The organism is Vibrio sp. S9_S30, assembly GCF_014694455.1.
In the GTDB taxonomy this organism is placed as follows: domain Bacteria; phylum Pseudomonadota; class Gammaproteobacteria; order Enterobacterales; family Vibrionaceae; genus Vibrio.
The window spans coordinates 57,672-115,342 of record NZ_JAAUWT010000002.1 but is presented as its reverse complement, the minus strand read 5'-3'; the positions used below and the strand labels follow the sequence as shown (position 1 = coordinate 115,342).

The window sequence follows — 57,671 nt, the reverse complement described above, 5'->3', positions numbered from 1 at the left end:
GGACCCGAATAAAGAAAAATTTTACTGTCTCTCCATGTTCCCATACCCAAGTGGTCGCCTCCACATGGGTCACGTGCGTAACTACACCATCGGTGATGTGGTTTCACGTTTTCAGCGCCTCCAAGGTAAAAATGTCATGCAACCTATTGGTTGGGATGCGTTTGGTCTACCCGCTGAAAATGCAGCGGTTAAGAACAACACGGCTCCGGCTCCGTGGACATACGAAAACATCGAATACATGAAAAACCAGCTTAAGCTATTGGGCTTTGGCTACGATTGGAATCGCGAATTCGCGACTTGTACTCCTGAATACTACCGTTGGGAACAAGAGTTCTTCACCAAGCTTTACGAAAAAGGGCTGGTTTACAAAAAGACGTCTTCCGTTAACTGGTGTCCTAATGACCAAACCGTTCTTGCAAACGAGCAAGTAGAAGATGGTTGTTGCTGGCGCTGCGACACCCCCGTAGAACAAAAAGAAATTCCTCAGTGGTTCATTAAGATTACTGAATACGCACAAGAACTTCTGGACGACCTAGACCATCTTGATGGTTGGCCTGAAATGGTGAAAACCATGCAGCGCAACTGGATTGGTCGCTCTGAAGGCGTTGAACTGCGCTTCTCACTCAAAGATGAAGAAGATTTGGAAGTATACACAACACGTCCAGACACGCTAATGGGAGTGACATACTTAGGCATTGCCGCTGGTCACCCTCTTGCAGCAAAAGCAGCAGAAAACAACCCTGAACTCGCGGCATTCATCGATGAGTGTAAAAACAACAAAGTTGCCGAAGCTGAAATGGCAACGATGGAAAAGAAAGGCATGGCGACGGGTCTCACCGCTATCCATCCACTAAACGGTCGTGAAGTGCCCATTTACGTCGCAAACTTTGTTTTAATGGACTACGGTACAGGTGCTGTAATGGCCGTACCTGCACACGACCAACGCGATTATGAATTCGCAACTAAGTACGATTTGGACATTGTACCAGTCATTCAACCAGCTGATGGCAGCGAACTAAACATCTCTGAAGCGGCATACACAGAGAAAGGGGTATTGTTCGATTCAGGTGAATTCGATGGTCTAGAATTCCAAGCAGCATTTGATGCCATCGCCGCGAAGCTAGTAGCTGAAGGCAAAGGCAACAAAACCGTTAACTTCCGTCTACGTGACTGGGGTGTTTCTCGCCAACGTTATTGGGGCGCCCCTATCCCAATGGTCACCACTGAAGATGGTGAAGTTCATCCCGTCCCCGCAGACCAATTGCCTGTGATTCTTCCAGAAGACGTGGTCATGGACGGTGTGACTAGCCCAATCAAAGCAGATAAAGAGTGGGCGAAAACCACCTTTAACGGTGAACCCGCCCAACGCGAGACCGATACGTTCGATACGTTCATGGAATCCTCTTGGTACTACGCCCGTTACTGTTCTCCACAAGCTGATGACATCCTCGATCCAGAGAAAGCAAACTACTGGCTACCGGTGGATCAATACGTGGGTGGGATTGAACATGCGTGTATGCACTTGCTTTATTCTCGTTTCTTCCACAAGTTGCTTCGTGATGCTGGGTATGTCACATCGGATGAACCGTTCAAACAGCTTCTTTGCCAAGGTATGGTGCTCGCGGATGCGTTCTACCATACGAATGAAAAAGGTACGAAAGAATGGATTGCACCGACGGATGTGAAAGTAGAACGTGACGGCAAAGGTCGAATCGACTCCGCGATCGATAGCCAAGGTCGTAACGTCGTGCACTCCGGCATGATCAAGATGTCTAAGTCGAAAAACAACGGTATCGACCCACAAGAAATGGTGGATAAGTACGGTGCCGATACTGTTCGCTTATTCATGATGTTCGCATCTCCAGCTGACATGACTCTCGAATGGCAAGAATCTGGCGTTGAAGGCGCCAACCGTTTCTTAAAACGCGTTTGGAAACTGGTTAATGAGCACACAACGAAAGGTTCGGCAGAAAGTATTGATGTAAATTCATTCAATGCAGACCAAAAAAACCTGCGTCGTGAGGTCCACAAAACGATTTCAAAAGTGACGGATGACGTATCTCGTCGCCAAACGTTTAACACGGCAATTGCTGCCATCATGGAGCTGATGAACAAGCTTGCGAAAGCCCCCCAAGAGTCCGCCCAAGATCGTGCCATTTTGGATGAAGCATTGAAAGCTGTGGTTACTATGCTCTACCCTATCACTCCACACATCAGCTATGAAATGTGGGAAGCACTAGGCGAATCTAATATCGACAGCGCAACTTGGCCAACATTCGATGAAAAAGCATTGGTTGAAGACGAGAAACTTATCGTGATTCAAGTGAATGGCAAACTGCGTGCAAAAATGACGGTGGCTGCTGACGCGTCGAAAGAGCAAGTGGAAACGCTGGGTTTGAACGATGAGAACGTTACTAAGTTCACAGAAGGCAAAACGATCCGTAAAGTCATTTACGTACCGGGTAAACTTCTGAACATTGTGGCAAACTGATTGTCATAAAAACCAGCCCGTAAAATACATCAACAGGGTGAATCATCACCCTGTTTGTATTTATCGGCGTATTTTGATGAGTACATTGTGCACGTTAGTCCCTATTACGTAGACAGTGTTGTCATCAAAGTTAACCCGAATACTAGGAAACGATTTGTGAAGCGTGTTTCTTTTTCTCGCACCTTGCGTGCCTCTATTGTTCTTGTTCTGGCGACGGTATTGTCTGCTTGTGGTTTTCAATTCCGAGATACTTATTTTCTTCCTGAAGAACTTTCTGAAATTTCATTCACCAGCTTTGATTCTTATAGTCCATTAACACGCTATGTCCGCGCAGAATTGGATTTGAATGGTGTAGATACCGTTGCCCCAAGAGAAGACATCCCAAATTTGCATTTAACCCGAGAATCCAACAGTGAGCGCACTCTCTCTTTGTATCAAAACAGCCGTGCAGCGGAATATGAACTGACGTATACCGCATCGTACCGAGTGACGGTTCCGGATATGGGGAGTCAATCATTCACCACAACAGTCAACCGCAGTTTCTTAGATAACCCGCTAACTGCCCTCGCAAAATCAACTGAAAAAGAAATGATCATTGATGAAATGCGTAAGCAAGCAGCGAGACAAATTCTTCGTCAAATGGCAAGACTAAAAGTACAGTTTGATAGAAATCAAATCGATATCAATAGCGAAAACCAAGAAGAAAATGTGACGCTAGATCTTGGTGTCACCCAGACTACAACGACAGAAAAAGTCACGGTAGAAACCCCGTAATGCGTATTTTTGCCGACAAACTTGCGGATCATTTACCTCGCTCCCAATACGGTATTTTTTTGATCTTTGGCAATGAGCCCTTATTATTGCAAGAAAGCCGAGAGGCAATACAACAACATGCGCAAAGCCAAGGGTTTGAAGAGCGACACCGTTTTGCGGTCGACGCCCAGCTTGATTGGAACGTAGTTTATGATTGTTGTCAGGCATTGAGCCTGTTCTCTGCTCGTCAGATCATTGAACTAGAGATCCCTGAAACTGGCGTAAATGCAGCAATAGGAAAAGAACTCATTCACTTAGCGGATAGCCTTCACCCTGACGTCATGTTGGTATTAATTGGGCATAAGCTGACCAAACAGCAAGAAAATGCTAAATGGTTTAAAACCCTTTCTTCCAATGGTTGTGTCGTGACCTGCCTTACCCCAGACACTCAACGATTACCTCAATTTGTGCAACAACGCTGTCGTAAGCTAAACCTTGTTCCTGATAACCAAGCAATACAAATGCTGGCACAATGGCATGAGGGTAACCTGCTGGCGCTTTCTCAGAGTTTGGAGAAATTGGCTTTGCTCTATCCCGATGGTCAGTTAACGTTGGTTAGGGTCGAAGAAGCGTTAAGCCGACATAACCATTTTACGCCATTTCAATGGAGTGATTCATTGCTGGCTGGGCAAAGTAAACGAGCGCAACGCATATTAAGGCAACTTGAAGCGGAAGGAACGGAAGCCATTATTTTACTTCGTACACTTCAGAAAGAATTGCTAGTGATATTGGAAGTGCATAAAGAATCGGTCTCTCAACCGCTGGGCCAGGTCTTCGATGCCCGCAGAATTTGGCAAACTAAGCGTCCTATGTATTCCGCGGCATTGCAGAGACTCACACCATCTGATATCCGACAGTTGCTCACCTTAGCGGCGCAAGCAGAAATGGATGCAAAAACACGCTATGACCGCCCAGTTTGGTTACAACTGGCTCAAATATCACTTCAATTTTGTGAACCAAAGGCTACATTCAATATAGCGCTTTAACAGCCTAATACCTAAATACCACGGCGAGAATCAGTGCTCCGCGTATAAGAACTATTTCGTACGGATGCGAGCATCTTGGAATAACTTGGGTATAATAACGATTAATTTTTTTTAAGGTAAAAGACATTGCAAGTACAAGATCTACGTGATTTTTTGGCAGATAAAGCCGACGACATGAAAGCAGAAGACATCGTGACCATTGATGTTCAAGGTAAGTCCAGCGTGACAGACTTTATGGTTATCTGCACAGGAAACTCAAAGCGTCACGTAGCTTCCATAGCCGATCACGTTGCTAGTGAAGCGAAAAAAGCAGGGCTAGAGCCCTTAGGTGTCGACGGCGAGCAAGAAGGTGAGTGGGTGGTCGTCGACATGGGTTCAACGATGGTTCACGTTATGCAAGAAGACCAACGAGAGCTGTACCAGCTTGAAAAACTCTGGAGCTAATCGTTGAAAATTCAACTTATTGCGGTTGGTACGAAAATGCCAAAGTGGGTGGAAGAAGGATTTAAAGAGTACAAGCGCCGATTCCCCCACGATATGCCTCTGGAATTGATCGAAATCTCCGCAGGTAAGCGAGGGAAAAATGCTGACATTGCAAGAATTCTGCAAAAAGAAGGCGAAGCCATGTTAGCGGCAGTGCCAAAAGGCAATCGAATTGTTACTCTGGACATTCCAGGTAAACGATGGGACACAGAGCAACTGGCAGAGCAATTAGAAGCTTGGAAACTCGACGCACGAGATGTGTCCATTCTCATCGGAGGCCCTGAAGGTTTAGCGCCCGCTTGTAAAGCAGCTGCCGACCAAAGCTGGTCTTTGTCGCCTCTTACGCTACCTCATCCCTTGGTTCGTGTTGTCATGGCAGAAAGCCTATACCGAGCTTGGAGCATTACCGCTAACCACCCATATCATCGAGAATAACGCTAGATGAGACATCTGCGCACCCAAATCCGAGATTACACCGCCGAGTCCGCCCTATTCTCGCGTCGCGCCTTAGTCGCCTTTATGGGCATTGTGACCCTAATGGGTGCGCTTCTCGTCAATCTGTATAATATTCAAGTTAATCAGTTTCAAGACTACAAAACCCGCTCTAATGACAATCGCATAAAAGTGGTGCCTATCGCTCCGAATCGTGGATTAATTTATGATCGTAATGGCATTTTACTTGCCGAAAATCGCCCTATTTTCAGCCTAGAGCTCATCCCCGAAAAAATCACAGACATTGACGAAACCATTGCACAGTTGCGTACGTTTCTGGATATCCCTGAAGAGCGTGTGGCTCGATTCCACAAAGAACGTAAACGTACTCGACGCTTTAAATCCGTTCCACTTTTAAACCAGCTAACAGAAGAACAAGTGGCTCTCTTCTCCGTTAACCAGCACCGTTTTCCTGGTGTTGAAGTGAACGCGACGCTAAAGCGTTATTACCCTTTTGGGAAAGTGCTGACTCACGTACTCGGTTATGTTTCTCGAATTAACGATCGCGACTTGCAACGTTTAGAACGCGAAGACAAAGCGGCTAATTATCAAGCCACCCGGGATATCGGCAAGCTTGGCATTGAACGTTTTTATGAAGATATACTGCATGGTACCGCTGGCTACCAAGAAGTCGAAGTCAACAGCCGTGGTCGTATTATTCGAACGTTAAAATACGTACCACCAGTGCCAGGGCAAGACATTGTCCTCAACATAGACATAAAACTGCAGCAGTATTTGTATGACCTACTAGATGGTCGCCGTGGTTCCGCTATATTGCTAGACCCAAGCGATAATGGGGTTTTAGCTATGCTTTCTAGCCCAAGCTATGACCCAAATGCTTTCGTGCATGGCATTTCAGGAAAAGATTACCGCGCCTTATTAACAGACAAAGACAGACCGTTGGTCAACCGAGCAACACTTGGAATTTATCCGCCCGCATCCACAGTCAAACCGTTTATCGCCGTCGCAGCACTTCAAGAAAAAGTCATTACGACAAAAACCACACGTAACGATCCGGGGTACTGGCGCATCCCTAACTCCAAAACTCGCCCATTTCGGGATTGGTTGCGTTGGGGACACGGTCGCGTAGATGTCTTGAAATCCATCGAAGAATCGGTTGATACCTTCTATTATCAAATTGCATACGACATGGGTATTGATCGTATCTCCACTTGGATGATGCTATTTGGATTCGGTGACTTCACAGGGATCGACATTTATGAAGAAAGCAAAGCCAACATGCCAACCCGAGAATGGAAAATGGCGCGTCATCGCCAGCCTTGGTATCAAGGTGACACCATTCCAGTCGGTATCGGACAAGGCTATTGGACGGCAACCCCCATGCAAATAGCAAAAGCGACATCCGTGTTAGTGAACAGAGGTAAAGTCATTGCCCCCCATCTGCTTAGAGCGACCATTGACAAAACTCAAGAGCCTCATGTCACCACCGCGGCTCCTGTTGAAACATCCCCCCCAATTGAATCGGTACCTAAGCGGTATTGGGATGTCGCACTAGAAGGGATGCGATTGGCTAACCATGGCGAAAAAGGGACCGCTCGACGCGCCTTCGAGAACACCAAATACGTTACAGGGGGCAAATCGGGAACGGCTCAGGTGTTTGGGCTCAAAGAAGATGAAGAATACAATGCTGATGAGCTGGCAGAACACCTGAGAGATCACGCTTTGTACACTGGCTTTGCCCCATTCGATAATCCAGAAGTGATTGTGACTGTTGTATTAGAAAACGCAGGAGGGGGCTCTTCAAACGGCGCCCCAGTCGCACGAGAAATCTTCGACCATGTTTTGATTAACAGCAAAGAGGGGAATAAATAATGCGATTTGACCCTTCTACCGGAAGAAATCGTTCCTTTTTCGATAAACTGCATATCGACTTGCCTATGTTGCTTGGTCTATTGCTGCTTATGTGTTTTGGCTTAGTTGTGATGTACAGCGCCAGCGGACAAAGCTTAGCCATGATGGACAGGCAAGCCATGAGAATGGGACTATCTCTTGTTGTAATGTTGCTGCTTGCACAAATCCCCCCACGCACCTATGAAACCGTCGCACCATTACTGTTTGTTATTGGGGTCTTTCTATTGTTAGGCGTTCTGTTTTTCGGAGAGGCATCCAAAGGAGCCCAGCGGTGGCTAAATCTTGGTTTTGTGAGATTTCAGCCTTCTGAGTTATTGAAACTCGCCGTACCACTCATGGTGGCTAGGTACATAGGTAAACGCTCGCTTCCTCCTACATTTAAAACACTGATAGCCTCCCTGTTGATGGTGTTCATTCCAACAATACTCATTGCCAAGCAACCCGATTTGGGGACATCCATTCTCATCGCTGCATCAGGGATTTTTGTGATTTTCCTTGCTGGCATAAGCTGGAAAATCATAACAGGGGCAGCCGTCGCACTCGGTGCCTTCATCCCTGTCCTCTGGTTTTTCTTGATGAGGGAATATCAAAAGGTTCGCGTAAGAACCTTGTTCGATCCTGAATCCGACCCACTGGGCGCGGGCTATCACATCATTCAAAGTAAAATTGCAATTGGCTCTGGTGGATTGTCTGGCAAAGGCTGGCTGCAAGGTACTCAATCACAACTTGAATTCTTACCGGAGCGACATACTGACTTCATCTTTGCCGTGATTGCTGAAGAATGGGGTATGATTGGTGTGGTCGCGCTCCTCTGCATCTATCTATTTATTATTGGTCGTGGTCTATTTTTAGCGAGTAAAGTACAAACTGCTTTTGGTCGAATGATGGCTGGCAGTATTGTTCTTAGCTTTTTCGTTTACGTTTTCGTCAACATAGGTATGGTCAGTGGCATTCTCCCTGTTGTCGGTGTCCCACTCCCACTGATCAGCTATGGTGGTACATCCATGGTGACGCTAATGGCTGGATTTGGTATTTTGATGTCGATTCATACTCACCGTAAAATGCTCTCTAAGGCGAACTAATGGCTTTTAGAATATATACCCTCACCATCGTATTCCTGCTTGCTTTGACTGGCTGTACAAGCCCTGATAAAGGCAGGTATGCCATAGCTGATGATGTCGCCCCCAAAACTCCTCTATCGCTTGAACATATCGAGGATGCTCAACCAATCTTTGAACCCATCAGTTTAGGGGGAAATAAAGATTACAGTTTATTGGGTGGTTCATACAAAATCGTTAAAGATCCAAAAGGGTTTTCTCAGGAAGGTAAAGCATCTTGGTATGGGAAAAAGTTTCATGGTCACCTAACCTCTAACGGTGAAGTATACGACATGTACTCTATGTCCGCGGCACATAAAACATTACCTCTCCCGAGTTACGTCAAGGTATTGAACAAAGACAACGGAAAAACGGCCGTGGTTCGCATCAACGACCGTGGCCCTTTTCACGAAGGGCGCATTATTGATTTAAGCTACGCAGCGGCATATAAGCTAGGCATAGTCCAAACAGGCACAGCAAATGTGAAAATTGAGTACATTTCTGTCAGCCGAGAAAACACATCACTCGCTTCCCAGAAAACGTTGCCAAGGTTTGTGATTCAAGTCGCCGCTTCAAAAGATGAAGACAAAGCACGAACTTTAGCGAAATCATTGGGTCAAAGCTTATCAGTACGCAGTTACATAGAGGGGACTAAAAAGATACATCGTATTTTTTTAGGCCCATTTAATGACCAAGAATTAACACAAAAAGCGTTAGCTCAAGTACAGTCGCAAGGCTACCCTACAGCGTTCATTAAACAAGTGAAACAGAATCCTTAAAGACAAGCGGGTTATTTTGTGCAACAGTAAGTTTCTGACTTATCAGAATGATTCTGCTAAGATACGAACGTTCAGCATTAAACATTCAGACTAACAACTAATACCAATGAAAAAATCTGTGAAATCTATTAAATCTTTGTTTGTCACTTCTGCAATCGTGTCAGCAACTTTCGCTTCTCCAGCATTCTCGGCGCCTCTTGTTGTCCCTGATGCACCCGAAATCGCCGCTAAAGGTTTCGTGCTCATGGACTATCATTCCGGTAAAGTTCTGGCAGAAAAAGAAGCCAACACACGTTTGTCTCCTGCAAGTCTTACCAAGATGATGACCAGCTATGTCATTGGTCAAGAGCTTGAGCGTGGCAATATCTCTCTTGCCGATAAAGTCGTCATCAGTAAGAATGCATGGGCAAAAAACTTCCCAGACTCTTCAAAGATGTTCATCGAAGTCGGGACAACCGTAACCGTAGAAGATCTGAACCGCGGCATCATCATTCAATCAGGTAACGACGCTTGCGTTGCCATGGCAGAACATGTTGCAGGATCAGAAGACGCGTTTGTCGATTTGATGAATGCTTGGGCCAAGTCGATTGGGATGAGCAACACCAATTTTGCCAATGTGCATGGCTTGGATAACCCTGATCTTTTCTCTACACCTTACGATATGGCGCTACTTGGTCAGGCTCTCATTCGTGACGTGCCAGACGAATACCGTATCTACTCAGAAAAGCAATTTACTTACAACGGCATCACTCAATACAACCGCAACGGTTTGCTTTGGGATAAAAGCATGAATGTGGATGGTATTAAAACAGGGCATACCGAAAAATCTGGCTACAGCTTGGTAAGCTCTGCTACAGAAGGAAAAATGCGTCTTGTTGCGGTGGTCATGGGGACACAAAGTGCAAACGCACGCAAAGCGGAAAGTAAAAAGCTGCTCAATTACGGGTTTCGCTTTTTTGAAACCGTCTCGCCACACAAAGCAGGGGAAACTTTCGTAAGTGAAAAGATCTGGATGGGCGATAAAGACACAGTAGCATTGGGAGTTGCGGAAGATACATACGTAACCCTACCGCGCGGTCAAGCGAAAAGTATGACAGCCAACTTCGTGTTGGAAAAAGAGCTACAAGCACCGATTCGCAAGGGCGATGTGGTGGGACGTTTGTTCTACCAAGTTGAAGATAATGATATTGCTGAGTACCCACTGCTCGCATTAGAAGATGTAGAAGAAGGCAGCCTATTTAGCCGCTTAATTGATTACATTGTTCTTCTGTTTAAGAGCTGGTTTAGCTAATTAATTCAACCAAACTAAACGTTAAAAAGCCGCATTAGCGGCTTTTTTGCTTGATACTGTTCCGGAATATTATACTGTGAGGGAACATTGATGTGACTTGAGATCCGTTACATTTGGCAGTACTATTTCGCACCGCAATATCGAAGACTAAATCGGAGTTCTCACAATGTTGAATATCAACTCAGACGCTAAACTAAAAGATCTGCTTGAGTTCCCTTGTCAGTTTACTTACAAGGTCATGGGCTACGCAAAACCAGAACTGCCAGAGCTTGTGTTAGAAGTCATTCAACGTCACGCTCCAGGCGACTACAGCCCTACCGTTAAGCCAAGTGGAAAAGGGACATACAACTCTGTCTCTATTACGATTACTGCCACTTCTATCGAGCAAGTAGAAACTCTCTACAAAGAGCTAGGCGATATCGACATCGTACGTATGGTGTTATAAGGACTAGCAATCTCAATCGAATTGAAACAGCGACTTCTTAGTCGCTGTTTTTCTAAGAATAGTTACTCTACCATAATACCCGCTCGCTGATTTCCAGCCTAGAATTCTAGCTAAGGTGTAAAAACCATGTCGCTTATGTGTAGTTAGATTGGTTAAAGAAGTTTATAATCCGTTTACTTTTATCGCTCTTACTTCAAAGGATCTTTTAGTTTGCTTGATGTCAAAGACCAGTTAGTCGTTAAAAAGCTAGGTCGACAAGATTACCTACCCGTTTGGCAAGCCATGCACGACTTCACCGATACCCGTGACGAAGAAACGAGTGACCAAGTTTGGCTTGTAGAACACAACCCCGTTTTCACTCAAGGTCAGGCAGGCAAAACAGAGCATCTCATCGATACAGGCGATATCCCCGTGGTACAGAGCGATCGGGGTGGTCAAGTAACCTATCACGGCCCAGGTCAGGTTGTGGCTTATTTCCTTTTAAACCTGCGACGGCGCTCATTGGGCGTGAGAGATCTAGTCACCCACATTGAAAATCTAGTGATTAATACACTGAAGCAATACGATATTGAATCCGAAGCAAAACCAGATGCACCAGGCGTTTATGTGGGTAACAAAAAGATTTGTTCGCTAGGACTTCGCATTCGAAAAGGTTGCTCTTTTCACGGACTCGCCTTAAATGTAAATATGGATCTCTCTCCATTTCTGCGTATTAACCCATGTGGTTATCAAGGCATGGAAATGGTGCAAGTCAGCGATTTTAACAATGATATTGAAGTGAGCAGCGTTGAAACAACGCTTATTGAAGAGCTTGTTGCACTGCTGGGCTACAAGCAAGTAGAAATAATTACAGAAAGCAAATTATCATGAGCAAACCTATCCAGATGGAAAAAGGCGTTAAATACCGCGACGCTGACAAAATGGCACTGATTCCGGTTAAGAATATGCCAGTTGAACAGAAAGAAGTGTTACGCAAACCCGATTGGATGAAAATCAAGTTGCCTTCTGATAGCCAACGTATCCAAGAAATAAAGTCGGCAATGCGTAAGAATAATCTTCACTCTGTGTGTGAAGAGGCCTCTTGCCCTAACTTAGCGGAATGCTTTAATCACGGTACGGCTACATTCATGATTCTGGGGGCTATCTGCACCCGACGCTGCCCTTTCTGTGATGTTGCTCATGGTCGTCCTATTGCTCCAGACAACAATGAACCAAAACACCTCGCTCAAACCATTAAAGACATGAAGTTGAAATATGTTGTTATTACTTCCGTTGACCGAGATGATTTACGCGATGGTGGGGCGAAACATTTTGCCGACTGTAACCGCGAAATTCGAGCCTTGAACCCAAATATTCGTATTGAGACATTAGTACCCGATTTTCGTGGTCGTATGGATACGGCGTTGGAATTGCTAAAAGACAACCCACCTGATGTGTTCAACCACAACCTTGAAACCGCTCCTCGCCTTTATCGTAAGGTTCGTCCAGGCGCAAACTACAAGTGGTCGCTTGACTTGCTTCGCAAATTTAAAGAGCAACACCCAGACGTTCCAACCAAGTCCGGTGTGATGATGGGCTTAGGTGAGACAAAAGAAGAGATCGTGGAAGTCCTGAAAGACTTACGTGCGCATGGTGTGACAATGCTAACGCTTGGTCAGTATTTGGCACCTAGTCGTCACCACTTAGCGGTTGAACGCTATGTTCCACCGTCAGAGTTTGATGAACTAAAGGAGATCGCACTTGAACTGGGCTTCACACACGCGGCATGTGGTCCATTTGTACGCTCTTCCTACCATGCCGATCTTCAAGCGAAAGGGGTAGAAGTTAAGTAAACACGGTTCTTAACTTTCTGTTACAACTCTCCTTTTATCATGCGCTCCGATTGTTAGAAAAATCGGGGCGTTTTTTATACAGAAATTTTACTCATCTCTGACTTTGCGCTAAGATATTCGGATATTTCTACTTAAAAATCTGTTGTATAGCCGCTGAACGCTAAATAATTCAGCTCGCTATTCAGCAAAAAACTCACATCAACCAGTTGGAAACTACAGATGAAATTATTTGCAGTAACCGGTTTAATGGCTTTGACGCTGGTAGGTTGCAGCTCTGCACCTACCCAACAAGATAACTACATGGACGCTTCGTTCGAACTTTGTAATACCGAAGTAAACGTTTACTCTGTAAGCGATGATGGTCGCGTTCGCATTGTGTGCGCAGATGGCTCCAAGTTTGCACTTCGCTCTGAAGCAACACTAGAAACCATGCGTAATATCAATGCTGATTACTGTAGCGGTGAAGGTCTATCAAAATTTAATGAAAGTCAGCGTTACTACCAATTCCGTTGTAAATCTGGTGAAACCATCAGTGTAAACAAGTAATCACTCACGTATTTCAGACATAAAAAAACGACAGTCAAGGCTGTCGTTTTTTATGTCTGAATATTATCTTGCTAACTCGTTAGATCATCAAAGAACTTCTTAACACCGTTAAAGAAACCTTCAGATTTAGGGCTGTGCTTGTTCGCCGCCGCACCACCACAAGTTTCCTCAAATTCACGCAGCAATTCTTTTTGACGAGAACTCAGTTTCACTGGCGTTTCAACAACCAATTTCACAATTAAGTCGCCAACACCACCGCCACGGACACCTTTCACGCCTTTACCACGCATACGGAACATACGACCTGTTTGCGTTTCCTCCGGCACTTTTAAGTTCACGCGACCATCTAAAGTAGGAACTTCAACCTCACCACCTAACGTAGCCATAGCAAAGCTTACTGGTACTTCACAGTACAAGTTGTTACCGTCACGCTCAAAAATATTATGTTCACGAACATGCACTTGTACATACAAATCGCCCGACGGTGCGCCCATTTCTCCGGCTTCACCTTCGCCAGATAGACGAATACGATCACCGGTATCTACGCCAGCTGGTATCTTAACATTCAGTGTTTTTGTTTTCTGCTTACGACCCTGACCATGGCAAGAATTACATGGGTCTTTGATGATCTTTCCTTTGCCGTGACAAGTAGGACAGGTTTGCTGAACAGCAAAAAAACCCTGGCGCATTTGAACCTGCCCATGACCATGACATGTGCCACATGTTTGTGCACCGGAACCTTTCTTGGCACCGCTACCATCACAAACATCACACCCGACGAGAGTAGGAACGTCTATCGCTTTCTCGACGCCGCGAACGGCCTCTTCTAACGACAGTTCCATGTTATAGCGGAGATCCGCACCACGCTGTGCACGTGATTGACCACCGCCACGACGACCGCCACCAAAAATATCCCCAAAAACATCACCAAAGATATCGCCAAAGTCAGCACCGCCTCCACCGAAGCCGCCGCCGCCCATTCCACCTTGTTCAAAAGCTGCATGACCGTATTGGTCATACGCGGCTTTCTTCTGTGGATCTAAAAGAATTTCGTACGCTTCTTTTACTTCTTTAAACTTTTCCGCAGCTGATTCGTCACCCTGATTTCGATCTGGGTGAAATTTCATAGCAAGGCGCTTATACGCCTTTTTTACATCGCGTTCTGATGCATCACGGCCAACGCCTAATACTTCGTAAAAATCACGTTTTGACATGTTCTTCGTCACCAATTATTTACTGCAAACGGATGTTTCCGCTTGGTGGTTTGTATCAATCTAGATAAGGAGACTGATCCTAAGGTTATGAGAAAAGCATATGTATGGATAGCGCCACAAGCCAGTGGGCTGTACACCTTACTATCACAAACTCTTTATCTGGATTGATTCCTTATTTACAAACTTGCGGGCGTAAGAGAGAACTCGAACGCCCGCAGCATAGAAGATTTAGACGCCAAATCACACGAAATGTCTAAATTTCAAGTGACAACCAGCTTAGAGATTATTTCTTCTCGTCTTTTACTTCTTCGAACTCAGCATCAACAACGTCGTCGTCTTGCTTAGATTGCTCACCCGCGTCCGCACCTTGTGCTTGTTCAGCTTGCGCTTTCTGCTGTGCAATTTCCATTAGCTTTTGAGATGCAGCCATTAGAGCCTGAACCTTCGCGTCAATCGCGTCTTTATCTTCGCCTTTCTTCGCTTCTTCAAGCTCAGTGATTGCCGCTTCGATCTTTTCTTTATCTTCAGCTGGAAGAGCGTCACCCGCTTCTTCAACTTGCTTCTGAGTACCGTGGATCATTTGGTCAGCTTGGTTACGAGCAGAGACCAATTGTTCGAACTTCTTGTCCGCTTCCTTGTTTGCTTCTGCTTCTTGCACCATTTTCTCTATTTCATCGTCGCTTAGACCACCAGACGCTTGGATAGTAATCTTCTGCTCTTTACCTGTCGATTTGTCTTTCGCAGACACGTGCAAAATACCATCGGCATCAAGGTCGAAAGTGACTTCGATTTGAGGCATACCGCGAGGTGCAGGCTGAATACCTTCTAGGTTGAATTGACCTAGAGATTTGTTATGCATAGCTTGCTTACGCTCACCCTGAAGAACGTGGATAGTTACCGCGTTTTGGTTATCTTCAGCTGTAGAGAATACTTGGTTTGCTTTCGTAGGTACGGTTGTATTCTTCTCAACGAGAGCTGTCATGACACCACCCATCGTCTCGATACCGAGAGAAAGAGGGGTGACATCTAGAAGTAGTACGTCTTTCACTTCACCCGATAGAACACCACCTTGAACTGCTGCACCCATTGCTACAGCTTCATCAGGGTTCACGTCTTTACGAGCTTCTTTACCGAAGAACTCCGCCACTTTCGCCTGAACCATAGGCATACGGGTTTGACCACCAACAAGAATGACGTCTGTAATCTCGCTTACCGATAGGTCTGAATCCGCTAGAGCGACTTTAAGTGGCTCAAGAGAACGTAGAACGAGATCTTCAACTAACGCTTCCAATTTCGCACGAGTCACTTTAACGTTCATGTGCTTAGGACCCGTTGCATCAGCGGTGACGTAAGGTAGGTTTACATCCGTTTGTTGCGCAGAAGACAGTTCGATTTTCGCTTTTTCTGCCGCTTCTTTCACGCGCTGCATGGCTAAAGGATCAACTTTAAGGTCGATGCCTTGCTCTTTCTTAAACTCGTCTACTAAGTAGTTGATTAGACGGTTATCGAAATCTTCACCACCAAGGTGTGTGTCACCGTTAGTTGCAAGTACTTCGAACGTTTGCTCGCCATCAACGTTGTCGATTTCGATGATAGAGATATCAAACGTACCACCACCAAGGTCGTATACCGCGATAGTGCGATCGCCTTCTTGCTTGTCTAGACCGTATGCTAGAGCAGCGGCTGTTGGTTCGTTGATAATACGCTTCACATCAAGACCTGCGATGCGACCCGCATCTTTCGTTGCTTGACGTTGAGCATCGTTGAAGTAGGCAGGAACAGTCACAACAGCGCCTGTGACTTTTTCACCTAGGAAGTCTTCTGCGGTTTTCTTCATTTTCTTAAGAACTTCAGCAGAAACCTGAGGAGCAGCCATTTTCTGGCCTTTCGCTTCTACCCATGCATCGCCGTTGTCAGCCTTAACGATTTTGTAAGGCATGATTTCGATGTCACGTTGAACTTCATCATCTTCAAAACGACGACCAATCAAACGCTTAATTGCAAATAGCGTGTTTTCCGGGTTTGTAACTGCTTGACGTTTCGCAGGTTGACCTACTAGCGTTTCACCGTCGGTATAAGCAATAACAGATGCGGTTGTGCGCTCACCCTCGGCGTTCTCAATTACGCGTGGTGCATCGCCGTCCAACACAGCAACACAAGAGTTAGTAGTACCTAAGTCAATACCAATGATTTTACCCATCAGGCTATCTCCAATTAAATCAATTGTCTTTTTTCTATACCCCATAAATTGGGGATGAGGATTGGGGATTCAACCCCTACTCACAAAATATGTGTGCAAACTACTTTGCTTCGTTTATGCCCAATAGATAAGGGCATGGAATACCTTTTCAAGGGGATTCATTAAAAAAAGTAACGTTTTTTTTCTTTTTTCGCTGCCCCCTTATACTTACAACCCAAAAACGGAGCCTAAAGGCTCCGTTTTTTCTCTATACAAAAAAGCGCAGCCATAAGGCTGCGCTTTAATAATTCTATGTTAATCGGCTCTAAATTAAAAAGAAACACACCATGTATAAACAATACCTAGGCATTTCTGAAAGCCATTAGAACGAGCTAAAGAATACTATGCGTAAACAGGTAGACGCTTACAGATCTCAAGTACCTTCGCTTTTGTCGCTTCGATTACTGCTTCATCACCCATGTTGTCTAAGATGTCACACATCCAACCTGCTAGGTTCTTCGCGTCTTCTTCGGTAAAGCCACGACGAGTAATTGAAGGCGTGCCTACACGAACACCTGACGTAACAAACGGGCTACGAGGATCGTTTGGTACTGAGTTCTTGTTTACCGTGATGTTTGCCGCACCAAGTGCCGCATCGGCATCTTTACCCGTGATGTCTTTGTTGATCAAATCAACAAGGAACAAGTGGTTTTCTGTTGAACCGGAAACGATGTCATAACCGCGCTCTAGGAATTCAGCCACCATTGCTTTTGCATTCGCAACAACACGGGTTTGGTACTCTTTGAATTCTGGCTCTAGCGCTTCTTTGAATGCTACCGCTTTACCCGCGATAACATGCATGAGAGGACCACCTTGACCGCCAGGAAATACTGCTGAGTTCAGCTTCTTGTAGAAATCTTCACCTTCATTAGAAAGGATCAGACCGCCACGTGGACCAGCCAGTGTTTTGTGCGTTGTTGTCGTAACAACGTGAGCGTGCGGTACTGGGTTCGGGTAAACGCCAGCCGCAATGAGGCCAGCAACGTGCGCCATATCGACAAAGAAGTAAGCCCCTACTTTGTCTGCAATTTCACGCATTCTCGCCCAATCACAAATTTGGGAATAAGCAGAGAAGCCACCGATGATCATTTTCGGTTTGTGCTCTACCGCTAACGCTTCCATTTCGTCGTAGTTTATCTGACCCGCTTCATCGATACCGTAAGGGATAACGTTGTAGTGTTTACCTGAGAAGTTAACTGGAGAACCGTGAGTCAGGTGACCACCGTGTGCTAGGCTCATACCTAAAACCGTATCGCCTGGGTTAAGAAGTGCCATGTACACAGCACTGTTTGCTTGAGAACCTGAGTGAGGCTGTACGTTTGCGTAATCCGCACCAAACAGCTCACATGCGCGTTCAATGGCCAATGCTTCTACTTTGTCTACGAACTCACAACCACCATAGTAACGCTTGCCTGGGTAACCTTCAGCGTATTTGTTTGTTAGCTGGGAACCTTGCGCTTCCATTACACGTGGGCTGGTGTAGTTTTCTGAAGCGATAAGCTCTATGTGTTCTTCCTGGCGAAGAGTCTCTTCTTGGATTGCTGTAAATAGGTCCGCATCGTAATCAGCGATGTTCATATCACGCTTAAGCATCTGTATCTCCTGACTCAGATTTACTGAAAGTTTCAAAAAAGCCACACAACGACCAAAAGCAAACGTTTTCGTCACCGTATTTGATGGGGTGCATTCTACATAATTTGATCTGCGTCATAAAGTGACTTTTACAACTTTCTCTATGTAGATTTCTCATGTTCCGTTTGAGTATTCATCATCGTGGTGGCCTATATCGTTTACCTAAACTATATCACTGTCAACTTAAAGGTTTACACCATGTAAATCTACAGATACATAAGTTAGAGGAGAAATTACCATTCAAGCTATCGAAAGTAGCAGTTTTTAACTAGTATTCCGCTCAATTTCGCTAAGTTAACATGTCATTTGATGGAAAAACACACAAGAAAAGAAGATTGGATCGCAATACTCACTGGCACATTTTTAGTCGCACAGGGGGTATTCTTCTTACAAAATGCGAGTTTGCTGACAGGTGGAACCACGGGTTTGGCACTTTTGATCAGTCAGTTTGTCCCCTTTAGCTTTGGTGCCATCTATTTTTCATCAAATATCCCATTCTATATCATGGCATGGAAACGCTTTGGCAAACGATTTGCGTTCACCAGCTTAATTTCTGGCGCACTTGTTTCAATATTCGCTGATAACCTGCATTGGCTGATTCAGATAGACAGCATCAACCCGCTTTACTGTGCCATATCAGGTGGACTGTTGATGGGGTTAGGCATGCTGATCTTGTTCCGCCATCACACCAGCCTTGGTGGCTTTAATGTGCTTTGCTTGATTATTCAAGATAAGACGGGGTTTTCCGTTGGCAAAAGCCAAATGATCATAGATTGCGTTATTTTGATTGCTTCATTCTTTTTCGTTTCACTGGAAGTCATTGGCTTATCTATTGTAGGCGCGATTGCTCTGAACTTGGTTTTGGCGATGAATCATAAACCAACGCGATACAGTGTCGGTCGGCGCTCGGTTCAACCTTGAATCAAGTACAACAACGTCAGCAACAAAACACCGGGCAACTCACTTGCCCGGCTATTTTTATGCACTTTCAATAATTTTTATGCACTTTCAATAATAAAGATGCGGCTTTCATAGGGTTCAAGGGCTTGTTTCGAACTCTGCACCAAATTCAGCTGTTCAACGGTTCGATAGTTTCCAAGAACCCCTTTTGCGTGTTTCATGTCGTACCGATTAGGTAAGCTAACTTCAACATGCTCCGCGTAGAAGTTATTGATACAAATCAGAGTCTGAGATCCATTGCTTCTAGCGTACGCGAAAACAGAAGGGTGCTGCGGCAATAAATCTTGATAATCTCCATCGGTTATCACTGGTAATTCTTTGCGTAGATGAATGAGTGACTGATAAAAATAAAAGACTGAGTTTTTATCTTCGAACGCTACCATTGCATTCACATCGCGGTAATTTCTGGCCACATCAATCCAAGGAACCCCTTGTGTAAACCCCGCATTTTCAGAATCATCCCACTGCATTGGCGTTCTTGAGTTATCGCGGGACTTGCTCGCTAAAATACGAAGCATGTCATCGGAGCTTTCCCCCTGCTGATTCACCATGATGTCGTACATATTCGTGCTTTCGACATCTCGGTATTGTTCTATTGAATCAAAATGTGGGTTTGTCATACCAATTTCTTCACCTTGATAAATATACGGCGTACCTTGCATTAGGTGTACAGAAGCGGCGAGCATTTTGGCTGACTCGACTCGATATCGCGTATCGTTCCCCAATCGGCTGACTATACGAGGCTGATCATGATTACACCAAAATAGAGCGCTCCACCCTTTTCCGTTAAGACCTTGCTGCCAATGGTTAAAGATGGATTTCAACTGCAGAAAATCAAACGGCGCCAGCCCCCATTTTTCACCATTAGGGTAATCGACTTTTAGGTGATGGAAATTAAACACCATGGACAATTCTTTACCATCTATCGAAGAGTATTTCTGGCAATGCTCTAACGTCGTTGACGACATCTCCCCTACGGTGACGCTGCCGTATTTTTGAAATACCGACTGGCTAATTTCTTGTAGAAATTCATGTACGCGAGGGCCATCGGTGTAAAATCGACGGCCATCCCCAACATCATCAGATGGAAAGTCTTGATGTTTAGAAATAAGGTTAATGACATCCAAACGGAACCCATCAACGCCTTTTTCTGCCCAATACTCAATCACCGCTTTTACTTCCTCACGGACTTGAGGATTTTCCCAATTCAGATCAGCCTGTTCTTTAGCAAACAGATGAAGATAATATTGATTACTTGATTCATCGAACTCCCACGCCGAACCACCAAATTTGGATTCCCAGTTATTAGGAATATCACCATTGAGCGGATCACGCCAAATGTAGTAATCGCGGTATGGGCTATTCTTATCACTCAAAGCCGATTGGAACCAAGCATGCGCTGTCGACGTATGGTTAACGACGATATCCATGATGATGCGAATCCCTTTGGCGTGTGCCGCCGCAATCAAATCATCAAAGTCCGCCATCGTGCCGAAGTCAGGGTTAATGGTGTAATAGTCCGAAATGTCATAACCGTTATCAACCATAGGGGAGCGATACACCGGAGTTAACCAGATAGCGTCAATGCCCAGTACTTTCAAATACTCTAACTTCGAAATGATTCCCTGAATATCTCCAGTGCCAGAACTTCCGCTGTCACAAAAACTTTTTGGATAGATTTGGTAAATAGACGCTTTGCGCCACCAGTCGTTATGAATAGTCAATATTTCGATCTCAAAGTAAAGCGCAGGCAGCCAACAAAGGGGAAGAGAGTAAGCTGCCTGCTGTATGTTATGCGGCTGCCGTTTCTAAATTGCCTTTATGTTGAGCGCGCTTATAGAAAAGGAGTGTCAATATCACAGGTACAAAAATCGCAACCAACATGGCGCTGCTGAATATGACCCAGTATTGAGGCTGGATGGATAGAATACCTGGCAGACCACCAACACCGATGCCGTTTGCCATGACACCAGCACTACCACATATTGCCGCCGCAATAGCGGAGCCTATCATGGCACTCAACATTGGGAATTTGTATTTGAGGTTAATGCCGTACATCGCTGGCTCTGTTACCCCAAGGTAAGCGGAAATGGCGGCAGGAACGGAGATGTCACGCTCTCCCTCTTTACGGCTGATGATGATGATGCCCACTACGGCTGAAGCTTGTGCGATATTAGACAGTGCGATTAGCGGCCAAATTGGCGTACCACCTAATTCTTGCATTAACTGCAAATCAACGGCATTGGTTGTGTGGTGAACGCCGGTGATCACTAACGGTGCGTAAAGGAATCCAAACACGGTTGCACCAATAATGGCAAAGTCACCCGTCATTGCCGCCTTGGCCGCGAATGCAACACCGTTACCCAGTAAACGCCCAAAAGGACCGATCAGGGAATGCGCAAGGATCACAGACAACAAAATAGACACAAATGGAACCACAACAAGGTACAAGTATCCCGGCACAATTCGCTTAAGATTTGTTTCTATAAATGCCAGCGCTACACCTGCCAACATCGCAGGAATAACCTGAGCCTGATAGCCCACTTTCTCAATCACAAACAACCCAAAATCCCATACTTCAGGAACGCCTTTGCCGATTAAGTAAGCATTCATCAATTGCGGTGAAACTAACGTCACACCTAATGTAATGCCCAGTATGGGCGTGCCACCCAGCTTTTTCACCGTCGCCCAACATACGCCAACAGGTAAGAAGAAGAAAATCGCCTCACCAATCAACCATAGAAAAGAATGTACGGTCGCCCAAAACTGACTGATTTGGGTCAAGGTTTGGCCATCAAACATCTTGATGTCGCCAATAACATTACGAAAACCCAGAATCAAACCACCCGTAATGATCGCCGGTAAAAGAGGAACAAAAATTTCGGCTAGGTGGGAAATACTGCGTTCTAAAATATTCATGTTCTGACGAGCGGCCCGCTTTGAGTCGTCTTTGTTCGCACTGCCTTTCCCTGAAAGCGCCAGCAAAAGCTTGTATACATCGTCAACGTCACTACCAATCACGACTTGAAATTGGCCTGCATTAGTAAAACAGCCGCGAACGATGGAAATGCTCTCTAGCCCTTTCACATCCGCCGCATCCGTGTCATTTAATACAAAACGCAATCGAGTTAAACAATGGCTTACACTCGCAATGTTGTCGCTTCCCCCTACAAGATCGAGGATTTTGGCGACATCTTTCTTCGCTACTTTACTCATAACGGTTCACCCTATTTGTATTCACGTTCCATTCCATTTATGGGATCGCCCTTATTTATGGGATCGTTCCCATTTATCACTCCTTATACTGACACCGGTGAGGAAAAATCAGAATGGGAACAATCCCATTAATTGAGAATGATCACATTAAAAATGCCGTGATAAATGAAAAGTAGATCACGGCATATTCATTTAGTGACATTCCATTCGTTAGAAAATCAGATACTAACTGGGAAGTGAAGGGGTCAAAGTGACGTGAGTAACGTCCGATTGATTCTGAAGTTGACCGATCAGCAAGCTAGCGGCTGTTTTCCCAGCTTCAGCATAACCAGGATCGATACTCTGTGTATTAGGGAACAGGAATGAAAGCAAGGCATTCCCACCGACACCAAATACGGTAACAGTCGTTTTACCGAGTTCTTGAAGCCTTTTGTTGACGCCTAATGCTATTGAATCACTGGCACACACAATGGCATCCGTTTTTGCATCCAACACCTCATCAACCAAGTAATATCCACTTTCATGGCTCAACGCACCCGTTCTATATTGGGGAAGTAAAGAGCGGTTTTCACACCAACGAATATAGGCTTGTGTGCGCAATCGCCCCGTTGTCGCATCGGAATCATCAACGCCAATAAACGCAATGTGCGACTTGTCTTGTCGACTAAGTTGATCCAAAGCCATCTCAATGACCGATTGGTTGTTGTAGTTCACTGACGATATTTCAGAAGAATCGGAAGCAATGACAACCGCTCTATGACCCCAAGACTCTAATTCGTGCATATCGCAGTCTGAGAACCCAAACACAATCACACCATCAACATTTCGGCGCTTAAGAACAGAAAGGTGCTCATTGGTTTTGTCGCCATCGAATTGACTTTCCATGATCACGACATCATACCCTTCTGCATATAGGGTTTTTAAAAGCGGGCTGACAACCAAGTTTTCTGATGGAGAATCCAAACGAGAAATAATCACTCCGATGACTTTCTGGCTACCTCCTCTCATTGATTGAGCGGACTTAGACGGTACATAACCAGACTCAGAGATGATCTGTTCTACCTTTTTTCGGGTATCCGGTTTTACTTTTGGATCGTTCGTCAAAACACGGGAAACCGTCGATTTACCCACTCCAGCCAATCGAGCAATATCCAAAATAGTGAGCTTCTTACTCATAGGATTTCAAATTTACTTGTCGTAGTGATAAAGGAATATTGTCGAAGTTTGGCATCGAATTGCAATATTCCCTCAAAGAAAGAGTGAGATAAATACTCAAAACAAAGTATTTTTAGGCGATAACGATGTCTTATTGGGCGTGATTTGATGGCACATTCGCATCGGAACATTGGGTAAAAACAAACTGGCTTGGGTGCCTTTTACCCAGAAAACATAGCGCATACGTCGATTCTCAAACCTCTCGCCAGATGCACTCGACACTCGCTCCATGAGATAGCGCTCATTGTTTATCTCTAATTGCAGTTCATATTCGTTGATAGGGTATGTCCATATTTCTAAGTCATCACCACAACTGTATGCGTTAGTACCTGAATATGCGCTCGTACCTGGTCTGCTTGAACTGCAGCCAGCCATCACCAACAGTGCGCCAACCGTTATAAACGTTTTCAACATGGAACAGGCTAGCTCTTTAGGTAAGCTGGGACATCTTTGATGCTGTCTAACACCACTGACGCTAAAGATTCCCCTTGCTCGGTAATCGGTTTCCCAGTACGAACCAAGATTCGAGTTCCAACCCCTGCCGCTTGCGCCGCCATCATATCTTCCGCTTTGTCGCCGACCATAACGGACTTGTCCATGTCTATTTTTAAGAAGTCTCGGGCAGAAATGAACATACCGGGCTTGGGTTTTCGGCATTCACACGCCTGCTTGTATTCCCCAATACCATGTTCAGAATGATGCGGGCAATAATAGAAGCCATCAAAATCAACGCCATTGTCAACAAAGTTCCAATCCATCCACTGAGTGAGAGAAAGGAAGCGATCTTCGCTAAACATACCTCGCGCTATACCCGATTGATTCGTCACAAGTACCAACAAGTACCCCATCTCCTGAAGTTGCTTTGTGGCTTCAAATACACCGTCGATGTATTCAAAACTATGTTCATCATGCACGTAACCGTGGTCTACGTTGATCACACCATCACGGTCAAGAAAAACAGCCGGTTTAGCCAAAATCGAATCCTCATTCACCCTTAATTCAATGCAAATTATTACATGCTTTATAGCGCTTCGCACTATGCAATTACTTTTTAACCTCGATGGAGGAATAAGCAGTAAAAATGACCGACAGCGTATATCTCCCCTCGCTTGAAGTAAAAGTTGCCCATTGATGGCAAATCTATATAGACGTCTAGACGTAAAAATATCTATTGACTTAAAAAACAGAAAGCCATAGCATCGACTGAAAATTTGGAGCAAGTTCAAAATATTATTCTGCTCACTCTGCTCGCTTTTCAGTTCATTCCGCACGGTTGTTTATATGATTGAAATTAATCAAGTAAATAAGGTTTTCTATCAAGGCAGCAAGGAGATCAATGCCTTAATAGACATCAACCTATCTATTCCCCAAGGCGCGATTTTTGGCGTTATTGGATCATCCGGTGCAGGGAAAAGCACACTGATTCGTTGCGTTAACATGCTTGAAGCACCAACATCTGGTGAAGTGATCGTGGATGGCGTTGATCTAACCAAGCTGTCTAAGTCTGAACTGGGAAAAGCACGCCGAAACATCGGCATGATATTTCAGCACTTTAACCTACTTTCTTCCCGTACAGTATTTGAAAATGTCGCCCTACCACTCGAACTCGCCAACGCGAACAAATCAAAAATCGACAGTAAGATCACCGAACTTTTGGCACTGGTCGGGCTCAGCGACAAACGGGATACCTACCCAGCCAACTTAAGCGGCGGGCAAAAACAACGGGTTGCCATTGCGCGTGCATTAGCCTCTGATCCCAAAGTATTGTTGTGTGATGAAGCCACCAGCGCACTGGATCCAGCAACCACTCAATCCATTCTTGAGCTGCTGAAAAAAATCAACCGACAGCTGAACATCACCATTCTGCTGATTACCCATGAAATGGATGTCGTCAAAAGCATCTGCCATGAAGTGGCCATCATTGGCGATGGCAAACTGGTAGAGAAAGGCACTGTGGGCGAAATCTTCGCTCACCCAAAAACCGAACTGGCGCACAATTTTATTCGCTCCACGTTGGATCTTTCGATACCGGAAGATTACCAAGTTCGTTTGCAGTCAGAGCGTGTTGAAGGAAGCTACCCGTTGGTTCGCCTAGAGTTTACTGGCGCGAGCACTGACGCGCCTCTGATGACCCAAATTGCCCGTCACTACGGAATAGACGTCAGCATTTTAAGCTCCGATTTGGATTACGCTGGCGGCGTAAAATTCGGAATGATGGTCGCTGAACTCTTTGGCGATGAAGAAAGCGAAAAAGCCGCCCTCGATTTTATCCGCGAACACAACATAAAAGTAGAGGTACTTGGTTATGTCCTTTAATTCAGTAACAGAGTGGCTAAGCCTAAATGGCGATCTTTTGCTGGGCGCTACATGGGAAACCCTCTATATGGTTGCGGTTGCGGGCGTCGTTGGCTTTGCCGTGGGTATCCCATTGGGTGTGATTCTGCACACCACAAAGAAAGGGGGATTGCTGGAAAACACCGCTTTAAATAATGTGCTGGGCGCGATTGTGAACATCGGTCGTTCAGTGCCCTTTTTGGTGTTAATGGTGGCCATTATCCCAGTCACTAAACTGCTTGTAGGCACGTTTATCGGCACCACAGCGGCGATTGTTCCTTTAACTATTGGCGCTATCCCATTTGTTGCTCGCCTGATTGAAGGCGCGTTACTCGAAGTACCCAGTGGGCTGGTTGAAGCCGCTCAATCTATGGGCGCAACGCCAACCCAAATTATTACGAAAGTACTGCTTCCTGAAGCGCTCCCCACCATTGTGAATTCCGTAACCATCACCATGGTGACACTCGTGAGCTATTCCGCAATGGCGGGCACAGTTGGCGGCGGGGGACTAGGGGATGTCGCGATCCGTTACGGCTTCCACCGCTACGATGTTGTCATTATGGCTGTGACCGTCGTGATGCTTATCGTACTGGTACAAATCATTCAATCAATCGGCGATGCGCTTGTACGCCGTGTTGACCACAGATAAATCCATTTTTAACGTTAACTGTTAATCACAAACGAATTTTTGGAATTAAGGAGAATACAATGAAATATAACCTTAAAAGCCTTTTGGCCGTTGCGGCAGCCGCGTCTGCGTTAGTACTGACCGGTTGTGGTGAGAAAGAAGTCGACACCAGCAAAATCAAAGTGGGTGTCATGGCGGGCGCAGAAGCTCAAGTGGCTGAAATCGCGGCGAAAGTAGCGAAAGAGAAATACAACCTAGATGTCCAGCTGGTTACGTTTACCGATTATGTAACGCCAAACGCGGCGCTAGACGATAAATCTATCGACATTAATGCGTTCCAACACAAACCGTATCTTGATCAGCAAGTAACGGATCGGGGTTACAAACTGGCGATTGCGGGTAACACGTTTGTTTACCCTATCGCGGGTTATTCTAAGCAAGTCACGTCGGTTGATCAGATTCAAGAAGGCGCGCGTATCGCGGTACCGAATGATCCAACAAACTTGGGGCGTTCTCTGCTTCTTCTTGAGCAACAAGGTCTTCTAACGTTACGTGATGGTGTAGGCCTACTGGCAACGGTTCGCGATATCGTTGCAAACCCAAAAAACATCACCATCGTTGAATTGGATGCCGCTCAACTTCCACGTTCTTTGGACGACGTCGCGCTATCTATCATCAACACGACCTACGCAAGCAGCATCAACCTAACGCCAGAGAAAGACGGTATCTTCGTTGAAGACAAAGAGTCGCCATACGTAAACCTGATTGTTGCACGTGAAGAAAACCTAGCAGCAGAAAACGTACAAAACTTTGTGAAAGCGTACCAAACAGACGAAGTTTACAACGCTGCCATGGGTATCTTTAAAGGTGGTGTCGTGAAGGGTTGGTAACTCCCTGCTTTCACGTTTCACTATCGATTACCGCTTCTATTAAAAAGGCTAACTTCGGTTAGCCTTTTTATTTCCTGACTTTCTGAGCATCCAACCCTTGCTTTCAAACGCCACTAAATCATCAAGGGCAAAACCACTTCCGCGGTATCCACAACCGATTCTGCGTATTCTGGGTACTGTTCCAACAAGGTATTCACCAGAACATCAACCAACAATAATGCCCCAACTTTCGAAGCAAACGCACCTCCGGTTAGTGGCCCTTCCGGTCTGGCTGCAATAAGCGATTCTGTCGATATGGACGACAACGCACTGTGAGTAATGTTGGTCAGAGAAATCACAGGCGTATTGCGCTGGTGCGCTTGCCTAACTGCATGGACGACTTCTTTCGTGGAGCCTGAACTCGACACCGCAAACCAGAGATCGCCTTGCGTACTTCTTACGGCGTTCATGGCCGCTAAATGCGTATCCTCGTACATGGTGACTTTCTTGCCAATGCGTAACAATCGGAACGCCAAGTAACGCCCCACAATGCTCGACGCCCCTACGCCAACGCAACTAATGTAATGCGATTCATGAACCAAATTACACACTCTTTTCAGCACTTTTCGGTCAATAATTTGGGCGGTATCTTGCAAGCTTGCGACCGCACTTTGGGCTGAGATGTGGCAAATATCGCCTTCCATCTCAACCTGTTTTTCGCGCGGGTTTTGGCTAAGATCCACCGCCAACGCCATCCGAAAATCAGAATAGCCTCTGTACCCCATATCACGGCATAAACGAACCACGGTCGCTTCGCTGGTTTGAGAGTTACGCGCTAACTCAGTAATCGTTTGAAACTGAACATCGTGAGCATTCTCCAAAACATAATCGGCGACTAACCGCAGTTTTTTACTCAATGGTTCCGTATTTGCTCGGAGGCGAACAAGTAAATTTTTGGGTAGGCTCACAACACTCTCTTATCTTGTATGATGGCGGGGTCAAAGGTATCAGACTCACCTTGTCAAATACAGCAGCGGTGAGAACTGTCGATCAAGGATATACCAAACACGCATCAATATGAACGCGCCAAACATTCTATAACTCGTGTTTTATGCTCTTGGGATAACGGTAAAAAGGGTTCTCGACAATGGCCGTAATCGATCCCTAGCTCAGCCATGGCAAACTTAATGCTTTGATATAAGCCGACCTCTAACAGCACTTCAGTAACACGGTTAACTTGATGCTGAAGCTCCATAGCTTTCGCCGTTTCTCCTTGCTTCATTGCGTCAAAAATCGCGACGTATTGTGCGGGCATCAAATTATAAGTGGTGCCAATGCCGCCACTCGCCCCCATTTGTAAGCCATTCACCAGCATCGAATCTTCGCCATGGAAAATAAGGCTATTCGGCTGAAGCTGCCTTAGTCTTTCGATGAAAAACATATCGTGCGTCGTGTGCTTTATGCCAATCACGTTATCCATTGCCGATAAATTCAAGAGCGTCTGATGGGTAAATGTTACCCCCGTGGTTCCCGGTATGTTGTACAGCAGCAAAGGAATTTCAGTGTAGTCGAGAATAGACTGGTAGTAATAGGTCACTTCTTGGGCGGTGAAGCCGTAATAAAAAGGCGGCGTTGCGGAGATCACTTGATAGCCTTCACTTTGCGCGGTATCGATGAGTAAACGCACATCGGTTAATGCGATCGCCCCAACATGAGCAACCATCGGCACTCGATGCTTGACAATATGCGCCACCGTTTTCAGCACTCTCTGACGCTCTAAAATACTCATCATAAAACATTCCGAAGAACTGCCACCGATGTAAAAACCGTGCACCCCCAGAGAAATATGATGCTCTACCATTGCCTCAAGCTTGTCGTATTCCAGCTCACCCGCTGGGCTAAAGGGTGTCATGAGTGGAATGAAGATACCTTCCATGCGTTTGTCTTTCTCCATGCGTTTGTCTTTCACCATGTTCTTGTCCTTACTCATACCACATCCAAAAAGCCCGCTTCACGAAACTTCAACAAAACGTCGTGCTTCTGCTTTTCCGTTAACGCTCTAATAGGTGTTCGGGGGTTGCCAACATCAATGCCATGAAGTTGCATGGCCACTTTTCCCGCTGCGACGCCGCCGTATTCCACCAAAACACGAATAATCGCAATCACAGAATCCATTAAGCGTGCCACTTCTTGGTGATCGCCTTTATGGAAAGACTCGATGATCTTCAGATATAACGGTGCCGCATAATTGTAGGTACTGCCGACCGCCCCAACCGCCCCAACCGCTAACCCTGCGGGTAAAAACTCATCCACACCAAAGGGCACATCGAATTTCCCATCCGCGACACGAAGACAGCGCTGATAATCGTAAAGATCGGAATGATTGAATTTTGCTCCTGAAAGATTGGGAATTCGCTTGTTACCTTCAATGAGAAACTGCTCTAGGTCGACATTCACGCCGGACATCCCAGAATGGTAGTAATAAAACCCTTTTGATGGCGCGGCACTCGCCACTTGGGCGCAGTAGTCGACCAACTCATCCACGTTAGCTGGCTTAAAAAAGCAAGGACCAATCGCCGAGGTGGCCAAAATGTCCAACGTATCGGCATGACGCGTCAGTTCCAACGTATCCACAATGCTGAGCGCCCCAGTATGAACAATAATGTCCAATTTTCCGCGGCAAGCCTCGACCCAACGCTGAGCAATGAGTTTGCGCTCTTCAACCGAACAATGCACCCCTTCCCCTGTCGTACCACAGATATAAGCACCCGATACACCTTGTGCTATCAACCGTTCTGCAATGTGATCGATAACGTCGAGGTTCACCTTATTGTGACCATCGAAAGGGGTATGGGGGGCTGCGATCAACCCCGTTAATTTTGTCATCATGAATGCGTCCTAATTATTGTCCGTAGTTAAGAAAGAGCTCTGGAAGAAACAGAGTGAATGGCGGAAAGACCGCCACGAGAATCAGTACGATAAACAGCGGTACCAGCAAAGGAAGCACACCTCGGGTTAAGGTGTGGAATGGGATATCGCCCACACGAGACACCACATAAAGTGCCATCCCCATGGGTGGCGTTAAAATCCCTATCATCAAATTCAGGATTGCCATAACGCCAAAATGAACGGGATCAATTCCCACCGCCCCCGCCACTGGCACTAAAAATGGAACCAGTAAAAGTAGAAGAGCTAGCGACTCAATAAACGTACCAAGAAAAAGCAGCAGCAGGTTAATCAGAAGCAACAACACCAATGGGTTCTCGCTGATGGTAAGGAAATATTCCGCCAGCATTTGTGGAAGTTGCTCTCGCGCCACGATCCAACCAAACACCGTGACCCCCATCACCATCAACGCAACCACCGCTGTGGTGTTTATGGTGTCTTTAAGCACATCGATGAACCCACTGATGGTGAGTTGCTTGTAGACGACGGTGCCTAAAAATAGAGCATACAAAGAAGACACGACAGCCGCCTCCGTTGGCGTAAACTTGCCAGAAAAAATCCCGCCAATGATGATCACTGGTGTCAGCAAAGACAAAAAGGCTTCTTTGAAAGAGGTGAGCTGAGCGCGGCGCGAGGCTTTGGGCAACGTCATATAACCGCGCTTTTTGCAGATAAAGTAACTCATCACCATCAGCGCAATGCAGCAAAGAATACCGGGAATCGCCCCCGCCAAAAACAACGCGCCAATTGAAGTATTGGAGACCACACCGTAAATCACTAATGGGATGGAAGGAGGAACTAAAGGACCGATAATGCAGGAAGCCGCCGTTAAACCACCAGCAAAGTCATCATCATATTTCGCGTCTCGCATCGACTTTATTTCGAGCTGCCCAAGCCCTCCGGCATCGGCAAGCGCGGAGCCCGACATACCAGAGAACAACAAACTCGCCATAATGTTCACATGCCCAAGGCTGCCCGTGACATGCCCAACCATGGATTTTGCAAAATTAAAAATGCGTTCGGTTATGCCCGCGCTGTTCATTAAGTGCCCTGTCAACACAAAAAACGGCACCGCTAACAACGTAAAATTATTAATGCCGCCCAGCATTTGCTGCGCCGCGAAATTAATGCCTGGGCTACTGGTCACCACCAGAAATACCAAAGCAACAAAAATAAGCGAAAAGCCAACGGGCATCCCTGCAAACAACAGAGCTAACCAGCCAAAAATAGAACTTGCCATGCTATCTCCTTATTTACTTTCAGCACATGTTGTGTCGCTAGTGTGACGAAAATCAGCAACCAGCTTGACCATCTTTTGCAGTTGGCGAACCACCATAAACACCCCGCCTAAAGGTAAGCTGTAATTCATCCACTTGCTTGAGATCCCCAGCGTGATCAATTCAAAAAACGCCGTTCGCTGAACGTGCTGATAGCCAAGGTAGATAATGGCAAAAATGGAAACGAGTACCGCCAATTCAAGAGAAAGCACTAACATTAGGCGAGCTTTCGCTGGCAGTTTGTCTGAAAAAAACGTGATGTTGACGTGTGTACTGCTTTTAATGGCGATGGCACACCCAATCAGTGCCATGTACATAAACAGCACTCTCGCCAACTCTTCGCTCCACAGAGAAGGATCATCCAATAACCAACGCGTGCCGATTTGCCAAGTGAGTACGACCAGCAAAATGAGCATCAGCGGCACAGTAATGATTTCTTCAATATTTCTTGTGATCTTTTGTCGCATTTGGGGCTCCATGGCTGGCAGATACTGTCTTGCCAGCCAGACTGTCTAAAAACACTCACATCGCAGCAAGTTGCTTCACAATAGGTTGACCCACTTTTTCTTCAAACTCCGCGTACAAAGGTTGCATCGCTTCGCGGAAAGGCGAAAGATCGGGGTAGGTCACGTTCACACCTTGCGATTCAAAGAAAGAAACCAATTCGGACTCTTGCTTTTTCACCGACGCGGTATGCGCCTTTCCAGCTTTGGCAACCGCATCCGAGACCATTTTTTGCTGTTCACTGGAAAGCTTCTGCCAAGTGTTTTCAGAAATGATGACCATTTGGTCGTTCACGATATGATTAGTAAGGGCGAGATTGTCCTGCACCTCATAAAACTTCATTGTTTTAATGGTCGGCAATGGGTTCTCTTGCCCATCGACCGCATTGGTTTGCAAGGCAAGGTACACTTCAGAAAACGCCATGGGTGTTGGTGACGCCCCAGACAACTTAGCGTAATTGAGGTTAGGTTTGGCATTGGGCACGCGCAGCTTCAACCCTTTGAAATCACTGATCGATTTTAGTGGTCGGTTAGACGTCGTTTGTCGAGTACCGTTGTACCACGTATCCAATGCACGCCAATTAAACTTAGACAGCATTTCCTGTCGAATTCCCTGACCAAATTCCGAATCAAACATACGGCGAAGATGCTCATAGTCTTTAGCAACATAAGGCAGTGTTACGGCTTCCGCCCTTGGAATCCACAGCCCCATGCGTCCAAATTCTGCGTAGGTGATGTCCAAATCGCCCAGTGACAACTGCTGCAACATCGCGCGGTCATCTCCTAGCTGTGCACTTGGGTATAAGGTGATGTTCAATTCACCCTTGCTCAATTCTTCGACTGTATCAGCCAGAAGTTTGGCCGACGTGTACTCAACAGAGCCTACAGACGCCTGCATCCCCATTTTTAATGTCGTTGCGGCTTGGGTTGATAGAGCACATCCAAGTGCCATCATTGCCAAAGTCAATTTATTGATGGATTTCATTGCTATTCCCTTTTGTTAAGTTGCCGTTGCATTCACATAATCACGACTTTTCACATAATCACGACTTTTGAAAAAAAACTTTTTTCTTGTTGATAAAAATATTCTTCAGGAATTATTATGTCAACGAAGATTATTTTCAAAGCGTCATTGATTAAAATGTGAGAACGAGCAAAATTTCACCAAATATGACCCATATTGAGCAAACCAAGCGCATAGATACCCCGTTGCATCAAATTCCGTAGCCACTTTTAAATGAGGTAATTGTGAAAAACATTGAAAAGGCAAATCGCATTCGAGCATTACTGCAAGGGCAAACCGTTGTATCCATTCAGCCAGTAGTAGGCAGCCCAATGGACAACACCCATATCATTGTTGCGATGGCGTTGTCTGTGCAGCAAGCCGGAGCCAAAGCACTTCGGATAGAGGGAGCAGAAAACGTTGCCGCCGTATCCGAAGCCGTGGATATTCCTATAATTGGAATAGTGAAAAGAGACCTAACGGATAGCCAAGTGCGTATTACCCCTTTTTTATCAGACGTGGAATCGCTCGCAAAAGCCGGCGCGAGCATCATTGCATTCGATGCAACAAACCGATCTCGTCCTGAAAGCCGAGAGCAAATCGTCGAGACCATAAAACGTTTAGGCTGCATTGCGATGGCGGATTGTTCATGCTTTGAAGACGGTATGTGGGCCCACAATCACCATGTTGATATTGTAGGAACCACCTTATCGGGGTACATCGAGGGCGACGTGCCTAGTGAGCCCGACTTGCAACTCGTTAAGCAGTTTTCAGAGGCGGGATTCTTTACGATGGCAGAAGGTCGATATCACACCCCAGAACTGGCAGCGAAAGCGATTGAATATGGTGCTGTTGCCGTCACCGTGGGCTCGGCACTGACTCGTTTAGAGGTGGTAACAAATTGGTTTAATTCCGCGACTCAAGCGGTAGGAACACCACAATGAAAGTACTCGCCATTGATATCGGGGGGACAAAGGTAGCGCTCGGGTTAGTCGATCTTTCGACACAATCTCTTGTGGAACGAACACACATTCCAACCCCGAAAGCACAATCAGCGGAACAATTTGCCCAACATATCCTTAACCATTGCCAGGCCTGGCTCCCGCAGGTAGAGAAAATAGGTATTGCCACGACGGGTTGGGTAAGCCATGCAGGAATAACATCCATCAACCCAGATACCCTCTCTTTCCCCACTCCATTTCCATTGCATCTTGCATTTGAAACCCTATGCAATAAGCCTGTTTCTATGATCAATGATGCTCAAGCGGCAGCATGGTACGAGTACCTTCAATTAACAGGGCCGATTCGCAATATTGCCTACGTGACCGTTTCAACCGGGGTTGGTGGAGGGTTGATCCTCGGTGGGAAACTCCATAAAGGCAGCCACCATTTTGCAGGGCACATTGGCCATACGGTTGTTGATATTCATGGTCCGCGCTGTGGTTGTGGTCAAAGCGGTTGCGTGGAAGCGGTGGCTTCTGGCAATGCCATGCAACGTCAGGTGAAAGAAAAACTCCGTTCAGGCATAACGAACGTACAGCTCTTTGAGCTTGCGCCTCACAACCCGCAAGCTCAAGCGATCATCAATCACAGCGCAAACGCCATAGCTACCCTCTGCCGCAATTTAAAAGCCAGCTTAGATTTAGATGCCATCGTCATTGGGGGGGGAATAGGGCTTGCCAATGGCTACCTAGAGGCGGTTCGACGTTACATTCAGCAATCGCCTCCTCCCTTTCACGTTTCCCTATATAGTGCCAAGGGGGACTATGATGCTTGTTTACTGGGCGCGGCATTTCAATTTATGGAGTAAGGGGGCTTAATTGTCCCCGATGCCATGGCAACCGCAGGCCGCCAAAAGGATTTCGCGCTGCCATCACGCTTTTGGATGATGACCGTGTTAGTCACAGTGTCGGGGTTAATGGAAAACTGCTCCCTAATCAGCCTTGTATCCCTATCAACCTTGTACCCTAATCAGCCTTGTACTCTCATTAGACTTGCATCCCCATCAACTTTTCCCTCAGCCGCTGAATCCTACAGCACGCTCTATGACGCTAATATTGTACTTTTCACGCCTTTTATATTCGAAATCACGCCATAGCCCCACTTAGTGATTACCTTCTTTATAAAAAAACGATACTATTCTTCTGCGTTGAAACACAAAAACGCAACAACATTATTCTCAGGGCGGGGCGAAATTCCCCACCGGCGGTATACCAGTATTTTTTGGTGAGCCCGCGAGCGCTTGCAGTTGCCTAATTGCAAGGTCAGCAGATCTGGTGAAAACCCAGAGCCGACGGTCATAGTCCGGATGGGAGAGGATGATAAAAACACAGTGAAACCACTCTGTAATAGAGCTGGTGAATACTCTGTGGATTTTACTTTGGCTTGCATTTCGATCATAGGTAGCTTTTTGCTCCCTCTGATCCACAAGCTCCCTTCATATATGCCCTGATTCTGGTAATTTTTATACGGAGTACTACCATGAATCAGAACCAAACTTCACTGCTAGCGCAATTTGGCACACCGATTGAGCGTGTCGACAATGCCCTTGAAGCCCTGCAACAAGGTCGAGGCATTTTATTGCTTGATGACGAAGATCGTGAAAACGAAGGCGATCTTATCTACTCAGTTGATCATTTAACGAATGAACAAATGGCGTTCATGATTCGTGAATGCAGCGGAATCGTTTGTTTGTGCCTGTCCGATGAGCATGCCAATCAATTAGAACTGCCTCCGATGGTGGAAGCCAACGACAGCAAAAACCAAACAGCCTTCACCGTTTCTATCGAAGCCAAAGAAGGCGTCACAACGGGCGTGTCTGCCGCCGACCGTGTTACCACAATAAAAACCGCCTCTCGTTTGAATGCAAAACCCAGTGACCTCGCAAGACCTGGGCATGTGTTTCCATTACGCGCTCGTCAAGGTGGCGTGATGACTCGTCGAGGTCATACCGAAGGTACGATCGATCTGATGACAATGGCGGGGCTTTCCCCTTTCGGGATTTTATGTGAAGTCACAAACCCAGACGGTTCCATGGCGAAAACACCTGAGATAGTGGCATTTGGTCGATTGCACAATATGCCCGTTCTGACCATTGAAGACATGGTCAGCTATCGCATTATGATGGAAGAGAAATCCGCATAATACCTCTCGCATCGAAAAAGGAGCTCAGGCTCCTTTTTTTGTCTTCTTTCCGCGTCGGAACAAGTATCCTTTGATACGCCACCTGCCATCACTTGATGGCGATTCACACTGCGCGAGCTTTTCAAGCTTATCGATCCGCAGACACCACTAGCCACGCCATCCCCCGGCAAACCAGCCATGTCATGCCAATCAACACCGTTTTTAACGCTTTTCTTTGATGAATTTCAGTCATGTTTTTCTTAGGGAGCATTCTGTCATAAGGGAATGCTCTGCCATAAGGGAGTGCTCTGCCATAAGGGAGTGCTCTGCCATAAGGGAGTGCTCTGCCATAAGGGAATGCTCTGCCATGACGCCATCTGAAAGCATCACCATCTCTTCACGAATTGAACAAGATCACAAATTCAATGATTAGTACAATAAATGAGAAAACATTAACACTTTGATTTTAATAAATAAAAACTCAAATCCATTCTTTTCCGCCTTAAGCATGTTTCATTTTTGTTAGTTTCCATCTTGTCAATTACTGGTCTAGTGGTATTGTTTCCGTACCAGTAGACCAAGAATCACACAGAATCTAACCGTAAGGAAACGTTATGCCTAGCTCTTTGCCCACTGTTGCTGTCTCTTTAGGTGACCCCTCTGGCATTGGCGCTGAACTGATTGCCAAATTATTCAACCAAAGCGGCATTGCATCGCAAGCCAATATCGTACTCATTGGCGATCAATGGCTATGGGATCTTGGACAAGAGATCGCTCAAACCGATATCAAGCTGAAAACGATTGAGTGTCTATCTGACGCACGTCAGTACAGTGGATCGGGTGAGATTCTGTTTGTCCCTGTGCATTCCGTCAGTCAACAAGAAGTGACAGTAGGGGCTGCAAGTGCAGCAGGTGGCCGTTCCGTATTGCACATATTAGACCAATGCCTAGAAGCGGTCGTCGCTCACCACATTGATGCCATCTGTTTTGCGCCCCTCAATAAACAAGCGATGATTCTCTCTGGCATGCCTTTTGAGGATGAACTCCATTACTTCGCCGACAAGCTGGGAGTCGATTCCTTTTTCTGTGAATTCAATACATTGGGCGATCTGTGGACATCAAGAATCTCATCTCATGTTCCACTCAAAGACGTGGTCAGCATTCTGAGCGAAGAACGAATCATCGAGGCCAGCAAACTCATCTATAAAGCATTAAAAACCGCCGATATAGCCTCCCCTAGAGTCGCGGTTGCCGCACTGAATCCACATGGTGGCGATGGTGGGGTTTGCGGCACAGAAGAAATCGACATCATTGAACCGGCGGTAAACAAACTCAATAGCTTAGGTTACCCCGTTTTAGGTCCTTACCCTGCCGATACCATTTTTCTCAAAGCCCGAGATGGCGAACTTGATGCGGTTGTCACCATGTATCACGACCAAGGGCAAATCGCCATTAAGCTTCTGGGGTTTGAAAAGGGCGTAACGGTTCAAGGAGGGTTGCCTGTTCCGATCACCACCCCGGCTCATGGCACCGCCTATGACATTGCAGGATCGAACCAAGCCAATGTCGGCGCCACGATTCAAGCCTTTAACATTGCTTGCCGTATGGGCATCAACTATCGCAAACAAGCTCAGTAACAGGAGACATTTCAATGAAAATAACCAAAGTTCAAGCCCGTGTATTTGAGTGGAATGGACACACCGTAGAGCCTCAAAACAACTTCTGTTCCAATGCAATGGATGTACTGTGGGATCGCGGCGATTCGATGGGGACATTCCGTTTTCACGGCTGGACTGTTGTTGAAGTGTATACCGATGATGGGTTAGTCGGTATTGGGAACGTTGCATTAGCCCCAAGAATCGCCAAACAAATCATTGACCAATATTTGGCGCCACTCGTTGTAGGACAAGACCCCTTTGATTATGAATACCTCTGGCAGAGAATGTATCGCTCGACCCTTGCGTGGGGGCGAAAGGGCATCGGCATGGCGGCGATTTCAGCCATCGATATTGCACTTTGGGATTTGATGGGGAAAGCCACAAACAAACCCGTCTTTAAATTGCTTGGCGGACGCACAAAAGAAACCATCCCATGCTATGCCTCTAAACTTTATCGCACGGATCTGGATGAAATGCAGCGCGAAGCTCAGTCCTATCTAGACCAAGGGTTTTCAGCCATGAAAATGCGATTTGGTTATGGGCCAAAGGATGGACCACAAGGTGTGAGAAAAAACCTCGACAGTGTGGCGGCAATTAGGGAGGTCATCGGCGAAGACATCGACTTAATGCTGGAGTGCTACATGGGTTGGAACTTGGAATACACCAAGCGTATTTTACCTAAATTGGAACCGTACCAGCCACGTTGGTTAGAAGAACCCGTGATCGCCGACGATATCGATGGCTATGCCGAACTCAATCAACTCACCAGCATTCCTATCTCTGGTGGCGAACACGAATTTACCAGTTACGGCTTTCGTCAATTGCTCGAAAAACGCGCTGTATCGGTCATTCAATACGATACCAATCGTGTAGGTGGGATCACTGCGGCGCATAAAATCAACGCAATAGCGGAATCTTTTGGTGTCCCCGTGATTCCACATGCCGGGCAAATGCACAACTACCACCTCACCATGTCTACTCTCGCCTCTCCAATGTCGGAGTACTTCCCCGTCCATGATGTCGAGATAGGCAACGAGTTGTTTTACTACATCTTTGAAGGCGATCCCTCTCCTGTGAATGGCAACCTCGATCTTGATGAAAACACACCAGGGTTGGGGCTGAGTATCAGCGAAAAATACCTTCACCAATTTAACGTGATTGAGTGAGGTCGCCATGAGAATCATACAGTTCGTACAAAATAACCAACTCAAAGTGGCACAGGTGGAATCCTACGATCAGGTGCGTGTATTAGACACCGCTGGCGGTACATACCAACTGGCGATGGACGCGATTCATGCAGGAAAATCTTTAGCCGAGGTTATCGCTGAAAAACACACCAGCGAAAGGTTGGATTACCAAGCAATCATTGATAACCAATGGCTGCTTCCTCCGATTACCCATGATGATCCTTCACGCTGGCTGGTCACAGGGACTGGGTTAACCCATCTCGGCAGTGCGGATGCCAGAGCGGAAATGCACGCCAAACTCGCCGATGAGGAAGCGCTCTCCGATTCAATGAAGATGTTTCTATTGGGCGTAGAAGGTGGAAAACCAAATGCGGGGGAAGTAGGCGCACAGCCAGAATGGTTTTATAAAGGCGACGGTCAATGCGTGGTTGCCCCAGAGCAGCCTATCTCGATGCCGAGCTTTGCTGAAGATGGGGGGGAAGAACCAGAACTCACCGCGTTGTATGTCATAGGCAACGATGGCACCCCCTATCGAGTAGGGTTTGCCATTGGTAACGAATTTTCTGACCATGTAACTGAGCATTTCAATTACTTATGGCTCGCACATTCCAAACTGCGTTCGTGCAGTTATGGTCCGGAACTTCTGATAGGCGAATTACCGGAACACCTCGAAGGCACCAGCGCCATTCAACGTGAGGAGAAGGTGCTGTGGAGTAAATCGTTCTTAACCGGCGAAGCCAATATGGCACATACCATCGGCAACTTAGAGCAACACCATTTCAAATATGCTCAATTTCGGCGACCAGGCGACTTGCACGTGCACTACATGGGCACAGCCACACTCAGTTTTGCAGACAAGGTGAAAACCCAAGTGGGCGATCGATTCGACATCACCATTCCCGCCTTTGGTCGACCCTTGCGAAATACACTGATTCAAGCGTCTCCTGAGTCGGTACAAGTGAAAGCGCTATAGGAATAAAAATCATGATATTGACTGGTAAAATGACCATTGGGAGCAAAAAGATCATGGGTGACCAAAAAGTCATTCATGGCATTAACCCAAATACCAACGAAGCCTTGGAACCGCCTTACTTTGGCGCAAACGAAACCCAATTGTCTCAAGCGTGTGAGCTCGCAAATCAGGCGTTTACTCTTTACCGAAAAACCACTGCCGAGCACAAAGCCGATTTCCTTCAGGCCATCGGTGAAGAAGTCATGGCGCTGGGACACCACTTAATTGAACGCGCAATGCAAGAGACAGGTTTGCCTCAAGCAAGGCTTGAAGGGGAAAGAGGAAGAACGGTCAGCCAATTACATTTATTCGCTGACAACCTCAGAAAGGGGCTCACTTTCATACCAAAATTTGATTCTGCTATCCCAGAGCGAGCCCCATTACCTCGGCCAGATATGCGATTAACCTATTTACCACTGGGCCCTGTCGCAGTCTTTGGTGCCAGCAATTTCCCTCTCGCCTTTTCGGTGGTAGGCGGCGATACCGCTTCTGCCTTAGCGGCAGGCTGTCCGGTGATAGTGAAAGCGCATTCGGCTCACCCCGGCACATCCGAATTGGTGGCGAACGCGGTGACGCAAGCAGCCAAGCGGTGTGACATGCCTGAAGGTGTGTTCTCTATGCTGTTTGGATCCGGTCATTTGATTGGGCAAGGCTTAGTTTCACACCCAGCAATCAAAGCGGTGGGATTCACCGGCTCACGAGCAGGAGGAATGGCGATAATGGCCACGGCTCAACAACGCCCAGAGCCGATCCCCGTCTATGCCGAAATGAGCAGTATTAACCCTGTCATTCTGATGCCAAGCGCACTTCAAGGTAATCACGATACGTTAGCCCAAGGTTTTTGTGCCTCTTTACAAATGGGCGCTGGTCAGTTTTGTACCAACCCCGGCTTACTGCTGGCGATTGACGGCCCCGAACTGGATGCATTCCTCACGAAGAGTGCGGAAATCATTAATAGCGCCTTCAGCCAAACCATGTTAACGCCCAGTATTTATGCCGCCTACCAGAATGGCGTGGGAGCCTTGGTTGAACACTCAGCCATCACCATGGTGAGTGAGGGAGAGGTGTCGGGTCATCACAACCAGTGCACTCCCTACCTATTCAGTACCAGTGCAGACACCTTTCTTCAAGAAGCGCAAGCGCGAGACGAAATCTTCGGGAGCTGCGCATTGGTTGTTCGTTGTCACCACCTTGAGCAACTTCTTACGGTGATCGACGCGCTTGAAGGTCAGCTAACGGGGACTATTCACACGGGTTCCAACGATTCAAACCACGACATTCAAGAAGTCTTGGATCACCTAGAGCTGAAAGTGGGCCGTGTGCTTTTCAATGGGTTCCCAACAGGAGTGGAAGTCTCTCACGCCATGGTCCATGGTGGACCTTTCCCCGCGACCTCCGACTCAAGAAGCACGTCGGTCGGATCCTGTGCTATTGAGCGATTTCTCCGCCCTGTGTGTTATCAAAATGTGCCGGAGTCTTTATTGCCCGATCCCATCAGTGAGCCCAGTTCTGGGTTGACATTGGTCGACGGGCATTACCAAAACAAAACGGACTATCGCTAAATAAAAAGAGCTCGATGAGGGAATATCATGGCAGCAAATGTATTTGCGTTTGAAAAACAACTCACCAATCAAACAAAGAAAGACATCCTTGCAAGCAAATTACTGGAAATGATTTTTTCTGGCCTGCTGAGGGATGGCGACACGTTGCCGAGCGAGCGAGAGCTGTGTGACATGTTTGGCGTAAGCCGAGAAACCGTGAGGGGAGCTATAGGGACGATTGCCGCTTATGGGCTTATCAGCGTTTCGCATGGTGCAAAAAGCCGCGTCCATCGTAATGATGAATTGTTAAAACGTTGCATTGAGCTTCTTCCCCAGCTCTCCAATCTCACCATCAACAATTACGACATTGAAGCGGTATTCCAGAGCAGAAAAGTGGTTGAAGCCGCCATTGCACGTGGCGTTGCCATTCATATTGACCAACAAGGTCTGAGTGAACTCAAGGCGTTATTAGAACAACAAGAATTGCTTTTTGGAAAACCTGCGCATTTCCAGATATCTGATCAGCGCTTTCACAAGCTCATCTCCGACTACAGTGACAACGATATTCTGGCGAGCTACGCCGACGAACTTTATGCCTATGGGCTTAACTTTCGACGCAGTGTTTTGGAACAAGATGGTGCCATTCAAAAAAGCTTTAGAGAACATTACGAAATATACAACGCACTGGAACAAGGCAATCCAGAATTAGCAGAAAAAGCCATGTTGGATCACCTCAACAGCGTGTACTACACGACCATCTCTGCGATGAGGAACATGCCCTGATCAACGAATTGATTTATCAAATAACGAAACAATCCAATACCCATACACGTGCAAACCATAAAACGGTGGGCATGAATTTAGGACACCAACGGTCATTGACGACCATAGAAATTAACGGAGAAACGCAGAAATGAACATCACGACCATGCGCAAAATGTTAATTAGTACCACTGTAGCTTCACTGGCATTCGCTGCTCCATATACCTTCGCGAAAGAGCTGATTTTTGCCATCGGGGCCGCACAGGGATCGTTACAGTATAAAACCGCAGAAAAGTTTACAGCAGAGGCGAATGCAGCTTTGAAGTCAGCCGGCTCCGACTATTCGATAAGCCTTTTTGGTGACGGTCAGTTGGGCAAAGATAAAGAATTGATGCAAAAGCTGAAACTTGGAACGATTCACCTAAGCCAGCCCTCCTCTATCATGGCTAAAGTTACACCACAATTTGCACTCTTTGATATGCCGTTTTTGGTGAAAGACAGAGCGCATCTCGCCAAAATCGAATCCGAAGTCTTTTGGCCGAGCATTGCACCAACAGCCGATCAAAAAGGCTACAAGGTACTCAGTATGTGGGAAAACGGATTCCGTCATATTACTAACAACGTCAAACCCATCAATACACCAAAAGATTTGAAAGGCATTAAATTGCGAACGCCGAATAGCACGTGGCGTGTGAGTATGTTCCGTAACTGGGGTGGGAACCCAACCCCCATGTCGTTCTCAGAAGTGTTTGTAGCGTTACAAACAGGCGTCATCGATGGGCAGGAGAACCCGCTCACCAATATTTACGCCGCGAAGTTTAACGAGGTACAGAAATACTTATCTTTAACGAATCATGTTTACAGCCCTTCTTACCTAGTGGCAGGCAAACGCACTTGGGACAAAATTCCAGCGGATGTTCAAACAATCATTAAAGACTCGGCCAACGCTATCAAACCTTGGATGTATGAACGGTCTGATCGACAAGAACAAGAACTGCTAGAGAAACTGAAATCAGGAGGGATGAAGGTCAATAAAGCCAGTTATCAAGATTTTGTTGATGCCAGCAAACCCATTTACGAACAGTTTGCTAAGGAAGTTGAAGGCGGCAAGGACATGCTGGATAAAGTGTTGTCGCTAGCAGCAAACTAACCGACACCAAATATCAATGAGGGCAGCAATGCCCTGTCTCAGGAGGAGTATCATGATTGCAAGATTGGCATACAGGTTAGAGAAAATACTCGAAGGGCTGTCCGTATTGCTTGTGCTGTCGATGACGTTTGTAATTGTGTTTGGCGTCATTATGCGTAAAACCGGTTCATCTCTAATCTGGTATGACGAGGTGGCCTCTTTGCTGCTGGTATGGATAACCTATTACGGTGCGGCGACCGCTGCAATTAAGCGAAGCCACCTAGGGTTTAGTGGTTTGTTATACAGCGCAAAAGGCTCCCTTCAATCCACCCTATTTTGGGTATCGGAGGTCATCGTTATTGGGTTCTTTGCCTTAGTCGCTTTTTATGGCTGGACGGTACTTGAGTATTTTGAAGGTGAAACCCTAATCAGCCTGTCTTGGGTTCCTGTGCCTTTCGTGCAATCCGTTATTCCTATTGGCGCCATTTTGTTCATTTTTGCCGAGCTGCTTTCTATTCCACAAGCCTTGCAAGACATGCGTGAAGGTCGAGATCACGACCGCGCCGAGCTGGAAGAATACGCAGAAGAATGTGGCATCGATAAAGAAGACCTGTTCCCCAGTGGGGAAAAATCACAACCGCACAAAAAGATGGAGGCAAACTCATGATCTACCTGTTGTTATTTGGGGGGTTACTTGCGTTGGTAATGATCAATGTGCCTATTGCCGTTTCCATTGGTGTGGTTGCCATTGGCGGCATGCTGCTGACCTCTGGCTCCGATGCCATGCTCAATGTCCCCCTCACTTTGTATGAAGGTGCGACCAAATTCCCGCTGCTCGCCATTCCTTTATTTGTGCTGGCGGGGGAACTGATGAATACCTCAAGTATCTCTCGCCGCTTAATTGATCTGGTGTCCGCCATGATAGGCTTTGTGCGTGGGGGCTTGGCGATGGTCAATATTGGCGTTTCCATGTTCTTTGCCGAGATATCGGGTTCGGCGGTGGCAGATGTAGCCGCAACCGGAAGCGTGTTAATGCCTGCGATGAAAAAGCGCGGTTACAAACCGACTTTTGTAGCGGCCATCACCTCGTCGTCCGCTTCGTTAGCCATTATTATTCCACCGTCTATTTCCATGATCCTTTATGGTGCCATCGCGGATACCTCCATCGTAAAGTTGTTTCTGGCTGGCGTTGTTCCCGGTGTACTCGGCGGTGCCTTAATGATGGCGCTCTCGTATTACTTTGCTATTCGTTACAACCTTCCACGTGAAGAAGCGTTTAGTTGGAGAAACCTGAGGCAGAAGTTTAAAGAAGCCATTTGGGCATTGTTTCTTCCGGTCATTATCTTAGGGGGCATTTTTGGTGGCGTGGTTACCGCAACCGAAGGCGCCGGGCTTGCCGTTATCGCCGCGCTTGTCATTGGCTTTATCATCTATCGGGAGCTAACACTCGCTCATTTGTACAAGTGTATGGTTCGAGCGAGTGTTCAAACGGCGGCGGTTATGCTCTTGGTGGCGACATCGGCTTTACTTGGTCTGTTTCTCACTGAGGTGAGACTTCCACAGCAAATGGCTCAGGCGATTCTGGATTTCACAGAAAGCAAAATTGTGGTGCTGATGCTACTGAACGTCCTGTTCTTTATTTTGGGTATGTTTCTGCATGGGGCCGCAGCCATTATTTTAGTGGTCCCGATGGTATTGCCCCTCGTGCTTCAGTTTGGCATAGACCCCATTCACTTCGGGCTGATTGTGACGCTTAACTTAGCTATAGGTCAGCAAACACCCCCTGTCGCTAGCGTACTCGCCACCGCTTGCTCCATAGCAAAAGTGGATATATGGTCTACGACACGTGCTAACTTGCCATTTATTGGTGTGTTGATCGCCCTTCTTCTTGTTGTGACTTACGTACCATTTATCACACTCGGTTTGGTCGATTTGGTTTATGGAAACTAACCCCGTTCAGGGAAGCGGCAGGAGGCTTGTCCGCCATACGACTGGCATGCCTCCACGCCATCGACCAAGGCTGAACAAGGGTATGCTCACCATTCGATTCTCATTAGGTGTCTGTGACGTTCAATGCCGATACGTCGCTTTTGTGAATCCTTTCTTCTGCTTCCCGTTTTTCCTTAAGCTTGCTCTTAAACTGCACCATCCCCATAATTATGAAAGAATTGCACACAAGGGTAACCCTTTATGACTCGTTCAGCTTTTGCCTTTGAGCAAACCCTGAAAAACAAAACCAAAAAAGACATTCTGGCGGAAAAGATTCTGGAAATGATCGTAACGGGACTGTTACGTGATGGCGATGAGTTACCTAGCGAGCGAGAACTCAGCAGCATGTTTGGAGTGAGCAGAGAAACCGTACGTGGCGCTTTAGGCATTATTCAAGCGTATGGCATGATCCACGTTTCTCATGGTTCTAAAACCCGGGTCAATAGAGATGAACAACTGCTCAAACGCAATGATTGGTTACCGGAATCATCCAGCTTACAAATCAACAACCACTCTGTAGACACGGTTTTTGAAAGCCGAAAAGTGATCGAAGCGGCGATTGTCCGTCAAGCGGCAAAAAACATCACTCAATCTCAACTCAACGAATTAGGTGCATTGCTTAAACAGCAATCCAACATGTTTTCAGATCCTGTCCGATTTCAATTGTCCGATCACCAATTTCATTTGAACATTGCTGAAATTGCAGCCAATCCGATTTTCGTTAACTATTCTGATGAACTCTATTCCTTTGGTTTGAAATTTCGCCGCCAAGTCATGAGTAAAAAAGGGTCCATCGAACAAAGTTATTTAGAGCATATGGCCATTTACGAAGCATTGGGGCAACACGATGCGGATGCCGCTGAGAAGGCAATGCTAAAGCACCTCACCAGCGTACATCACACCACCGTTGAAGAAATGGAAGAGTCCTGAATTCGAGCAACCATTTCAGCCGTTTGCTTAGACAGTTCTTCAGATAGGTTATTGTCAAACCTTCCGTCTTGCAGTGACGAGTCCAGCGATAACGCCATATTCTGTAAATCTACTGCCCCAATTGCCCCTGCGGTTCCCGCAAAATCGTGATAAATGCGTTGAAGGTCGCGTGTGTTTTCGTTCTGAGTGTCTGATAAATCGCGTAAAAATGACATGGCCATATCAGAGAATATTGCCAGCCGATCGTTCACTTTTAGTTCGCAATGAGCGCATTGGTCCAATAACAATGCCATGTCGATGCCTTCAATGAACAGCGTCGATTCCTCCAACGGCCAACGTATCTCGCCTTTCGTATGACGTTTTTTATCGTGGGCAATATCATGGCAATACGGCGAAAGTAACTTCAGTAGCTGATTGGCCATAATCGGTTTCGCAATGCAATCTTCAAACACATCGAGATGTTGCGATATCGCCCCCGGGCTTGCACTGGTACAAATGATGGATAAATCCGATAACTCTGGTTTCTGTCGAATTGCCGTTGCGCATTCTATGCCATCCACTTCTGGCATATGAAGATCCAGCAACAACACGTGATAATGATAATTCGACAAGGTATCGAGCACTTGTTGACCATTTTCAACAACATCGACATCGGCACCAAACATGGCCAACATGTCGCTGATGAACTCCCGATTCAATTTGTTATCATCGGCCACCAGCACGTGTAGCCCGCTGAGCGCATAGTCCGTATCAGATACCGTGCTTTGCTTATCCACCACATTCCCGTTCATTTTGCTCACTAGCTGAAGGACATCCGATACACGAATCGGTTTACTCAATCGGAAAACATTCCCATCGACCCCGTCCACTTCGTCAATGTTACAGAGTATGGCGACGGGAATGTCCGAAAGGTCGGTGGTTTTAAGTATATCGATAAAGGTTTCTCCCGATATCCCTCCCAACGCTTGATCCACAAGAATAAGATCGTAATTACACGTCATCTCCAAGGCTTTCGATGCCGACACAAGATCGCACTCCATACCTAACCACCTTAGTGTCAGCTCCGTATTTTCACCGAATAAGGTATTTTCACAGACCAGCAAAACATGCGCGGATTCGGATGGGCGCTCGGGTAAGTTAATTAATGGAAAGGACAATTCAAATGAGAACAAAGAACCTTGCCCTACCTCACTAGAACACTTTATCTGCCCCCCCATCAGGTGAATGATTTTCTGGCTTATCGACAAGCCAAGCCCTGTGCCTTTATGGTGTTCATCCAACTGTGAATAAGGTTTGAAAAGACGATCGCGAGATTGCTGGGATATCCCCCGCCCAGAATCCGAGATCCTAAAGGCGAGAACCACTTTATGACTAAACTTGCGTACAACAGAGATCCCCACCCCTACGTGCCCTTGATCGGTATGCTTAATCGCGTTGTTGGTCAAGTTGATGATGACTTGTTCTAGCCGAACACGGTCTCCCAGTAAATGGAAAGGGACATCTGGTGCGACTTGAATGTGCATTTGAACGGGCTTCCCCGCCAGACCAGGGGTCGAGACGGACGTCACGTGATCCACCACATCAATCAAATTGAAAGGCTCGCATTTCAAACTTAGTTTTTTCTGTTCGAGCTTAGAAAAATCGAGGCTGTCATTAATGATCTTCACCAAATTGGAAGAAGCTTGCTCTATTTTTTCCAAATAATCTTGTGTACTCAGTTGCCCTTTACCTTGTTTGGCCAGATACACAAACCCAAGAACCGCATTCATTGGGGTTCGAAGTTCATGGCTGATGATCGCCAACGTATTCGCTTTATCTTGGGCGATTTGCCTTTCAATGGACATTCGAGTTTCAGCGTCTTGCTTATCTTGCTTCAACAATTTAATGCGATTCGCCAAAGCAACCGAAAATAAACAAACTTCAATCACACCGCCTAAATGTATTAGATAGTTAGTGAGAGCGCTGTCATGAATCAATCCTATGTTCACCATGGAGTTCATGCTGACTCCGATAAATAGGAGTGACCACGCCACTAAATACAAACCGGAGCCTTCAATTTTCTTATACAGTGCGGCAATACCGACCAACATTCCAATAACGCCAGAGCCAATGGAAACAGCAAAACTCAACTGACCTACGGTAGAATAAGACACGATATAGGTCATGATTATCAGAAGAACGGAAACCGCCTTTGTGAGCTCAATACTTATGTTTGCCCACGGCATATTCTTACGGATTTGTAACAATTCTTGGCTAAATAGCAACGTACAAAACGTGAGCAATCCAGTGGTGATCGGTATCGAGCGGCTTGCCCAATCCGGTGCATTCGACCACAAATAGTGAAAAGCCAAACCATCCCAACATGCCGCGCTTAATGCCGCACTAATCACAAAGAATAAGTAGTACGCATACACTTTGTCTCGTAAGCGAAAAAAGACACAAGCGTTGTAGACCGCGATTAAAAGTAGCCCCCCGTAAAAGAGCCCTAGAAAGAAGTTTTCCTGCCCTAAAGTCTGAGCAAATTCAATGTCGGTGTAGTAATCCAAAGGAAGTTGGAGGATGCTTTCACTCTGCACTCTTAGGTAAAAAACGGTAGGACCATCACTGGCATGGGTTATACGAAACGTATTATGCCTATCATGAAAGGGGCGCACATCAAACGCATAACGATCCCCAGACTGCTGATGCACAAGACGATTGCCATCTATCACTTGGTAAAAATCCAGATAGTCCAGTGGTGTGTATGAAACCGTCAAAATGCAACAATCTTCTAACGGTTGCGTAAAAGTGACCTTCAGCCAATAAGCCGATTTACTGTACCCGAAATTGCTCACTTCATTTATCGGGATGGCTTGCCACTCAGATTGCTTTAATGATAAAACATCATTAATCCTCATACTTGCACTTACATCCTCGAACTTGCTCATGCTTGCAATGGGAATCGATGTTTTCTTTACATGAGCAAAGCTTCCAAAACTCAAGACTGAGCTAAGAATAAATAGAATGGCAATAGTACTATTTTTCATAAATGAGACATTAAAGTGCGACATGGAACATTACAATTGATAGTTTTTAAATTGAGCGAAATATTATAAACTATTTCAATATTTGGTGGGTTGTTTCATTTTTTTTAACTGATACTCGTTGTAAATATTTAACAAACAATGCCAAAACTGCATTCCAATCTAGGGTCAGATTAGCTCTCATGCCTCATCGTCGTATTTTAGTAGTCGAAGATCACGCACCAACGCGTGAATCACTCGTAAAAGCTTTACAATCTCAAGGTTATGATGTCCTCATCAACACGACTGGTGAGGGCGCTTTTGAACAGGTTGCAAATAGCCATCCACCTATCGATTTAGTACTTTGTGATGTTGTGTTACCTCACGCTGATGGCACAGAGATCGCACACTGTGTTTCTAAAGAAAAATTGTGCAAAGTTATATTGGTGTCCAGCAGAAAATCTGATGAAGATCGCATCAAAGGACTCGCTCGTGGAGCTGATGATTATGTCGTGAAGCCATTGAATATGGTGGAAGTGCTGCTTAGAGTTCAAGCGGTGTTACGTCGCAATGACGTTCCTTCACACGAATACGATCAAGAGTCTATCTACATTCATGTCTACCCTGGTATTCGCCTACATAAGGAAAATAAGTTGTTACTCCATAAAGATGGGACTGAATTTCGCCTAACCGATGCTGAAAATGAAGCGCTGCTCTTTCTTATTGGGAACGCCGGAAAGGTATGCACTCGACCTCAACTCGTGAGAATAACAAAAAGCCAAAACTGGTCGCCAACAGACCGATCCATTGACATGCTAATTAGCCGACTACGAAAGAAACTCGAAGCAAACAGCTCACATGCTGAGTTATTGGTTACGATTCGCGGTAAAGGTTACATGCTCGCCACTCAGTAACACCAATACTTTTTGAATACCCTCATCACTTTTTGAATAACCCGCTTTCGGATCTGAGTTTCGTCATTTCCACATCACTTCAATTATCAATATAGCATTCGATACTCAAGGGTTTACGAGTCACTTTTACGTGTTTGTAGGTCGCCACAAATAAACGGTTCGGCATGTTTTACAGACTCGCTGATGGAATATGCCCTACCTCCTGACGTATTTGTTTTCATATAAAACCTTTCACAACCGTACTTCAACGCCATTTATTTTCGTCTTTTTGTTTGTGTTCTTCCCTCTCACACCACACGAGCTTTAGAGAAAAAGACAGTTAGCTTGATATATCTATTCTTTCAACTAGCTTTTAATAGATGAACATAAAATTCGAATTACCCCGTTGCTGAACAAAAAACACAAATAGGTCAATTACTAAAAATGCACATTGGTTATAGGTGTTAGTAAACATGAAACAAAAAAAAATCGTCGTAATTGACGACTCTCAAGCGACTCTCATGGTAATGAAAACCATGTTGCTCAAACTGGGCTACCCTCACGTAATCACCTTTTCTAGCTCTAAAAAAGCACTGGAATCCATTCGAAGCAGCACACATAAGTACAGTGCTGTTTTTACCGATCTCAATATGCCTGAAATTGATGGTATGGAAGTCATTAAACAGTTAGGGGAAATGCAGTTTGAAGGGGGGGTTTGCATTATCTCCGATATGGAAATACGGATCATAGAATTAGCCGCAGACATAGCTCGGCAACATCAAGTTTACCTACTTGGGAATATTGCTAAGCCTATTGACTTGAGTAGCCTTAAAAGAGCACTCGATAAACTCATACAAATGGAAGAGCGCAATTTCGTACATTATAAAAAAATGTCAAAAGATGAACTCATTGAGTGCATCGAAAAACGCTACATTACGCCCTATTATCAGCCTAAAGTGGATATCCTAACTCATAAGGTGAACGGCGTTGAAGTGCTTGCTAGGATTTGCAGACCCGGTACTCCCAAGGCTATTCTTCCCGGTCAATTCATACCTACGGCAATGCGCCATGATTTACTCGATGACATAACACTGCATATTTTAGAGCAATCTTTCGACGATCTCCCGACGTTATGTAAAAAGTTTGATAATGACATAAAGCTTAGTATTAACCTTTCTCCCAGCCAATTGGTCAATCCTGCCTACCCCGATGTGTTAAGTGAAATCGTCACGTCTAAAGGCATAAATAAATCGCAAATCATCTTAGAAATCACCGAAGAATTTGCCTTAAAAAGTACCGAGCAATTGGAGTCTTTGAACCGATTCCGTATTCGCGGCTTTGGATTGTCATTGGATGATTTTGGCACGGGTTTTACCAACCTACAGCAGCTTCGAAGCCTGCCTTTTACTGAGGTGAAAATTGATCGTAGCTTAATCACAGACATTCATTGCGATCAATTTAACCAAGTTGTCGTGAATTCTCTTTCCGACATTTCGTCCAAACTGAATGTCACGCTTATAGCAGAAGGGATGGAAACCATTGAAGACTTAAACTATCTGGAAAACAATTACAGGAACATGCACATTCAAGGTTTTTTGATTTGCACGCCCAGACCCATCGATAATCTATTCCGCTGGTACCATAGTTGGATAAAAGTCCCACATCAATGATGTGAAATACATACAGGCACTACTATCGTGTCATTTTTATCGTGTCATTTTTTTAACAAAAACAACGACAAACAAGGCCATGGTAAAGCTCCCTAAAAATGCCTCAAAAGCGGCAACAAACCGGGCCAGTCCAATGGGCGATATATCGCCGTAGCCAAGCGTCGTAAAGGTGACAACACTAAAATAAAGTGCATTCAAAAACTCTAAAAAGACGGCCTTGTAACCATGCATATTAGGATAAATCGGATTCGATGCCGTCGTGCCCAGAAAAAAATAGGCTAGTGCGCACAAAATAATCAAACACACAGAGAACATAACCACTCGAATAGGGGATTCTCCGTAACCACAGAACAAATCTACACCTTTCGAAATAAGTCGCTTGGAGCTGAAACGAGGCATTTGATAACGCCTAAATACCATCTCTTTTTTAAAGAAGTACCCCGCTATTTCAAACAGCCCTTCTTTCTCGCACTGCTTTCGAATGCATCTTGCCACCTCTTCGGCCTCTTGGCATAACTCGACCGACTTCGTTATCTCTCCCTGCCGAATCGCCTCCATGGCCTTTCTTTCTTGTTGGAGCTCTTCCCCCCACTCAACGTTCTCAAGGCGGACTCGGCTCAGATCAGCACCAAGCAGATTGCAATCTTCAAGATGCGCACAGTGCAGGTTTGACCCGGTCAACGTACTTTTCATTAATGAAGAGCCTCTAAGGTCGAGCCCAAAGAAATGAGCATTACGCAAATCTGCCCGATAGAAATCCGCATTACGACATTTATACCCTTTTTTGCTTCCGCGGTTCACGAGGTTGATGTCTTCCAGTTTGGCTCTAGAAAGCTGGAATCCATCCAGCGGTTTGCCATCTTTTGCCCATTGCTCAACTTTGGCTTTTACATCATCCTTACTCTTGTCCACCTTCGGATCATGCCAATAGCACAACCCCAATTCACCAGCTGGTTCACTGCACTGCCAACCATCTGGGTTGCAATAGTTACATGTGGTATTTTTTGCCATCACATCCACCCTAAAAATCTTGAAAAGGCATCAAGCCAACGGTGCTTGACGCAAAATACTTTTAAAGTGTAGGTGGGGATTGAATCGGTCACAAAAGGAGACGTGGTTATTTATTCGCTTTCTGCCTTCTGCTTTCTGCTTCTTGCCTTAACCAGCGAGTGAACTTTTCTATACTTTCGCTTTCTTTATGCTGAATAAGAAAATACCCCGCTTCAACGGGGGTCGGTGGGAATGGGCTACATAACCTTTGATTTTTAATGTCCTCTTCCAATAGGGACAACCTCCCCATAGCAACACCAACCCCTGCTTCTGCCGCCGCCATGGCCATATCGGCTCGGTTAAAGAAATGCCCTTTGAGCTCACTGGGGGAGGCATTGTTTAACTTTAACCACATCTGCCACTCCACATCCTTTGCAGCGTGCCGCCATGGCATGCCATCGTGCAGCAACAGCACTTTCTCCCATATCTTGGGATCGTTTGCCCAATCATACTGCGCCATCACAGCAGGTGACATAACCGGAAGAAGGGATTCTTTAAGAAGCAAACTAGCACGCGAATCTCTATATGGAACCACACCATAATCAATCACTAAATCAAAGTCGCCACTGTATGCGTCCACTAATGCTGCTTCCGCGTAACTCTGGATTTGAATATCGGGATAAAGACTATAGAAATTTTGTAACCTAGGCATTAACCACTTATAGGCAAATGATGGGGTAAGTTTAAGGCGAATTTCTTGTTCTGTATTCGCTGCACTACGAATACTCTCTATTGCATTGTGTATCATCGTTAACCCTTGCTGGGTCGATTCAAACAAAATGCGGCCATTTTCATTCAACTGAACCCCACGAGAATGCCTTTCAAACAGTGGGAATCCAAGTTGTTTTTCAAGCAGTGATATTTGCTGACTGATTGCGCCTGTTGTTTTATGCAAGATACGAGATGCGCCAGTAAAGCTGCCCTCCCGCGCTGCAACTTCGAATGTTGATAGGTGGCTAACAATGCTACTTTTCACAATTTCCATTCTGTTACTCAACACTTGTGTTTAGTTTTTCTAAAGGCTAGTTGTAATTTTTATCGATTGTTAACCATTTGTAAACACCAGACACTACGCAGCGGATTACGGCTCTTGAAATAAACGAACTAAAACGGATAAGCAAAAATGAAAGCCTTAGTGATTGGAAGTGGCGTTATTGGTTTAACCAGTGCTTGGTATTTAAGACAAGCGGGATTTGATGTTGAGGTTATCGATAGGCAAGAAAGCAGTGCTTTGGAAACCAGTTTTGCTAATGCTGGGCAACTTTCCTATGGCTATTCAGCTCCGTGGGCAGCTCCAGGCATTCCGTTTAAAGCCATAAAGTGGTTAGCGCAGACACATGCACCACTCAAGATATCCCCACCGTTAGATTCAAACATGATGGGCTGGAGTCTGAAGATGCTGGCAAATTGCACCGAGAAGAAATACCAACAAAACAAATCGAGAATGCTTCGCTTAGCGAATTACAGCAAATTATGCATGCGGGAATTGACGCAGTCTCTCGATTTAGAATTTGAAGGAAAAAAACTCGGAACATTGCAAGTATTTCGTCATGCAGAACAAATAGACGCCGTCGGAAAAGACATGTACCTATTAGGAAAAAGTGGCATTCCGCATCATTTGCTCAATGTTGAACAGTGTATTGAAAAAGAACCGGGGTTAGCCGCGGTCAAACACAAGCTGACAGGCGGTCTGTATTTGCCTAATGATGAAACTGGTGATTGCTTTTTGTTTTGCCAGCAATTGGAGCAGCACTGTAAAAATGTCGGCGTCCAATTTCACTACCACCAAGAAGTAAAAGACATTCAACATAACCAAAAAATGATCACCGGAGTGACGACCACTCAACAGACATTCAAAGCGGATAAATACGTAGTTGCCATGGGCAGTCACTCTGCACAGTGGCTTAAACCGTTGGGGATCCATTTGCCTGTGTATCCGGTAAAAGGGTACTCCCTAACCGTTCCAGTAGAAGACGAAGACAATGCACCAAATTCGACCATAATGGATGAAACCTTTAAGGTGGCCATTACTCGATTTGATGATCGGATTCGTGTGGCTGGAACCGCTGAATTGGCGGGCTTTAACCAAACGCTTCCGATTAAGCGCACTAAAACAATCAATAAAGTACTCACCGATCTTTTCCCCAAAGCAAGCCGACTATCGGATGCAGAGTACTGGACTGGTCTTCGCCCTATGACCCCAGATGGCACACCGATCATCGGGCAAACCCCCTTGTCTAATATGTTCACCAACACCGGGCACGGTACGCTGGGCTGGACTCTCGCTTGCGGTTCTGGACGACTATTGGCTGATATTGTCGCCAATCAAACACCGGATATTGAATATGAGGACCTATCCTACTCTCGCTACACACGCAAGTAATCGACAACGAAGTACGTAAATCAAACCGAAGTAAAGAGCCCAATGCGTCCCCTCATTGGACTCTTCTTTTAGGATCAAACCGTTAAGAATTTCATTCCAAGTAAGTCAACTTAATCGGAAGGATAAATAGGTACATGAATGCAGAAATCACAGAATCATGGTCGATAAGTTTATTCTTTTTGAAAAAAAATCACACATCATCGATTGATTGCACAACTTTCAGCCAAAGTATTTCAAAATATTAGCAATACGTGCTCTAAATCACGATAGCAGTAACAATAAGATAAAAATGTTAACAAACTGATCACGCTCAGGATTAACATATCATTTTCTTTTTACATCAACACAACATCAATATAGGGAAAGAGTCATGCAGTCACTCGTCGACTTTCTTAATGGAATAATATGGAGCCCAGTACTCATTTACCTGTGCTTGGGTGCAGGCTTGTTCTATTCCATCACCACTCGCTTTGTTCAGGTTCGCCATTTTTCAGAAATGTGGCGTTTGCTTTTATCAGGCAAAAGCTCTTCTAAAGGCATCTCCTCATTCCAAGCCCTTGCGGTTTCACTTTCAGGACGTGTAGGTACGGGTAACATTGCAGGCGTTGCAGCGGCGATCGGTTTCGGCGGTCCAGGTGCGGTGTTCTGGATGTGGGTAGTGGCTTTCTTAGGTGCCGCAACGGCCTACGCTGAATCAACATTGGCGCAAATTTACAAAGAAGAAGATGAAGGTCAGTTCCGTGGTGGTCCCGCTTATTACATTGAGAAAGCCATGGGCCAAAAATGGTATGCATGGGTTTTTGCTATAGCCACCATCTTCGCGTGCGGTGTTCTTCTTCCAGGCGTTCAATCAAACAGTATTGGTAATGCCGTTGAAACCGCCTTTGGTGCAGGCATGATGATAGATACAGGGCTAGGCACTTACAGTTTCGCTAAAATTTTTACCGGCACCTTTATTTCCATTATCTTAGCTTTCATCATTTTTGGTGGCGTTAAGCGTATTGCCAATTTCACACAATTTGTCGTTCCGTTCATGGCATTAGCCTACATCGTCATTGCGTTTGTCATCGTCCTTCTTAACATTGGCGAAGTTCCTCGTATCTTCTCGATGATCATTGGTGATGCCTTCACTCCAATGGCAGGCTTTGGTGCAGCAATTGGTTGGGGGGTGAAACGCGGTGTTTACTCCAACGAAGCAGGTCAGGGCACAGGTCCTCATGCTGCCGCTGCTGCCAATGTTGATCACCCAGCGCAGCAGGGTTTGGTTCAAGCTTTCTCTATCTACATTGATACGCTGCTCGTATGCTCCGCGACAGCATTTATGATTCTTATCACTGGTGCCTATAACGTTCATGGTGGTGCGGAAGGACAATTCTTGATCCAAAATCTACCTGCAACCATTGGCGCGAACGGTCCAGCCTTTACTCAGATGGCGATCGAAAGTACCTTGCCGGGCGTTGGGAAACTGTTCATTGCTTTTGCTTTGTTCTTCTTCTCATTCACCACCATCTTGGCTTACTACTACATTGCCGAAACCAACATCGCTTATATCCGACGTACGTTCAAAGTGAGCGGAATGATCTTTGCCCTTAAGCTGGTCATTTTGTCTGCGGTATTTTATGGAACCGTAAAAACAGCGAACCTTGCTTGGGCAATGGGTGATGTCGGGGTTGGCTTAATGGCATGGCTCAATATTGTGGGGATTCTGATCATCTTCTTTATGGCAAAACCAGCACTTAAAGCCTTAAAGGATTATGAGGAACAGCAGCAAGCGGGCGTAACCGAATACACGTTTAACCCAATCAAACTTGGTATCAAAGGGGCCACATATTGGGAAGAAAAATACAAACGTAAAACGGGTCATTCTCCGTCAACCAAAGAATCGACTGGTGAGGTAGAACAGCCATCAACATAAGGTTGTCTCTGCTAACGAGTTGAAAACATACAGGAGGCAGCGAGAACTGCCTCCTCTCTCATTAAGTTTCAATCCTCTTATCTACAATATCTTTCCGCACCAGTTTTGATCAAAAGGATAAAAAAATGCCAACCCGAAGGCTGGCATCAATGTCTGACGAGTGAAGATTATTCCCACTCGATTGTTGCTGGTGGCTTACCTGAAATATCGTAAACCACACGAGAAATACCATCGACTTCGTTGATAATACGGTTAGAAACCTTA

The 57,671-nt window shown here is 45.8% G+C and carries 52 protein-coding genes and 1 riboswitch (2 of these 53 cut by a window edge); of the genes, 33 read left to right on the top strand and 19 right to left on the bottom strand.

The features are described 5' to 3' along the window. From leuS to HC752_RS02595, 13 genes are all read left to right on the top strand, one after another. On the top strand, positions 1 to 2,491 hold the 3' portion of the coding sequence (leuS, locus tag HC752_RS02655) for a leucine--tRNA ligase (protein WP_190333543.1). 83 nt of this gene lie to the left of the window's left edge; only the last 2,491 of its 2,574 coding nucleotides appear in the window; its start codon lies beyond the left edge, outside the window; it ends in the stop codon at positions 2,489 to 2,491. Positions 2,492 to 2,647: 156 nt separating this feature from the next. Continuing rightward, positions 2,648 to 3,265: an LPS assembly lipoprotein LptE gene (locus HC752_RS02650; RefSeq protein ID WP_190333542.1), complete on the top strand. Its 618-nt coding sequence runs from the start codon at positions 2,648 to 2,650 to the stop codon at positions 3,263 to 3,265. Next, positions 3,265 to 4,290 (top strand): DNA polymerase III subunit delta, encoded by a 1,026-nt coding sequence (gene holA, locus HC752_RS02645; RefSeq protein ID WP_190333541.1) that lies wholly within the window; start codon positions 3,265 to 3,267, stop codon positions 4,288 to 4,290. The genes HC752_RS02650 and holA overlap by 1 nt, the downstream gene beginning before the upstream one ends. A gap of 126 nt (positions 4,291 to 4,416) precedes the next feature. Beyond that, complete coding sequence (gene rsfS, locus HC752_RS02640) at positions 4,417 to 4,734, top strand: ribosome silencing factor (RefSeq protein WP_101110761.1); 318 nt, start codon at positions 4,417 to 4,419, stop codon at positions 4,732 to 4,734. Positions 4,735 to 4,737: 3 nt separating this feature from the next. Next, positions 4,738 to 5,208, top strand: a complete 471-nt coding sequence (rlmH, locus tag HC752_RS02635; protein ID WP_190333540.1) for a 23S rRNA (pseudouridine(1915)-N(3))-methyltransferase RlmH — start codon at positions 4,738 to 4,740, stop codon at positions 5,206 to 5,208. A gap of 6 nt (positions 5,209 to 5,214) precedes the next feature. Next, positions 5,215 to 7,098 (top strand): penicillin-binding protein 2, encoded by a 1,884-nt coding sequence (gene mrdA, locus HC752_RS02630; RefSeq protein ID WP_190333539.1) that lies wholly within the window; start codon positions 5,215 to 5,217, stop codon positions 7,096 to 7,098. Continuing rightward, positions 7,098 to 8,219, top strand: coding sequence for a rod shape-determining protein RodA (gene rodA, locus HC752_RS02625; RefSeq protein ID WP_190333538.1), 1,122 nt, complete (start codon positions 7,098 to 7,100; stop codon positions 8,217 to 8,219). The genes mrdA and rodA overlap by 1 nt, the downstream gene beginning before the upstream one ends. Then, positions 8,219 to 9,013, top strand: coding sequence for a septal ring lytic transglycosylase RlpA family protein (locus HC752_RS02620; RefSeq protein WP_190333537.1), 795 nt, complete (start codon positions 8,219 to 8,221; stop codon positions 9,011 to 9,013). Before rodA ends, HC752_RS02620 begins: the two co-directional genes overlap by 1 nt. Positions 9,014 to 9,119: 106 nt before the next feature. Beyond that, a complete protein-coding gene (locus HC752_RS02615; RefSeq protein WP_190333536.1) occupies positions 9,120 to 10,304 on the top strand; it encodes a serine hydrolase in 1,185 nt (394 codons plus the stop codon). 166 nt (positions 10,305 to 10,470) lie between these two features. After that, complete coding sequence (gene ybeD / locus HC752_RS02610; RefSeq protein ID WP_190333535.1) at positions 10,471 to 10,749, top strand: DUF493 family protein YbeD; 279 nt, start codon at positions 10,471 to 10,473, stop codon at positions 10,747 to 10,749. Positions 10,750 to 10,959: 210 nt separating this feature from the next. After that, positions 10,960 to 11,619, top strand: a complete 660-nt coding sequence (gene lipB, locus HC752_RS02605) for a lipoyl(octanoyl) transferase LipB (RefSeq protein ID WP_190333534.1) — start codon at positions 10,960 to 10,962, stop codon at positions 11,617 to 11,619. Then, complete coding sequence (lipA, locus tag HC752_RS02600; protein WP_190333533.1) at positions 11,616 to 12,581, top strand: lipoyl synthase; 966 nt, start codon at positions 11,616 to 11,618, stop codon at positions 12,579 to 12,581. The genes lipB and lipA overlap by 4 nt, the downstream gene beginning before the upstream one ends. A gap of 219 nt (positions 12,582 to 12,800) precedes the next feature. Beyond that, positions 12,801 to 13,127 (top strand): hypothetical protein, encoded by a 327-nt coding sequence (locus HC752_RS02595; RefSeq protein WP_190333532.1) that lies wholly within the window; start codon positions 12,801 to 12,803, stop codon positions 13,125 to 13,127. 71 nt (positions 13,128 to 13,198) lie between these two features. Here the strand turns inward: HC752_RS02595 and dnaJ are convergent, their stop codons facing one another. From dnaJ to glyA, 3 genes are all read right to left on the bottom strand, one after another. After that, positions 13,199 to 14,341 carry a molecular chaperone DnaJ gene (dnaJ, locus tag HC752_RS02590; RefSeq protein ID WP_190333531.1) on the bottom strand — a complete coding sequence of 381 codons (1,143 nt, stop codon included), beginning with the start codon at positions 14,339 to 14,341 and terminating at the stop codon, positions 13,199 to 13,201. 283 nt (positions 14,342 to 14,624) lie between these two features. After that, complete coding sequence (gene dnaK / locus HC752_RS02585; RefSeq protein ID WP_190333530.1) at positions 14,625 to 16,541, bottom strand: molecular chaperone DnaK; 1,917 nt, start codon at positions 16,539 to 16,541, stop codon at positions 14,625 to 14,627. A 381-nt stretch (positions 16,542 to 16,922) separates the two neighbouring features. Next, positions 16,923 to 18,173, bottom strand: coding sequence for a serine hydroxymethyltransferase (gene glyA / locus HC752_RS02580; protein ID WP_190333529.1), 1,251 nt, complete (start codon positions 18,171 to 18,173; stop codon positions 16,923 to 16,925). 348 nt (positions 18,174 to 18,521) lie between these two features. Here glyA and HC752_RS02575 point away from each other — a divergent pair, with 348 nt between their 5' ends. Continuing rightward, the gene (locus HC752_RS02575) at positions 18,522 to 19,133 is read left to right on the top strand and encodes a YitT family protein (RefSeq protein WP_190333528.1); all 612 of its coding nucleotides are present in this window, start codon (positions 18,522 to 18,524) and stop codon (positions 19,131 to 19,133) included. Between the two features lie 77 nt (positions 19,134 to 19,210). Here the strand turns inward: HC752_RS02575 and treC are convergent, their stop codons facing one another. From treC to gmhB, 5 genes are all read right to left on the bottom strand, one after another. Beyond that, positions 19,211 to 20,896 (bottom strand): alpha,alpha-phosphotrehalase, encoded by a 1,686-nt coding sequence (gene treC, locus HC752_RS02570; protein ID WP_190333527.1) that lies wholly within the window; start codon positions 20,894 to 20,896, stop codon positions 19,211 to 19,213. Positions 20,897 to 20,963: 67 nt separating this feature from the next. Then, positions 20,964 to 22,388 (bottom strand): PTS trehalose transporter subunit IIBC, encoded by a 1,425-nt coding sequence (treB, locus tag HC752_RS02565; RefSeq protein WP_190333526.1) that lies wholly within the window; start codon positions 22,386 to 22,388, stop codon positions 20,964 to 20,966. Positions 22,389 to 22,613: 225 nt separating this feature from the next. Beyond that, positions 22,614 to 23,564 carry a trehalose operon repressor TreR gene (gene treR, locus HC752_RS02560; RefSeq protein ID WP_190333525.1) on the bottom strand — a complete coding sequence of 317 codons (951 nt, stop codon included), beginning with the start codon at positions 23,562 to 23,564 and terminating at the stop codon, positions 22,614 to 22,616. Positions 23,565 to 23,660: 96 nt separating this feature from the next. Then, positions 23,661 to 24,017 (bottom strand): MliC family protein, encoded by a 357-nt coding sequence (locus HC752_RS02555; protein ID WP_190333524.1) that lies wholly within the window; start codon positions 24,015 to 24,017, stop codon positions 23,661 to 23,663. Positions 24,018 to 24,025: 8 nt separating this feature from the next. Then, on the bottom strand, positions 24,026 to 24,577 hold the full coding sequence (gmhB, locus tag HC752_RS02550; protein WP_190333523.1) for a D-glycero-beta-D-manno-heptose 1,7-bisphosphate 7-phosphatase: 552 nt from the start codon (positions 24,575 to 24,577) through the stop codon (positions 24,026 to 24,028). 307 nt (positions 24,578 to 24,884) lie between these two features. Between gmhB and metN the strand changes: the two genes are divergently transcribed. The 3 genes from metN to HC752_RS02535 are packed head-to-tail and all read left to right on the top strand — an operon-like array spanning position 24,885 to position 27,455. Continuing rightward, positions 24,885 to 25,919: a methionine ABC transporter ATP-binding protein MetN gene (metN, locus tag HC752_RS02545; RefSeq protein WP_190333522.1), complete on the top strand. Its 1,035-nt coding sequence runs from the start codon at positions 24,885 to 24,887 to the stop codon at positions 25,917 to 25,919. Next, positions 25,909 to 26,586 (top strand): methionine ABC transporter permease, encoded by a 678-nt coding sequence (locus HC752_RS02540; RefSeq protein WP_190333521.1) that lies wholly within the window; start codon positions 25,909 to 25,911, stop codon positions 26,584 to 26,586. Before metN ends, HC752_RS02540 begins: the two co-directional genes overlap by 11 nt. 59 nt (positions 26,587 to 26,645) lie before the next feature. After that, positions 26,646 to 27,455, top strand: a complete 810-nt coding sequence (locus HC752_RS02535) for a MetQ/NlpA family lipoprotein (RefSeq protein WP_190333520.1) — start codon at positions 26,646 to 26,648, stop codon at positions 27,453 to 27,455. Positions 27,456 to 27,568: 113 nt separating this feature from the next. Here the strand turns inward: HC752_RS02535 and HC752_RS02530 are convergent, their stop codons facing one another. From HC752_RS02530 to HC752_RS02505, 6 genes are all read right to left on the bottom strand, one after another. Beyond that, positions 27,569 to 28,402 carry an SIS domain-containing protein gene (locus HC752_RS02530; RefSeq protein WP_190333519.1) on the bottom strand — a complete coding sequence of 278 codons (834 nt, stop codon included), beginning with the start codon at positions 28,400 to 28,402 and terminating at the stop codon, positions 27,569 to 27,571. Between the two features lie 104 nt (positions 28,403 to 28,506). Continuing rightward, on the bottom strand, positions 28,507 to 29,424 hold the full coding sequence (locus tag HC752_RS02525) for an N-acetylneuraminate lyase (RefSeq protein WP_238930400.1): 918 nt from the start codon (positions 29,422 to 29,424) through the stop codon (positions 28,507 to 28,509). Continuing rightward, positions 29,421 to 30,320: a dihydrodipicolinate synthase family protein gene (locus HC752_RS02520; protein ID WP_190333848.1), complete on the bottom strand. Its 900-nt coding sequence runs from the start codon at positions 30,318 to 30,320 to the stop codon at positions 29,421 to 29,423. The genes HC752_RS02525 and HC752_RS02520 overlap by 4 nt, the downstream gene beginning before the upstream one ends. A 16-nt stretch (positions 30,321 to 30,336) precedes the next feature. Continuing rightward, the gene (locus HC752_RS02515; protein WP_190333518.1) at positions 30,337 to 31,620 is read right to left on the bottom strand and encodes a TRAP transporter large permease; all 1,284 of its coding nucleotides are present in this window, start codon (positions 31,618 to 31,620) and stop codon (positions 30,337 to 30,339) included. Between the two features lie 9 nt (positions 31,621 to 31,629). Next, positions 31,630 to 32,124: a TRAP transporter small permease gene (locus tag HC752_RS02510; protein ID WP_274602102.1), complete on the bottom strand. Its 495-nt coding sequence runs from the start codon at positions 32,122 to 32,124 to the stop codon at positions 31,630 to 31,632. Positions 32,125 to 32,179: 55 nt separating this feature from the next. Continuing rightward, positions 32,180 to 33,145, bottom strand: a complete 966-nt coding sequence (locus HC752_RS02505; RefSeq protein ID WP_190333516.1) for a sialic acid TRAP transporter substrate-binding protein SiaP — start codon at positions 33,143 to 33,145, stop codon at positions 32,180 to 32,182. A gap of 263 nt (positions 33,146 to 33,408) precedes the next feature. On the opposite strand from HC752_RS02505, the gene HC752_RS02500 reads away from it, so the two are divergent. From HC752_RS02500 to ribB, 3 genes are all read left to right on the top strand, one after another. Beyond that, a complete protein-coding gene (locus HC752_RS02500; protein WP_342029448.1) occupies positions 33,409 to 34,107 on the top strand; it encodes an N-acetylmannosamine-6-phosphate 2-epimerase in 699 nt (232 codons plus the stop codon). Then, positions 34,104 to 34,973, top strand: coding sequence for an N-acetylmannosamine kinase (locus HC752_RS02495; protein WP_190333515.1), 870 nt, complete (start codon positions 34,104 to 34,106; stop codon positions 34,971 to 34,973). Before HC752_RS02500 ends, HC752_RS02495 begins: the two co-directional genes overlap by 4 nt. Positions 34,974 to 35,334: 361 nt before the next feature. Next, positions 35,335 to 35,487: riboswitch (FMN riboswitch) on the top strand. 157 nt (positions 35,488 to 35,644) lie between these two features. Then, positions 35,645 to 36,307 (top strand): 3,4-dihydroxy-2-butanone-4-phosphate synthase, encoded by a 663-nt coding sequence (gene ribB, locus HC752_RS02490; protein ID WP_190333514.1) that lies wholly within the window; start codon positions 35,645 to 35,647, stop codon positions 36,305 to 36,307. Between the two features lie 228 nt (positions 36,308 to 36,535). Here ribB and HC752_RS02485 read toward each other — a convergent pair whose 3' ends face one another. Next, entirely contained in the window at positions 36,536 to 36,673 is a 138-nt protein-coding gene (locus HC752_RS02485) for a hypothetical protein (protein ID WP_190333513.1), read from the bottom strand. Between the two features lie 227 nt (positions 36,674 to 36,900). Between HC752_RS02485 and HC752_RS02480 the strand changes: the two genes are divergently transcribed. The 9 genes from HC752_RS02480 (at position 36,901) to HC752_RS02440 (ending at position 46,494) form a co-directional block, all read left to right on the top strand. After that, entirely contained in the window at positions 36,901 to 37,923 is a 1,023-nt protein-coding gene (locus HC752_RS02480; protein ID WP_190333512.1) for a 4-hydroxythreonine-4-phosphate dehydrogenase PdxA, read from the top strand. Between the two features lie 14 nt (positions 37,924 to 37,937). Then, the gene (locus tag HC752_RS02475) at positions 37,938 to 39,110 is read left to right on the top strand and encodes an L-rhamnonate dehydratase (protein ID WP_190333511.1); all 1,173 of its coding nucleotides are present in this window, start codon (positions 37,938 to 37,940) and stop codon (positions 39,108 to 39,110) included. Between the two features lie 7 nt (positions 39,111 to 39,117). After that, positions 39,118 to 40,104, top strand: a complete 987-nt coding sequence (araD1, locus tag HC752_RS02470) for an AraD1 family protein (RefSeq protein WP_190333510.1) — start codon at positions 39,118 to 39,120, stop codon at positions 40,102 to 40,104. Positions 40,105 to 40,115: 11 nt separating this feature from the next. Then, positions 40,116 to 41,705: an aldehyde dehydrogenase (NADP(+)) gene (locus HC752_RS02465; protein ID WP_190333509.1), complete on the top strand. Its 1,590-nt coding sequence runs from the start codon at positions 40,116 to 40,118 to the stop codon at positions 41,703 to 41,705. A gap of 27 nt (positions 41,706 to 41,732) precedes the next feature. After that, a complete protein-coding gene (locus HC752_RS02460; protein ID WP_190333508.1) occupies positions 41,733 to 42,467 on the top strand; it encodes a FadR/GntR family transcriptional regulator in 735 nt (244 codons plus the stop codon). Positions 42,468 to 42,597: 130 nt separating this feature from the next. Continuing rightward, on the top strand, positions 42,598 to 43,596 hold the full coding sequence (locus tag HC752_RS02455) for a TRAP transporter substrate-binding protein (protein ID WP_190333507.1): 999 nt from the start codon (positions 42,598 to 42,600) through the stop codon (positions 43,594 to 43,596). A 52-nt stretch (positions 43,597 to 43,648) separates the two neighbouring features. Continuing rightward, the gene (locus HC752_RS02450) at positions 43,649 to 44,242 is read left to right on the top strand and encodes a TRAP transporter small permease (RefSeq protein WP_190333506.1); all 594 of its coding nucleotides are present in this window, start codon (positions 43,649 to 43,651) and stop codon (positions 44,240 to 44,242) included. Beyond that, on the top strand, positions 44,239 to 45,525 hold the full coding sequence (locus HC752_RS02445; RefSeq protein ID WP_190333505.1) for a TRAP transporter large permease: 1,287 nt from the start codon (positions 44,239 to 44,241) through the stop codon (positions 45,523 to 45,525). The genes HC752_RS02450 and HC752_RS02445 overlap by 4 nt, the downstream gene beginning before the upstream one ends. Positions 45,526 to 45,765: 240 nt before the next feature. After that, positions 45,766 to 46,494 (top strand): FadR/GntR family transcriptional regulator, encoded by a 729-nt coding sequence (locus tag HC752_RS02440; protein WP_190333504.1) that lies wholly within the window; start codon positions 45,766 to 45,768, stop codon positions 46,492 to 46,494. On the opposite strand, the gene HC752_RS02435 is transcribed toward HC752_RS02440, so the two are convergent. After that, positions 46,461 to 49,520 carry a hybrid sensor histidine kinase/response regulator gene (locus HC752_RS02435; RefSeq protein ID WP_190333503.1) on the bottom strand — a complete coding sequence of 1,020 codons (3,060 nt, stop codon included), beginning with the start codon at positions 49,518 to 49,520 and terminating at the stop codon, positions 46,461 to 46,463. The two genes, HC752_RS02440 and HC752_RS02435, sit on opposite strands and share 34 nt — an antisense overlap. A 179-nt stretch (positions 49,521 to 49,699) precedes the next feature. Between HC752_RS02435 and HC752_RS02430 the strand changes: the two genes are divergently transcribed. Next, the gene (locus HC752_RS02430; protein ID WP_190333502.1) at positions 49,700 to 50,410 is read left to right on the top strand and encodes a response regulator transcription factor; all 711 of its coding nucleotides are present in this window, start codon (positions 49,700 to 49,702) and stop codon (positions 50,408 to 50,410) included. 452 nt (positions 50,411 to 50,862) lie between these two features. Then, a complete protein-coding gene (locus HC752_RS02425) occupies positions 50,863 to 52,059 on the top strand; it encodes an EAL domain-containing response regulator (protein WP_190333501.1) in 1,197 nt (398 codons plus the stop codon). 36 nt (positions 52,060 to 52,095) lie between these two features. Here the strand turns inward: HC752_RS02425 and HC752_RS02420 are convergent, their stop codons facing one another. Both HC752_RS02420 and HC752_RS02415 read right to left on the bottom strand, forming a co-directional pair. Further along, positions 52,096 to 53,070: an ion channel gene (locus tag HC752_RS02420; protein ID WP_190333500.1), complete on the bottom strand. Its 975-nt coding sequence runs from the start codon at positions 53,068 to 53,070 to the stop codon at positions 52,096 to 52,098. Positions 53,071 to 53,176: 106 nt separating this feature from the next. After that, entirely contained in the window at positions 53,177 to 54,094 is a 918-nt protein-coding gene (locus HC752_RS02415) for a LysR substrate-binding domain-containing protein (RefSeq protein WP_190333499.1), read from the bottom strand. A gap of 138 nt (positions 54,095 to 54,232) precedes the next feature. Between HC752_RS02415 and HC752_RS02410 the strand changes: the two genes are divergently transcribed. Both HC752_RS02410 and HC752_RS02405 read left to right on the top strand, forming a co-directional pair. Continuing rightward, positions 54,233 to 55,492, top strand: coding sequence for a D-amino acid dehydrogenase (locus HC752_RS02410; RefSeq protein WP_190333498.1), 1,260 nt, complete (start codon positions 54,233 to 54,235; stop codon positions 55,490 to 55,492). Between the two features lie 370 nt (positions 55,493 to 55,862). Further along, positions 55,863 to 57,407: an alanine/glycine:cation symporter family protein gene (locus tag HC752_RS02405; protein WP_190333497.1), complete on the top strand. Its 1,545-nt coding sequence runs from the start codon at positions 55,863 to 55,865 to the stop codon at positions 57,405 to 57,407. Positions 57,408 to 57,574: 167 nt separating this feature from the next. Here the strand turns inward: HC752_RS02405 and guaA are convergent, their stop codons facing one another. Further along, positions 57,575 to 57,671 carry the 3' end of a glutamine-hydrolyzing GMP synthase gene (gene guaA / locus HC752_RS02400; protein ID WP_190333496.1) on the bottom strand. Its footprint extends 1,457 nt past the window's final position, so the window shows 97 of its 1,554 coding nt (coding positions 1,458–1,554); its start codon lies off the right edge, out of view — the gene reads right to left on this strand; it ends in the stop codon at positions 57,575 to 57,577.

Coding starts and splice junctions, on each gene's coding strand:
- HC752_RS02465 (WP_190333509.1), top strand. CDS start 40,116: ATGATATTGACTGGTAAAATGACCATTGGGAGCAAAAAGATCATGGGT.
- HC752_RS02525 (WP_238930400.1), bottom strand. CDS start 29,424: ATGAGTAAGGACAAGAACATGGTGAAAGACAAACGCATGGAGAAAGAC.
- HC752_RS02555 (WP_190333524.1), bottom strand. CDS start 24,017: ATGTTGAAAACGTTTATAACGGTTGGCGCACTGTTGGTGATGGCTGGC.
- HC752_RS02410 (WP_190333498.1), top strand. CDS start 54,233: ATGAAAGCCTTAGTGATTGGAAGTGGCGTTATTGGTTTAACCAGTGCT.
- HC752_RS02450 (WP_190333506.1), top strand. CDS start 43,649: ATGATTGCAAGATTGGCATACAGGTTAGAGAAAATACTCGAAGGGCTG.
- lipA (WP_190333533.1), top strand. CDS start 11,616: ATGAGCAAACCTATCCAGATGGAAAAAGGCGTTAAATACCGCGACGCT.
- ribB (WP_190333514.1), top strand. CDS start 35,645: ATGAATCAGAACCAAACTTCACTGCTAGCGCAATTTGGCACACCGATT.
- HC752_RS02515 (WP_190333518.1), bottom strand. CDS start 31,620: ATGGCAAGTTCTATTTTTGGCTGGTTAGCTCTGTTGTTTGCAGGGATG.
- HC752_RS02480 (WP_190333512.1), top strand. CDS start 36,901: ATGCCTAGCTCTTTGCCCACTGTTGCTGTCTCTTTAGGTGACCCCTCT.
- HC752_RS02595 (WP_190333532.1), top strand. CDS start 12,801: ATGAAATTATTTGCAGTAACCGGTTTAATGGCTTTGACGCTGGTAGGT.
- araD1 (WP_190333510.1), top strand. CDS start 39,118: ATGAGAATCATACAGTTCGTACAAAATAACCAACTCAAAGTGGCACAG.
- holA (WP_190333541.1), top strand. CDS start 3,265: ATGCGTATTTTTGCCGACAAACTTGCGGATCATTTACCTCGCTCCCAA.
- HC752_RS02430 (WP_190333502.1), top strand. CDS start 49,700: ATGCCTCATCGTCGTATTTTAGTAGTCGAAGATCACGCACCAACGCGT.
- HC752_RS02510 (WP_274602102.1), bottom strand. CDS start 32,124: ATGCGACAAAAGATCACAAGAAATATTGAAGAAATCATTACTGTGCCG.
- HC752_RS02575 (WP_190333528.1), top strand. CDS start 18,522: ATGGAAAAACACACAAGAAAAGAAGATTGGATCGCAATACTCACTGGC.
- HC752_RS02415 (WP_190333499.1), bottom strand. CDS start 54,094: ATGGAAATTGTGAAAAGTAGCATTGTTAGCCACCTATCAACATTCGAA.
- HC752_RS02460 (WP_190333508.1), top strand. CDS start 41,733: ATGGCAGCAAATGTATTTGCGTTTGAAAAACAACTCACCAATCAAACA.
- HC752_RS02440 (WP_190333504.1), top strand. CDS start 45,766: ATGACTCGTTCAGCTTTTGCCTTTGAGCAAACCCTGAAAAACAAAACC.
- HC752_RS02505 (WP_190333516.1), bottom strand. CDS start 33,145: ATGAAATCCATCAATAAATTGACTTTGGCAATGATGGCACTTGGATGT.
- HC752_RS02475 (WP_190333511.1), top strand. CDS start 37,938: ATGAAAATAACCAAAGTTCAAGCCCGTGTATTTGAGTGGAATGGACAC.
- HC752_RS02405 (WP_190333497.1), top strand. CDS start 55,863: ATGCAGTCACTCGTCGACTTTCTTAATGGAATAATATGGAGCCCAGTA.
- HC752_RS02520 (WP_190333848.1), bottom strand. CDS start 30,320: ATGACAAAATTAACGGGGTTGATCGCAGCCCCCCATACCCCTTTCGAT.
- HC752_RS02620 (WP_190333537.1), top strand. CDS start 8,219: ATGGCTTTTAGAATATATACCCTCACCATCGTATTCCTGCTTGCTTTG.
- HC752_RS02540 (WP_190333521.1), top strand. CDS start 25,909: ATGTCCTTTAATTCAGTAACAGAGTGGCTAAGCCTAAATGGCGATCTT.
- HC752_RS02495 (WP_190333515.1), top strand. CDS start 34,104: ATGAAAGTACTCGCCATTGATATCGGGGGGACAAAGGTAGCGCTCGGG.
- dnaK (WP_190333530.1), bottom strand. CDS start 16,541: ATGGGTAAAATCATTGGTATTGACTTAGGTACTACTAACTCTTGTGTT.
- HC752_RS02615 (WP_190333536.1), top strand. CDS start 9,120: ATGAAAAAATCTGTGAAATCTATTAAATCTTTGTTTGTCACTTCTGCA.
- glyA (WP_190333529.1), bottom strand. CDS start 18,173: ATGCTTAAGCGTGATATGAACATCGCTGATTACGATGCGGACCTATTT.
- HC752_RS02420 (WP_190333500.1), bottom strand. CDS start 53,070: ATGGCAAAAAATACCACATGTAACTATTGCAACCCAGATGGTTGGCAG.
- mrdA (WP_190333539.1), top strand. CDS start 5,215: ATGAGACATCTGCGCACCCAAATCCGAGATTACACCGCCGAGTCCGCC.
- treR (WP_190333525.1), bottom strand. CDS start 23,564: ATGAGTAAGAAGCTCACTATTTTGGATATTGCTCGATTGGCTGGAGTG.
- dnaJ (WP_190333531.1), bottom strand. CDS start 14,341: ATGTCAAAACGTGATTTTTACGAAGTATTAGGCGTTGGCCGTGATGCA.
- rodA (WP_190333538.1), top strand. CDS start 7,098: ATGCGATTTGACCCTTCTACCGGAAGAAATCGTTCCTTTTTCGATAAA.
- ybeD (WP_190333535.1), top strand. CDS start 10,471: ATGTTGAATATCAACTCAGACGCTAAACTAAAAGATCTGCTTGAGTTC.
- HC752_RS02425 (WP_190333501.1), top strand. CDS start 50,863: ATGAAACAAAAAAAAATCGTCGTAATTGACGACTCTCAAGCGACTCTC.
- HC752_RS02455 (WP_190333507.1), top strand. CDS start 42,598: ATGAACATCACGACCATGCGCAAAATGTTAATTAGTACCACTGTAGCT.
- HC752_RS02535 (WP_190333520.1), top strand. CDS start 26,646: ATGAAATATAACCTTAAAAGCCTTTTGGCCGTTGCGGCAGCCGCGTCT.
- HC752_RS02435 (WP_190333503.1), bottom strand. CDS start 49,520: ATGAAAAATAGTACTATTGCCATTCTATTTATTCTTAGCTCAGTCTTG.
- HC752_RS02485 (WP_190333513.1), bottom strand. CDS start 36,673: ATGCTTTCAGATGGCGTCATGGCAGAGCATTCCCTTATGGCAGAGCAC.
- HC752_RS02445 (WP_190333505.1), top strand. CDS start 44,239: ATGATCTACCTGTTGTTATTTGGGGGGTTACTTGCGTTGGTAATGATC.
- treB (WP_190333526.1), bottom strand. CDS start 22,388: ATGAGTAAAGTAGCGAAGAAAGATGTCGCCAAAATCCTCGATCTTGTA.
- metN (WP_190333522.1), top strand. CDS start 24,885: ATGATTGAAATTAATCAAGTAAATAAGGTTTTCTATCAAGGCAGCAAG.